This is a genomic window from Cohnella algarum (genome assembly GCF_016937515.1).
GTDB lineage: Bacteria > Bacillota > Bacilli > Paenibacillales > Paenibacillaceae > Cohnella > Cohnella algarum.
Genome location: NZ_JAFHKM010000002.1, coordinates 1 through 56788 on the forward strand (window position 1 = coordinate 1; position 56788 = coordinate 56788).

A 56788-nucleotide genomic window follows, 5' to 3' on the forward strand; every position below is an offset into this window, starting at 1 on the left:
GGTGCGCTTCTTGCGCGCAATCCGCCTGCGCCAGGCTGCATGTAGCGCACCGGCGCTTCTTGCGCGCAATCCGCCTGCGCCAGGCTACATGTAGCGCACCGGGGGCGCTTCTTGCGCGCAATCCGCCTGCGCCAGGCTTCATGTAGCGCACCGGGGGCTTCTTGCGCGCAATCCGCCCGCGCCAAAGCGCCCCGAGAAGCCTCTTCTCGGGCATTCCAACGAACCGATCCGATCGAAAGGCTCGAACCGTCCCTTATGTCGGCTACCGCAGCACGATGGACGTGCGGCTGTGTCCTTCTTTCGTCTTTTTGACCTCCAAAATGGCCGGAAACGCCATCTTCAGCTCCTGAACATGCGAAATGACGCCGATCATCCGGCCGGACCGCTGCAGATCGACGAGCGCGGCGATCGCCTTGTGCAGCGATTCCTCGTCGAGCGAGCCGAAGCCCTCGTCGATAAACATCATTTCGATCGAAACGCCGCCCTGATGGGCCTGGATGACGTCGGCCATTCCGAGCGCCAGCGCAAGCGAGGCGTTGAACTTTTCGCCGCCGGACAGCGATTTGACGTCGCGGTTTTGCCCGGTGTACGCGTCGTAAACGTCAAGCCCCAACCCGCTTTGCTTGCCGCGCGCTTCCAGCCGGTCGCTGCGCTGCAGAACGAACTGGCCGTCGGACAAATGGTGCAGCCTGAGATTGCCCGCCACGAGAATCTGCTCCAAATATTCGATCAAAAATGTACCGCTCGAACGAAAGCTTGAGCGAATTGTCGCCCTTCAGCATCTGGTACAAATCCAGAATCCGCTCCAGCTCGGATTCCGTCGCGGCGTAACGCCCGTTCGCCGCTTCGATCGCGCCACGCAGCCTCGCCGCCGTTTCCGCGTGCCGCTGCGCGGACTGCTGCTCCGCCAGCACGAGCTCCAGCTCCCGCTGCATCGCACCGAGCACTTCCTGCAGCGCTTCCATCCGCGCGCTCCCTGCCCTCAAGCTCCCGCTCCAGCTCTCCCAACTGGGCCGATACCGCCGCCAGCTCCGCCCGGAACGCCTCGGTCGACGCCCGCAGCGACTCGCGATCCTCCCGGCTCATCTTCGCCCTCGCATACTGCTCCGGCGTCGCAAACCCTTCGCGCTGCCGCTCCTCGGCAAACCGCTCCGCCGCCTGGCGGCCTGCGGCCGTCGCCTCCTCGAGCCGCTTCCCAAGCTGCGCGGCGTTCGCCTTCTCCTCGGCCGCCCGGAGCTGCGCCGCGGTCAACCCATCCTGCGCCGCCTTCCACTCCGCCTCGAGCTCGCGCACGCTCTCCCGCTGCTGCCGCAGCCGCGCCTCGAACCGCTCCGGCGAGCGCAGCTCCTCCGGAATCCGCTCCAGCTCGAGCTCCAGCACGGACTGCTTGGCGGTCCGCTCCACCGTAAGCGCCTGCGCGCGCGCCGCCGCGGCGTCCTTCTCCGCTTGGGCGGCCGCCAAGCGGTCGTCCAGCTTCGCCGCGCTCTCGCGCAGCGCCGACAGCTTCGCGCCTTGCTCCTGCAGGCGCTCGATTTCCGCTTTGAGCGCAAGCCCCTCCCGCTCAGTGTCGGCCAACTGGCGGGCGAACCCCGACGGAACGATGCCGAACTCCTCGATGGACGGCATCCGCTCTCCCCAGCCGTCGCGGGCCGCCGCCGCTTGCGCCTTGGCCGTGCCAAGCTCCTGCTCTACGGCGCGAAGCGTTTCCTTCGCCTGCCGAAGCTCTTCGCGGGTCGGCATCGAGGCTGGCGCCGCCGCCTTCGCCGGATGCTCCGGGCTGCCGCATACCGGGCAAGGCTCCCCGTCGTGCAGTGCGCCGCCAGCAGTCCGGCCTGCCCTTCCAGCCACAGCGTCTCCAGCCGCTTGACCCGCTCGCCGCACTCCCGCGCGCCCGCTCCCGGTCCGCTTCCGCCTTGCGCGCGGCCTCGATCCGCTCGGCCAGATCCGCAAGCTCCTTCAGCAGCTTGAACTTCTGGCGGGTGCGGTCCCGCTCTTCCAGCTTCCCCGGCAGCGCGTCCAGCCCCGCCTCGAGCGACCGGATCTCGCCCGCGAGCGCCGCCTTCTCCTGCCGCATGTCCGCCAATTGGCGGTCGACCGTTTCGACGGCGGCTTTCACGCGGTTTTCCTCCGCGGCCAGCCGCGCGACCTCCCGGCGGCGGCCTCCAGCGTCCGGACGGCCGGCTCCAGCGTTTCCAGCCGCTGCAGCGCTTGCTGCGCCTCGGTCGAACCGTCTCCCGGGCCTGCTCCCGGCGTGCCGCTCCGAGGCGGCAACGAGCGCCTGCTCCACGCGGGCAGCTCGGCCGTTTGCCGCTCAGCGCCGCCTGCCTCGCGGCGATTTCGCGTTCCGCCCGCTCCGCCTGCTCCTCGTCGTACGCGGCGATCCGCCCGGCTTTTTCCGCCTCCGCCAGCTTTCGTTCCCTCTCCTCCATGACCGGCTTGTCGAGGTTCAACTGCGCGAATCGCGCGCGCCTGGCTTCAAGCTCCGCCAGCTTCTCGTTCAGCGCCATCGCCTCGCGCACCCGCTTCTCCTGCTCCGCCCGCTCCGCTTGCAGCTTATCTTTCCGCAGCCGGATGCTTTCCGCCAGCTCCGCATAATGCAGCCGCTCGGCTTCCAGCCCTTCCGTCACCTGGATCGGGCTGTACGCCTCTTGCCGCAAGCGGCGCCCAGCGCCCCTTCCTCGCGGACCGGGAGCACGTCCCGCACCTGGGCCATCGCGTATTCGAGCCGCTCCTTGGCCGAGCGCAGCTCCTCCTTCAAATCCCGCTGCTTCCGGTAAAACCGCTCCTCGACTTTCTGATAGAGTCCCGTCCGGAAAATCCGCCGCATAATGTCTTCCTTGTTGTCCGTATCCGAAGTCAGCAGCTTGCGGAACTCGCCCTGCGGCAGCATGACGATCTGGCTGAACTGGTCTTTCGTCAAGCCGATGAGCGATTCCAGCCGGGCGTTCACCTCGGATAGCGTAAAGCGGTCCAGCAGCGGGACTTCCGTCCCCGAAGTCGTCTCGAACAGCTCCGCGCGGCCGGGGTTTCGCTCTTGTTGCCCGCCTTGCGAAACGGCATCTGGCGGAACACGCGGTACGTGCGGCTGCCGATGCCGAACGCGAAATCGACGGACGTGAACGTATTGTCGTCGGCAAAATGGCTGCGCAAAAGCCGGATTTCCGAACGGTCCTCCCCTCGCGCACCCGTACAGCGCAAAGCAGACCGCATCGAAAATCGTCGTTTTCCCGGCGCCGGTATTGCCCGAAATGACGAACAGGCGGCGGTCCTCCAGCAGGCTGAAATCGATCGTTTCCGCATCGCGGTACGGACCGAAGGCCGTCAACGTAAGCCGGATCGGCTTCATGCGGATTCCCCCTCTTCCTCGCGGGCGACCTCGAGCAGCGTTTCGGCGAACAGCCGTTTTTTGTCCTCTGCGAGCGGCATCCCCTTCACTTCCCGGTAAAAAGCCGCGAACAGCTCGACCGATCGGACTTGCTCCGCGCGGTCCGGCGCCGGCGGCGCTTCCTTCGTCGGCGGATCGGCGGGCCCGCCGGGCCGGCCGCCGGCGCTCGACATGCCAGCGCGTTCGGGTAGACGGTTCTTACTTTTTCCATCGGTACAGGACCGGATTTTCGTTCAGCAGCGTTGCGAATATGTAATCGTCCGAAGGCTCGTGCCGATCAAGTCCTCGATCGCGGCGCTTACGCTGCGCATGTTGCGGAGCGGCGCGAGCTTTCTTTTTTCCACGGTTAGGCCCTTGCCCATCCAGCTCGACGATATAAAGCCTTTGTTGTGCCGTTCCTCGGAGATGAATATTTGAGCGGCGACCCGGCGTAGCGAATCGTTCGTTGGCGACGTAGTGCGCTTCGTGCAGGTGGCGAGGGCGTATAATGAACTTTTAAAAGCTCCGACCGACGTACTCCGTCCCCCGATCGCCAGCGGCCGTTCCGACTCGCTCGTATTCGGCCTCGCCTCCCCGCCGGGCGTGACGAACGGTGTCGACGAGCACGTGCCGCGCCTTCGGGTCCATTTTCGCCTCGATCCGGCCACCACCGCTCGCATCGCGTGTCGCAGGAGCGCACGCTTTCGTCGCCCCACCGCTGCCGCACGACGGACGGATCGGCAAACGGCACGAGATGAAAATGCACCTCTCCGTCGCGTCGCGCAGGACGACCGGCTTCTGCTCCGGCCTCAGCTGCCGGCAATGCAGCCCCCTCTCCTCCATAATCCGGGTGCCGAAGTTCAGCCGGTCCGGGCTGTCGTGATTGCCCGCGATCGCGAGCACCGGCGTTTCAAGCTCCAACACCAGCGTCCGCAGCAGCTCGTCCAGCAGCTCGACCGCCTCCGTCGGCGGGACCCGCCGGTCGTACAGGTCGCCCGCAATGACGACGCGTCCGGCCGCTCGCTTCGCACCGTCTCGACCATCTGCCGCAGCGCGTGCCGCTGTCCTCCGTCATATAAACGCCCTGCACCAGCTTGCCTAAATGCCAGTCGGCCGTGTGGATGAATTTCATATTGGAATGCGCACCTCTTTCCCGTTCTATTCTCTTCTTTTAAAAGTTTATAGAAACGGCGGGGTTTGTTCAATGGAAAAGAAAGCGATCGGAACGATTGCCCGACGCGATGCCTAGAGCGAAGCCGAGTCCCCTTTCCGCCCGGAGTCGCTCCATTCCCGGGCATGTCGGACGTTTCGATCCTCCGGAAGCCCTCCGTTGCCAGCAAGGTGTCGAAAGCTTCCCTTATTCTTTTCGGATCGGCTTTATGGAATTGGATTTTTAGGACATGTACCGTCTCCGAGGCGTTTTTGCCGGATTCCGTTTCGAATGCCATGCTCCGGATGTTCAAGCCCCGGCTTCCAAAATGTCCGTAATTTTCGCGATCAACCCCGGGACGCCGACGACCTTGATTTTGATCTGGTCGTTCGTCCGTTTGCCGAGCATTCGGTTCTCCACTTTATCGAGCAAATACAAACTGACGATAACGAGAACGGTCGTCAGAACCGCGCCGTAATAAAAGCCCGCTCCGGCGCATAGCCAATGGCCGCCACGACCCACAGCGAAGCCGCCGTCGTCAGGCCGGATATGCTCAAGCCCGTTCGGATGATCGCCCCGGCGCCGAGAAAGCCGACTCCCGACACGACCTGTGCCGCCAGCCGGGCCGGGTCCATGCGAACGTTGTACGCATTCGCGAATTCGCCAAACCCGTAAATCGACAAAAGCATGATCGCGGCCGAGCCCACGCAGACCAAAATGTGGGTGCGAAAACCGGCGGCGTGATTTTTCCATTCCCGTTCAATGCCGACGAGCCCGCCAAGCACGAGTGCCGCGAACAATCGAAGCGTCAGGTCGAGATAGGAAAGTTCCCAAATATCCGTTTCGATCAGTCGCAAATCCGCTTCCCCTTATCGGTTTGTCGTTGAACCCTTCGATACGAAAACATATACCCGGTCAACTTCCGCTTCAATCGGAAACGCCGTATCACGCTCCGGATTTGCGCCCCTTCGCCGTCGCCGGACCGAAGCTTGCCGTGTGTCGGATCCGGGTTTACAATCGAATCAATTAGCCATTGCGAAGGAGCCGCAAATGAAAATTCCCGTCACCGTCCGGCAAATGGCCGTGCTGGAATGCTTTTCTTCGGAAAGCCGCGTCCGCATCATCGAGCTTTTGAACAGGAAGCCGATGAACGTCAAGGAATTGGCGGAAGCGCTCGGCGTCTCGTCCGCGATCGTTACGAAGCACGTCCAGAAATTGGAGGAAGCCGGCATCATCCGCACCGAAAGCCTGTCCGGCGCAAGAGCCGGCAGAAGGTGTGCCATCTCCGGCTCGATTCGATTACCCTGCTGCTGAAAACGCCGGAAGAAGGCAGCTCGGACCGCTACGCCGCGTCGATCCCGGTCGGCCATTATACCGCGTACGAAGCCAAGCCGACGTGCGGCCTGGCTTCGAGGACGAAAATCATCGGCATGCTGGACGACCCCGCTATTTTTCCGATCCCGAGCATGTCGAGGCCGCGCATCTGTGGCTGGGCAGCGGATTCGTCGAATACCGCATTCCGAACTACTTGCTGTCCGGCCAGCGGGCTTTGGGCGTCACCGTCACGCTGGAGCTGTGTTCCGAAGCGCCGGGCTATAACGTAAATTGGCCTTCGGACATCTACTTTTACTTGAACGACATTCCGCTTGGCTTCTGGACGTGCCCGGGCGATTTCGGCGGCGCGCCGGGCGCGCATACGCCCGCCTGGTGGAAGTACGGCACGACGCACGGCCTGTTGAAGTCGATCCGGCTGCAGCACGACGGCTGCTTCATCGACGGCGTCCGCATGTCGCCGGTCACTCTCGGCGAGGTGCCGATCGTCTACGGCGAAGAGCTTCGCTTCCGCATCGCCGCGCCGGAATCGGCAAGGCATGCCGGCGGCCTGAGCCTGTTCGGCAAGGGCTTCGGCAATTACGACCGGGATATCGAAGTAACGGTCGAATACGAGTGATCGTCCGGGACGCAATGAGGCTCAGTCGGCCCCCGCGTCCCGCGCTCTCTTTTCTCCTTCGGGCAATCGAGGCGGATACCAGCCTTCCGGGGCCGTTAATTTTGTTTTGGCCTGACTTTGAGAAAGGATTGGACGATTAACGGCCCTCTAAGCCCGTTTTCCAAACCAAAATTACCTATTCCAACAACATCGCATGATCCGCCATCCCCCATTCCCCGTCCCCATCCCGCCCAAAAGCTTCATGCCCCTCCACCATACGCCCTTCGCTGCTATTCCTCCCTTTGTTATTCCGCTCTCTGCTATTCCGCCCTCCGCCATTCGCCATTCCCTCTGCCAACCTCCGCCATTCACGAATACGCTTGACTCGTCTCAGCATTCCCGGAAGCGGACCCGGATCATATGCCCGGGAGATTGTTCCTGAGTGAAAGGGATACCGGAAACAGGCTCATTTCAACAGAACAAGATCGCATCATTTGGTTAATCATTATGTTAACTTTAAATTTATAATGTTTCGAGACAAAAGCTTGACATGACCTTATTTATAGGTTTATAAAAAGAAGTGAAATTGTTAATTCATTCCCTATTTAATTAATTTTAAATTAACTAAAATGGAGGTTTTCCCATGTCCGCCGACATCGGCACGCCGCGCCTGAGCACCCGAGACCGCAATTCGTAAGGGAACGATGGCTTAATTTGAATGGGGAATGGCAGTTCGAATTCGACTTTTCCCGAAGCGGCAAGGAGCGGGGGCTGCAAGCTTCCGACGCAACGCTTAAGCAAAAAATCGTCGTCCCTTTCTGCCCCGAAAGCAAACTTTCCGGCATCGGCCATACCGATTTCATTCCCGCGGTGTGGTATAAGCGCAGCTTTACGCTGCCGGGCGGCTGGGAAGGCGGAGAGGTTCTGCTGCATTTCGGAGCGGTGGACTACGAAGCCGAAGTGTGGATCAACGACGTGCCGGTCGGCAAGCATCGCGGCGGCTACGGCTCCTTTTCCTTCCCGATCGGCCGCGCGCTCGTTCCGGGCGAAAACGTGGTGACCGTCTATGCGGAGGACGACGTCCGTTCGGGCTTGCAGCCTCGGGGAAAACAAAGCGGGACATACCATTCGCGGGGCTGCGACTATACCCGGACGACGGGCATTTGGCAAACCGTTTGGCTTGAACATGTGCCGGAAACGCACCTCGTTTCGTTCCGTCTCGTTCCCGATCCCGCAAACGCCCGGCTCCACGTAACGGCAAAAGTGGCCGGACTCTCGGGCGATGTCGCGCTCCGCTGTTCCGCCGAACTCGACGGCAAACCGGCCGGCTCGGAGACCGCGCGGGTCGGCTCCTCTTCCGCGAGCCTGTCGATTCCGCTGACGGAAACGCGCTTGTGGCAGCCGGGAGCCCCCGCTCTCTACGATCTGAAGCTGGAGCTGCTGAAGGACGGCCAGACGGTCGACCGGCCGACTCGTATTTCGGGCTGCGCTCCGTCCGGCTTGACGGGATGAAATTCCGCATCAACGGAAAATCCGTTTTCCAACGGCTTGTGCTCGACCAAGGCTTCTACCCCGACGGCATTTATACCGCGCCGAACGACGAGGCGTTGAAACGCGATATCGAGCTGTCGATGGAGCTCGGTTTTAACGGAGCCCGCCTGCATGAAAAAATATTCGAACCCCGATTCCTGTATTGGGCCGACAAGCTCGGCTATCTCGTGTGGGAGAGCATGCGAATTGGGGTTGGATATTTCGACCGGCGAAGGCTTGATCCGGTTTCTTCCCGAATGGCTGGAAAACGTCGAACGCGATTTCAACCATCCGAGCCTGATCGGCTGGTGCCCGTTTAACGAAACCTGGGATTCGTCCCGCGGCACCCGGCAAAACGACGAGGTGCTCCGCATCGTCTACGAAGCGACGAAAGCCGTCGACCCGACGCGACCGGTCACCGACACGAGCGGGAACTATCACGTTGCGACGGATATTTTCGACGTGCACGATTACGATCAAAACCCGGAGTCGTTCCGCGCCCGGCATCAGCCCTTGGCCGAAGGCGGAGAGCCGTGGGTTTCCTTTCCCGAAAGGCAATCGTACGGAGGGCAGCCCTATTTCGTCAGCGAGTACGGCGGCATTTGGTGGAATCCGGGGCAAACCGACAGCAACGGCTGGGCTACGGGGACCGGCCGCAAAGCGAAGCGGAGTTTCTCGCCCGGTACGAGGGCCTCACGAATGCGTTGCTGGACAACCCGAACATCTTCGGGTTCTGCTATACGCAGCTGTACGATATCGAGCAGGAAGTGAACGGGCTGTACACCTATGACCGGAAGCCGAAGTTTAATCCGGCGCTAATCCGCGCCGTCAACGTCCGCAAGGCGGCCATCGAGGATTAGGCAAAAAGAGGCTGTCCCATAAGTAACCTCTGGAACACCTTTAGCAGCAAAATAGGATGGCACTCGGAATAAACGAAGGAGCTAAGCGGCCTGTTGTCGCTTAGCTCCTTCGTTTTTTGCGTCCACCGCTGCTTTCTTGAGCAGATTGTGGGCAAGCGAAAGCCACCCGACCTCCAGACTTACTTTGGGTAAGCCTCGAAGCAGGAACCGTTTAAAGCCTCGGTTGTTCTTCATATCGCCAAACACAGGTTCCGGCTCGATCATGCGCCTTACGGCCAGGGCATACCCTTCTTCACTGCGGAGCTTTTCCCTGGCCTGGTTCTTTAGCCGCCAATACTTCATGCTCACTTTGATCTCGCGATCACCTTGGGCTTTTGTACACTGCGGCTTTAGCGGACAGTCCTCACAGCCGGCACTTCGGTAATGTCGATATTCGATTTCATACCCACTTTCCGTTTTCTCCTGGCTCACTCGGCGGAAATGGAGCGTTTGTCCGGCCGCACATGTCCATGTATCTTGTTCGCTGTTATAGGTCCAGTTGTCGATCTTGCTGATGTCCTTTTGCCATGCCTTGCTCTTTTCACGGTGATACGTGCTGTACTTCACAATGGCTTCGACTTCATTTTGCTCCAAGTAGTCGTAATTTTCTTCACCGCCATAGCCCGCATCGGCGATAACGGTGTTTGGCAGCTTGCCGAGCTGCGATTTTATCTTCTCCAGATGCGGGATGAGACAGCGCGTATCGGTCGGCCGCTGGTGCAGACTGTAACCGACAATGAATTGATTTTCAGTGCCGATCTGAACATTGTAGCCTGGCTTCAGTTGGCCGTTTCGCATGTGGTCTTCTTTCATCCGCATAAACGTGGCGTCAGGGTCTGTTTTGCTGTAGCTGTTTCTCGTGCCTAAAATCGCTTCCTGCGCCTCATACTTTTGAAGGCGAGGAAGCAAGTCCTTGCGGAGCGTGCGCACTGCCTTCTTCAGCGGCTTGTCCTTTGGTTTCTCCTGCAGACGCTCCTCCAATTGTTTGACGGCTTGCTCCAGCTTTTCACCGGTGATGGAAGAGGACTCGCCCAGCTCGGGAAGATCCTTGCCGTCGTGCGTTCCTTCTTCTTGCTTCTCAGCTTCCTCTATAGTGGCAAATAAGGTCTGCACTTTCTCTTGGAGCTTGGCTTTATGCTTCACGACCGCTTTTCCCCAAACAAAGGTGTACCGGTTGGCATTCGCTTCGATCTTCGTGCCGTCCACAAAGTAATGCTCGAGCTGCACGTAGTTCTCCTCAGCCAGAAACTGAAGAACGGCGGTAAACACCGTCTCCAGAACCGTTTTCATCCGCTCCGAACGAAACCGGTTGATGGTGCGAAAGTCCGGCCGTTGTCTGCCTGCGATCCACATGAACATGATGTTTTCGCGGACAGCTTTGGCGATTTGACGCGAGGAGTAAATGCGCTGCGTGTAGGCGTATATGATGACTTTGGTGAGCATTTTAGGATGGTAGCTGTCTCGTCCGCCTCCAGGGTAAGCCGCGTCGAAGATGGCGTCGTCGAGACGATTGACGGCGGCGTTGACCACGCGAACGAGGTGATTGGCGGGAATGTCCTCTTCTAAATCCATTGGTAAACAGAGTTGATCCATGGTATATTGAATGTACAAAGAAACCGTCTCCTTTGGTTTATGGTTGGGTGGTACCTCCATTTTACCAGAGAGTGGTTTCTTTTTGTTTGACGATTATAAAAAAGAGGGTCGCCCCTCAGTCATTTAGGATGACTTTTGGGACACCCTCTTCCTTCAGGCATATTTCGAGACAGCCGGTATCCGCAGCGCGGTACCGGCCGTTCTCTTTTTTATTGCTTCGACTTCAGCAGCTTGGCCAGCATATGAGCCGCTTCCGCGCGCGTAGCCGTGTCCTGCGGCGCGAAATACGCGCCCGGCCGTCCCGCGATCGGCTTGCCGGAAATGATGCCGGCCCGGCTCATCGCTTGGGCCGCTTCCGAGGCAAACGCGGCGATCGCATCCGCGTCCGCGAAATCGGCCGCTGCCCGTTGTCCGGAAGCGTCCAATTCATGTAACCCGCAAACCGGACAAGCATGGCCGCAAGCTGCTCGCGCGTCACGCCCGCCTTCGGATCGAAGCGCCCGTCGCCGAAGCCGCTCGCGATGCCGTTTTGCGAAGCCCAGGCAACCGCGCCCGCGAAATAGTCGCCGGCCTTCACGTCCGTAAACGAAGCTCCCGCCGTTTGCTCCGTATCCGCTCCCGCCAAACGCGCGAGCAGCAGGGCGACGTCCGCGCGGGTCAGCCCGCCGGCCGGATCGAACCGGCCGTTCCCGATGCCGCCGATGATGTCGCGAGCGGCCAAGTACGTCACGGAATCTTTCGCGAAGCTTGCGCCGATGTCGGAGAACTCAAGCCTGTTGTAGCCGACCGCATAACGGGAAAGGTGCTCCGTTTGGAATACGAGGCGTCCGGAAGATGCGTCGTACATGCCGTCGCGCACGATCGAAACCGCGCCGTCTTCCGAAAGGTAAAGCGCGACGATCGCGTTCGGATCTTCGCCTGCACCCGGGGAATACGGCAAGCCTACGCCGATCGTGCCGCCGCCCAGGTTCGACAGCGTCCGGCCTCCGACGGTCAGCGTCAAGTCGACGACGGAGCGGTTGCCGATCAGCGTTTCCGCGATTTGCCGTCCTGCCGGCGTCAGTTCGCCGAACGACGAGCCGGACGCGACCGTCCCGATCGTCACGACAAGGTCGTCGTCGCCCGCTTCCGCAGCTGCGGCCGCAAACGCGTCCCGGTCCAGCGAAATCGTGCCGAGGTCCGTTTCGAAGACGACCGTGCCGGCGGAGCTGCCCGTTATCGCCGTCAGCGCCGCGGCGGGCACGGTCAGCTCGACTTGCCGAGCCGTTTCCCCGGCCCGCACCCGAATGACAAGCTCCCCGCCCTCGGCGGATTCCAGCGCTTTAATCGCCGCCTCGACCGTCTCTTCCGAAAGAGCTGCCGTCGCCTTGCCTGCCGCATCGGTCTCGACGTTCACGACCGCCACGACTTTGCCGTCTTCAACGGACGGCGTCTCCGTTCCCGGTTGTTCCGTACCGTTGCCCGTTCCCGTGCCCGGAACCGGAACCGGGGCCGGATTGACGGCGTCGGCCGGCGCTACCGTCACCGTCGCCTCCGCCAAGCCGTAGCCGTCGCCGCTGAACGCGGAGATGACGGCGGTTCCGGCAGCGACCGGCGCGACGTTTCCGTTCGCATCGACCGTAGCCACGCCCGGATCGGACGAGCTCCAGGTTACGGCCGCCGCGTCGCCGCCTTCGACCGTCGCCTTAAGCGTTCCCGCCGCTCCGCCGACTTTAAGCGACAAAGCGCTTTGATCCAGCGTCACCTTGGCTGCTTCCACCTGATACACCGCCACCGTGCCGCCGACTTCGTTGGCGACGAGCAGCAGCGGCCGCCCCGTCGGGCTGTCCGCCGCCGGGATGAACTCCAGTCCCTCGGGCCCGAGTCGGTCAAATTGTCTTCCATCGCGAACTCGCGGGTGTTGAAATAATTGACGAACACCGGTGCCGCCGGATCGGTGACATCGTAGGTCATGACGCCGCCGATTCGCTCCAGGCCGACGAAGGCGAGCGCCCGCTTGCCGACTTTTCCGACCGTGACGTATTCCGGCTCCGGCCCTTTTTTCTCGCTTCGGCTGTCCAATGACGTATTGCTGTTGCTGGCGTTAAAATAATCCGGCAGCCGCTCGGCCGTAATTTTTTCGAAATCGTTGCCGCTGTCGTACACCTGCTCCATCGTCTCCGCGTCCCATATCGAGAAGGAACGGCCGCCGAACAAATAAATGCCGTCCGTGCCTTCGTCGGTTTTCGCTTCGACATCGTCATAATCCGACTTGCCGGCCAGGAACAATGCCGCCGCCGACTCCGGATCGAGCGCGGCCTTCAAATCGCCGACGTCGCTGGCGTTTTCCTTGCCCGGCCATTCCGTCGCGTCGCCTTCGTTCGCCGTGAAGAGATACGTTTTCCCGCCGGTCGTGTATTCGGAAATGCCATCCGGCATGTAGACGCCGTAGAACGGAACGTTTTCCAGCTTGATTTCCCCGTCCTTGACCAGGTCTAGCGCATTGCGGGGATCGTTCAGATCCTTGTAGCCCAGCCCTTTGACATACAGCACTTTGGCGCTCGCGATATCGATCGCGGCGATCGCGTTGTTTTCCTGCAGGCTGACGAACGCCGTTTTTTGATCCTCGGAAAGCTCGATGTACTCGGGCTCGAGATCGAATACCGCGTCTTCCTTGCTGCCTTTGCCCATAATGAAGTTCGTTTCCGGATCGGCGGCTCCGCGAATGTGGACGAGATCGTCGATGACCGACGGATCGTCGAATTTGACGCGAACCGTTTCCTTCGCGACCGTGTCGACGATCGTCACGCTGCCTTCCGGATCGCCCGCCTCCGTGCGGGGCTCCCCTTCGTCCGCCGTCAAAATGTACCTGCCGTCGTCGCTGAACTTCACCATATCCGGCTGAACGCCCGTCTCGTACGATTCGAGCGGCTTGCCGTCGTAGTCGAGCACGAGCACCTTGCCGTTTTTCATGGCGTCCGCTTCCTGTACCGCCACGGCGACCCGTTTCGTCGCGGTATTGATATCGACGCTCGTCAAATCCCCGTAAACGAACCCGTCGACTTCCGCCAGCTTTTCGACCAGCACGCTCGTTTCCTTCTCCGGGTTCGCGCCGCCGTTCAGCTTCACGATATCGAGGGTCGCCGGGTCGGCGGAGCCGTTCACCAAATAAAACTTGCCGTTATCGCGATTGTATTTGACGATTTCGGCCAAGCCGCCGTCCTCGCTCGTCACGCCGACGGAATAGCCGCCCAGCTTCGTCATGCCGAGAAGATCGGGCATCGCCAGCGCGGGCGCTTCCTTCACCGCAAGCGTAAACTCGCGAGCAAGTTGCAGCCGCGGCTCCGAGCTGTCGTAAACGGAGACGGAGACCGACGCCGTGCCGGCTTCAAGCGGCGTGCCGGCAATCGTTCCGGAGGCGGCGTCGATGTCCAGTCCGCCGGGCAGGCCGCTCGCTTCGAACGTATACGGAGCCGCGCCGCCGTAAACGGAGAGGGCCGCCGAATACGGCCGGCCGACCGTCGCGTCCGCGAGCGTTTCCGTCGCAAGCCCGAGCGCCGGAGCCTCGGCTCCCCAAGCGCCGTCCGCGCCGCTGCGCGGGCGGTTTTCCGCAAAGGTCGCGTCCCCTTCCTCCTCGTAGCCGATTTGCTCGAAATCCGCCTTGTTGTTGTCCGTGTCGGCAAACGACTCGCGGCGCACCGACTTCTTCTTGGACGTCCCTTCCGCCTTGCCGGTCGGATAGTCCGTTTCGTAGCCGTCGATCGTCAGGCCGTTGTCGTTGCCGGCCGTTCCGATCATGTCGACGTAGCCTTCCGGCTTATCGGCGAACGGATTGACGACGCCGTCCAGCGACGAAGCCCCGCCGCTCATCAGCACGACCTTCATCCCTTTATTGTAAAAAAACGCATCGGACCACGTCTTATCGCCCTTGCCGCGAATATCGCTGACGAACGAATCGTCGGATTGGCCGTCGACGACAAGATAAGACGAACGGGCGCCGATCGTTCCGGTCAGGTCGAGCTTGATCCAGGTGCCGGACGCCATCGTCGGGTCCGCATAATGAAGCGTCCAACCGTTCAGGTCCACGTCATCGTCCGTAGGGTTATAGAGCTCGATGAAGCCGTTGGAGAAGAAACGATCGCTCGCCCCTTCCGCTCCGCCCCCGTACGCCTGATGGATGACGACGTGCGGCACCGCGACGTCGTAGCTGCCGTCCGCCGCATACGGAACGCCGGAAATCGCCCCGGCGGCACCGCCTTCGGCAGCGGAAGCCGGAAGCGCCGCCATGGCCCCGCCCAGCAGCATTTCCGCGGCGAGGAAGAAAGAGAGTACTTTTTTGCTTGTCCGATTCAAGAGTCCAACACTCCTATGCTGAAATGATGTTTTGTCCAGTATAGACGCGTTGTGTGCGCAAACTTGCAACCTTTCGTTAAGGGAATGTAAATTCGAACGAGAAATATAATGTCGGAATTTTTTAATAATTGCTTACATTCTCATTGACAGTAAAAAACCGGCGCCTTTATAATCGGAGTGTAAAATACATCAACTGATTTATATTTACATTTAATTACTATATTTTTAAATCAGTTGGGAATCAATGAGAGAAAGGAGGTACACGATGCCGACGATCGGAGCCACGGGCATCATTTTGCTTGTCGCCATCGCCTTGCTGCTGTTCGGTCCGAAAAAATTGCCGGAGCTGGGCCGGGCCGTCGGGACGACGATCCGCGAATTCCGCAGCGGCAGCAAAGCGCTGCTTGCGGAAACGGACAAGCCCTCAGACCGGGACGAGAGCAAAAGCGGCAATTCCTGAACTCGAGACGGAACAAACTCAACCAAGGAGGGACTTTCATGAATCAGGAATACATCAGCAAACCGGAAAACCCGCAATCGAATTCGCCTGAGTCTCGGGCGCCATCGACAACGGAGAACCTGGCTCCCGAGGCGATCAGCCGCCGCAAAATGCTGCGCGTGCTTGGCCTGGGCGGAGCCATGCTGGCCGGAAGCGCCCTTCTGTCCAACTTCTCGTTCGCCGCTACCGAGGGTCAGGCCGAAGGCAAAGGCAGCGCCTCGCCGGACACGATGCTCCGGGTTTCGAGCGTCGACGAGCTGCTTGCCCTGCCGAACGGCCGGCTCAAGGACGGGACGCTGGCGTTCGTCGGCGGCTACCGGACGGCGGGCGACGGCGGAGCGAAGCTGATGCGCTGGGCGGCGGGCAGCGCGAAGGCCGACAACGGCGGAACGGTTCACCGGCCTCCGGGAGCGGACGGATGCTGGGAAATCGTCCACGACGGGGTCGGGGATTTTCGCTGGTTCGGGATATTCGGGCCGTCTCCGAACGCGGACGACGCGCTCGACGCGCTCGTCAACGATCCCTCCATTCATCGGGTAGAAGCGCATACCGATCTCAACTTCGTTCGCCGGCATACGTTCCGCCGCAGCGGCATCGAGCTGGATTTCGGCGGCCATCTGGTCACGACGGACGGAATCGAGCTCAATTCCCGCGACAACCCGTTCGGGGCGGTGCTGTTCTTCCAGGGCACGGCCGCGGGTCCGTCGCAGACCGTGACGCTCGGCTCCGACATTCCGGAAGGGAGCGACATTCTCGCGGTGAGCGACGCCTCGGCGTTTCAGGTCGAGGACTGGTGGATCGCCAAAGTGAACAACAATCCGGGCGGCGGCGCGCAGCGGGAGCTCGATTACCTGCTCAAGGTAACCGAGATCGTTTCGGCGAACCGCGTTCGCGTCAACTACAAGCTCGGCTGGACGCTTGCTGCCGGACGGACGATTACATATACGAAAATGAATCCGGTCTTCCGGTGCAACGTGCGGAACATGCGGTTTGCGGGCGTCCCCGTGCCGCCGACGACGTCCACGAGCGTGCGGCCCTTCGAGACGTGGGACCAGATCGGCTCCAATCCCGTCGCCTACGAATTCGCGGTCGAGTGCGACGTATCCGGCATCCGCGCGACAAAAGTATTTTGGCCGGTCATCCAGCGCCGCTACAATTCCCATTACATAACCGAACGGTGCGAGCTGATCAACCCCGAAGAACGGGATTGGGGCGGTACGGGCTACCTGACGCAGCAAATCAACGTGCTTTACGCCCACGTCCGGGACTGCAACACGAGCAACGCCAGGCACTTGAACGATTTTACGTGCGCCGCCTACAGCATGGTCGAAAACTGCCACGGCGACGGGGACGACTACGGCCCGTTCGTCACGCACGGCCAATACGAGCACGATCTCGTCTACATCGGCAATTCGGGCCTGATGTCGTTCGCGAACAGCGGCACGACCTGGGGCGACAGCGCCAAGCGGATCACCGTGAAGAAGCACATCGCCTCCCGGATTGTCGCGCACAAGATGCTGACGGATTTGACGCTGGAGGACTGCCACGCCGTCTACAAGGACGGACTCTCGAACTCCGGATCGATCTGGGCGAACGCCGACGGCCTGCAAATGCGGGGCTGCACGGCGGAGAGGATGCTGACGTTGTCCCGAAGCTCGTCCCGCTCCAAACGCCGAAACGTCATCGACGGCTGCTCGTTCGGCATGCTGAGCGGCTACGAGATCGCGCGGCCGGTGCGGAGCGCGGCGGTCGGCAATTTGCCCGTCAACGATGATGTGATGTTTACGGGTTGCGTGTTCAACAATGTCGAAGACGTCAACATCGGCAGCATCAATCGCCTGACGCTTATCAACACCTGGTTCAAGGGGGCGTCCCCGGCGACGGGCAAGGTTCGGGTAGGCAGCAAGGAAATCGTCATGCTCGGCGGCGGGTTTCAGGATTGCGGCTTCGTTCTGACCGGCGCTTGGGACAAGGCGGAAACCGGTGTCTACGCCCAGAGCGTCACGGTCGGCGGGGGGCGTCGTTCGGCGGAACGAACGGGGAACTGGCCTTCTTCAAAACGGTCGAGCCGGACAACGCCGTTTCGTTCAGCTTCGCCGACTGCAACAGCGAGGCCGCAAGCGGTCAGACGGCCCACTTTCATATCGAAGGAACGGGCCATCGCCTGCGCGCCGTCGGCGCCCGCTTCAAAGGCGGAAAATACGTTGCGGCAAACGGCGGCTTCGGAGGCACGAGCTACTTCTACATGGCGTCCTGCGTCGAGGAGAGCGTGGACAGAGCCTCCTTGCCGGACGAAACGAACGAAACGGTGAAGCACTCCTCGAGCAATCTGATTTTTTAGAAATACGCTGACGGCATCCTTGGAAAAACAAGAACTCCCGGGGATCTGCCGGATCGGCAGCCTGCGCGCGGCGGTGAAATGGGCAGCCACGGCTCAATTGGATCGTTTCCATGCATGCAGAGGCGGCAAGATGAGTCATTTTTACTCAACCGCGTACGGCTGGATGCGTTTGGCGGGTCAAGTTGAGTCGCCACGACGCAACCGGATCGTTTCCATGCATGCAGAAGCGGCAAGATGAGTCATTTTTACTCAACTGCGTACGGCTGGATGCGTTTGGCGGGTCAAGTTGAGTCGCCACGACTCAATTGGACCCGCGGGAGGCCGAGCCGACTTCCGGAGTAGACTGGGGAGATGCCTCTGAATACATGTACCGCTACCAGAGCGGTGCGTCTGAGCCCGGCAAGCTTGCCAGGCGCTTTCGCAGGATGCACGTTACTTTCCTTCTTACGAAAAAGAAGCGGCGGCGGACAACGGACGTTCATGTCCGGATCCGCCGCCGTTTTTGGGTTTAAAAACCGGCGCCCCAGGCGTACTTGCCTGGCATGCCCGGGAAAAGCAGATGCCGCCCGCCGTCCTCAGAGGTTCGCGATTTTCAGGCAAACGGGCTTGGCGATCTCGATCTGCGAGCCGACCGGCACGGGGATTCCCTGCTCGTTCAGCCGGAAGGCGACGATCGAGCCCGAATCCTGATTGGCGGCGAAAAGCCAGTCGTTTCCGACGACGGCGAAATTTCGCGGCATCCGGCCCCCGCACGGTACCTGTCCCTGCGCTTCGAGCGTTCCGTCCGCGGCGACGCGAAAGACGGCAATGCTGTCGTGTCCGCGATTGGATGCGTAAACCCGCGTGCCGGAGGCGTTCAAATGGATGTCCGCGCACGTGTTGTCCCCCGCAAAATCGGCCGGCAGCGTCGTCGTCGTTTGCAGCAGCGAAAGAGAGCCGTCGTCCGCCCGGTAACGCCATACCGACACCGCCGAGCTCAGCTCCTCGACCGAATATACGAGCGGAAGCTCCGGATGGAACGCCGCATGGCGCGGCCCCGCCCCCGGAGCGACCTCCGCTGCGCCGCGCAGCGTCAGCTTGCCCGTTTGCGCATCGAGGCGATAAACGTACAGTTTATCCGTTCCCAGGTCGGAAACGAGCCAATCGTCCGTTCCCGGAACGGCGAAAATCGAGTGCGGGTGCGGCGCCTCCTGACGATCCGCCCGAACGCCGCTTCCCTCGTGAGCGTGAAAATCGCTCATCTCGCCGATCTCTCCGTCCGCGCCGATCGGAAAGGCGAAGACGCTGCCGCCCGAATAATTGACGCCAAGGAGCCAGCGCCCCGTCCGATCCACCCCGATATGGCACGGGTCGGCTCCTTTCGTCGGTTGGCGGTTGATTTCCGTCATCGTTCGTTTTCGCCAATCGTACCGATAAGCCGCGACCGCTCCTTCCGCCGTCTCGCTGGCGGCAAAGAGCACGTTCAGCTTCGGATGCAGCGCCAAAAACGAAGGATTCGCCAGGCCTCCGGCACCTCCCGCCTTCGTCCAGCTTTCCGTTACCGCATCCCATTCGAACATTCCGATTCCTTCCGCCTCGGCAGTCGCGTATGTCCCCGCAAAAACGGCAATCCGGCCGCTGCTTTTTTCCGCCAAATCGATCTCCTCCCGCCTTGATCCCGCCAACGGGCGATCGGCAACCCTTTAGCCGCCCGTTCGCTATGAATACAAGTCTAGCGCCCGGAATCTTCCAGTTCAAGAGAAAAAAGCCGAGATAGCGTGAACAGGAAGATTTCATTAACGTTTTCATAGATTCGCGGCGGGCCCGGTCGGGTAAAAAAAGACAGAGAGGAACGAACCTTTCCCGTTCCGCTTCGGGAACCGGTCATGGACGGCTTAGCCGTCATTCCCTCCATTATCGGAGGGGCCGTTCTCGTTTTTCTGTCAGGCTTGTTCGGAAAGGCGCTTCGCAACGCAAACGAAGGGTTCATCGCAAGCTACATCGATAAAAAGGAGGCGTTTCACATGGCAGAACGTCAAAACAGCGGCAACGGACTGATGAAGGGCGCCGTTATCGGCGCGACGATCGGCGCGGCGGCGGCCTTGCTTTTGGCTCCGAAGGCGGGTCGCGAGCTTCGCGGGGATATCCGGGACACGTATATCCGGTCGAAGGACAAAACCAGGCAGCTCGCAAGCGAAGCCGGCGCGAAAACGCAGGAGGTCGCGCATCAGGTCGTCCGGCACGCGTCGGACCTCGCCGGCAAAACGCGCGCCGCCCTCCAATCCGCCAAGGATGATGCGCAAACCGCGATGGCGGAAGAGCAAAAACCGAACTGACGCCAAAAGCCGCTTCCCGCCCCCGGCGGGTGGCGGCTTTTGGCGTTCCCGCCCCTCCGCCGTCTGCGCGCCATGCAGCCCAACCATGCACCTGCTAGCCCGCCAAACCCGCCGCCCACTTGCCATGTAGTCCGTCATGTCCCCTTCTCGGCCGCCAAACCCGCCGCCGACTCGACATGTAGTCCATCCAATCCCCTTCCAGCCCACCAAACCAGCCGCCAACTCGCCATGTAGTCCGTCCTGTCCCCTTCTCGGCCGCCAAACCCGCCGCCGACTCGACATGTAGTCCATCCAATCCCCTTCTAGCCCACCAAACCAGCCGCCAACTCGCCATGTAGTCCGTCCTGTCCCCTTCTTTTCCCCCACACCGGCGCTAACCCGATCATTTAACTCCCCGAAACCTGCTGAGCGAAGGGGATATCGCGAAGAGGCGGTCTTTGCCCGGACGACAAGCCCCGCGCCTTCAACGTCCCCGCTCGCGTCCCGCTTCCCGCCGCAAACAAATGCCCTCTCGCGGCGGTGCCTTGCGAATGCAAAGGCTTTCTGCCGCGAGAGGGCGACGGTTTGCGAGTCTGCTGCGATGAATAGAAGCCGCATCACGAAGACGTTGCCGCGCCGTACAGCTCCGCGTCGCGTTCAAGCAGCGCGCGAAGATCGTTCGTCGCCGGGCGCAGGTTCAGCAGCCCCTTGACCGGAATGGACGGCATATCGTCCTTCTGGAATTCCTCGCCCGAAAGGCGATACCCGTATTCGCGCATCAGCTTGTACATCCGGCAAAAAAGATCGGCCGCGCCGACCGCATCCTCCTCGGAATCGAACTCGGCCAGACGATTGCCGAATCCGAGCGGATTCGAACGGGATTGGATGCCGAGGTGGTACGATTCTTGCTGTTGACGGACGAGAATGTCGCAGCCGAAGCAATCGAGCTGGTAGATGACAGTCATCGCGTCCACCGCCTTTTTAAGAGAATGTGTTGCGTATTCTCTATTACCCTGTCGGCGGAAATCGAAACAAGCCCCTTGCCGGGATTCGGCGGCTCCCGTCCATCCTCGCCCGCCCTCGTCCGTCCTCACCCGTCCGGCGCTTCTCCGCCGGCGGAAAGCCACTTCTTCAGCTGATCGATCGCGCGCCGCTGAATGCGGGACACGCTCATTTGGGAGACGCCCAATTGCTCGGCCACGAATCGCTGGGAGTAGCCCTGCTCGTATAATAGCAGAAGCACCTTCCGCTCTTCGGGCTTCAGCCGGTCCATCGCCTTGTCCAGCACCAGCTTGCGGTCGACTTCCGCGTAGTCGTCGGACGGCACGCCGATCATCTCGCCCAGCGTCGCGCCGTTTTCGTCGTCGGATACCGGCGTATCCAGCGAAACGTAATGGTACAGCTCCCGTCCGGCCAGCACTTCCAACGTCTCCTCCAGGCTCATGTCCATGCGCTCGGCAATTTCCGGAACGCTCGGCGAGCGCTCCAGCTCCATCGTCAGCTCGTCGATCGCGCGCTGCAGATTGAGCCCTTTTTCCTTGATTCTGCGCGGCACCTGGACATACCACGACTTGTCCCGCAAATAATTTTTCATCTGGCCGACCATGCTCTTCATCGCGTAAGGCTCGAAGGGCATGCCAAAGCCCGGATCGAACTGCTTGAGCAGCCGGAACAGCGACATCCGCCCCACCTGAATGAGATCCTCCTGAAGATCCGGTCGGTTGCGGGATATTTTATGGGCGGCCATGCGGACGAGCGGATCGTACTCGCGCACCAGTTCGTCCGCAAGTTCCCTGGAGTCGGTTTGCTGATAGCGGAATATTTTCTCCATCGCGTCGTCGGGCAGACGCGCGTTTGGAGTTACGCTCATACGGTTTCGGCCCTTGCCGCGTTTCGTTTTTTGGTCAAGGTGACGACCGTTCCGAAATCCTGCCGCACTTCCACCTCATCCATTAAAGCTTGCATGAGATAAAGTCCCAATCCGCCCGACTGGATTTCCTCGATGGACTTCCCGTGGAGGTTGGAAGTGCGCATGTCCCCGGCAGGCTCGAAGCTGGCGCCGTTATCGCGAACGACGATTTGCAAATGCTCCTCTGCTGTATGAAAATCGAGCTGGATCGTACCCTGGCGCCCATCGGAATAGGCGTGCAGCACGACGTTGTTGCAGGCTTCGGACACCGCCACCTTCATATCCTCGATATCTTCGTAGGAAAAATCGAGCTTGGCGGCGATACCGTACAGCGTCAAACGAACCAAATCCACGAACTCGGGCTTGGCCGGTACCGTCAGCGTCACAAGCGCATCGTTCATCATCGCTTCGTTCTCACCATTCCTTTTCATCGTCCGTTAATTTCGTTCGGTGCCTTCGGCCGTTGCCGCGGCGGTCAAGAAAGAGGTCATCCCGGTAATATCGAAAAGCTTGAGAATGTGCGCGGGGACTTCCTCCACCCCGAACGCCGCTCCGCGCGCATGGCGCGCCTTGACGATGCCGATCAGGATTCCGATGCCGGTGCTGTCGATATACTTCAGCTCCCGCAAATTCAACGTCAATCTGCGATCCGCAAGCGGGAGAAGCGGCTCCATCGCCGCCCGCATCCGCGAAGCGACTTCCAGATCCAATTCGCCCGCTAGGAAAACGACGGTTTCCGCCGCGCGGCTTTCCGTCCGGAAACTCAATTTATCGGTTGGCATGCGAATCCCCTTTCTGCAAACAAGATCGGTATTCCTTACCCTTATCCGCATCGTTTGAAACGTTTCGGTCCGAAACGTTACCCGATTTTCCGATACACGCGGAATTCGTCGTTCCACGTCTCGTATTTGTCCTCGTATTTCGTAAACGAAATCGATTCCTTTCCGCCGAGAATGAGGAAGCCTCCGTCCGCCAAACTTTCGTACAGCAATCGGTGGACGCGGTTGCGAAGCTCCGGATTAAAATAAATCATGACGTTTCGGCAAAAAATCGCATGGAATTCGTTAAACGAGCGGTCGGTCACGAGATTGTGCTCGGCGAATACGATCCTTTCGTTCAAACGGCGCTTCAGCGTGAACCCGTCCTCCGGATCGCCGTCGACATACAACGCAAAATCGGCTTTTCCCCCGGACCTTTCGTAATTTTTCCTGTACTGCTCGTAACGGTCGCACGGGACGAGCCGGTCGCGGGCCGTTTTTAACGCCGCATGGTTGATGTCGGTAGCGTAAATGCGCGATTTGCTCAAAATGCCTTCTTCCTCCAGCAAAATCGCCATCGAATACGCCTCCTCGCCGGAAGCGCAGCCGGCGTGCCAAATTCGCGCAAAGGGGAGGCGGCCAAGCGCCGGAGCCAGTTTTTCCCGAATATACGCGAAAAGCCCCGGATCCCGAAACAGTTCCGTCACCGGAATGACCAGATCGGAAAGCAACCGGTCGAACGCCTCCCGATCGTGCAGCACTCTTTCCTGTAGCGCGGAGACCGTATTCAGTCGTTCCAGGCCGATCCGGTGCCAAATGCGCCTGCGCAGCGACGGAAACGCATAATGGCGAAAATCGTAGCCGTACGCGCGAAACAGGCCCTCCAGCAGCAGTTCGATTTCCAGCTTTTCCAATTGTTCGTCATATTCGGGCGCTATCCATGCTTCGTTCATCGGGACAACCACACTTTCAGCAGGGACAATAATTGTTGAATTTGGACCGGCTTCGCCAGGTAATCGGAAGCTCCGGCTTCCAGACACTTGTTCCGGTCATCCTTCATCGCCTTCGCCGTCAGCGCGATGACGGGCAGCCCGCTCCATTTCGGATGCCGGCGAATGCTCGCCATCGCTTCGTACCCGTCCATCTCCGGCATCATCACGTCCATCAGCACGATATCGACGGACGGCCCGGTTTCCAGCAGCTCCAGCGCGGCGCGGCCGTTTTCCGCGGACAACACGTTGAGCCGGTGATGCTCGAGCAGGCTGGTCAGCGAATACAGATTGCGCTCGTCGTCGTCGACAAGCAGCACCGTTTTTCCGACAAATGCGGAATCCCCGGCATGTTTGCGCGCGGCGTCCGCCCGTTCCTCCTGCGGTTCGTCGGGCTGCGGCCCGGAATCGCGGCCAGCCGGCAGCGTTTCGGGTTCGCTCTCCGATCCGGAACGCTCCCGCCCCGCTTCGGGCTCGGACGGCGTCTCCGGCTTCCCGGCGCCCGGTTCCGCCGCCGCGGCGACAAAGGCAATGTTCGAATCGAGCAAGCTGTCCGAAATAGCCGTCTCCTGCCGTTCGGGACAGCGCTCCGGCAAAATCAGCGTAAAGACGCTGCCGCGGCCCGGCTCGCTCTCGAGCCGAATCGATCCGCCGAGCAAAACGGCCAGCTCCTTGCTGATCGTCAACCCCAGGCCGGTGCCGCCGAATTTCCGGCTCGTCGTCCCGTCCGCCTGGCGAAACGCTTCGAAAACAAGCTCGCGTTTGTCTTCCGGAATGCCGACGCCGGAATCCTCGACCGCGAACGCGACGAACGGTCCTTCGGACCGGACCGCTTCCTCCGCCTCCGCCGGTTCGCACCTGCGGATATGAAGCCGGATGAAGCCGGACGGGGTGAACTTGAGCGCGTTGGAGAGCAAATTGCGCAAAATTTGCTTCAGCCGATGGCCGTCCGTATACAGCACGGAAGGGACGTCGTCGTCGGTGAGGACGGCAAATTCGAGCCCTTTTTTCGCCGCGATCGATTCGTACGTATGCCTGAGATTCGTCGTAATATCCTCCAGCAGCGTCGGCTCGGGCTGAACGTCCATCTTGCCGGCGTCGACTTTGGCCAAATCGAGAATTTCGTCGATCATTTTCAGCAAATCGTTGCTGGACGAGTGGATCGTCTGGATGAAGTTGAGCTGTTTGTCGGTCAGATTGCCCTCGTTGTTCTCCTCCAAAAACTGCGCCAAAATGATCATGCTGTTTAGCGGCGTCCGCAGCTCGTGCGACATGTTCGCCAAAAACTCGGATTTGTATTGCGACGCCAGCGCAAGCTGGAGCGCCTGGCGCTCCAGTTCCGCGTTCGCCTTCGCGACCTCGCGGCTTTTGCTTTCGGTCTGCCGGTTTTGCTCCTCGAGAGCCAGCGTTTTGACGGTCAGCTCCTGATTCGTATGCTCCAGTTCCTCCTGCTGCCGCTGCAGCCGCTCCTCCGAGCGCTTCAGCCGTGTCGTGTGCCCCTCCAGCTTTTCGTTCGTTTGCCGAAGCTCCTCCTGCTGGGAAATCAGCTCCTCCGACTGGGCCTGAAGCTCCTCGGCCAGCGCCTGGGACTCCCGGAGCAGCTCCTCCACTCGCTGGCGCGAACGAATATTGGCCACGATGTAGGCGAATTTTTCGCAAAGCTTCTCCAGTAAATCCCGCTCGCTCATGGCCGCTGGGCGCAAGTAAGCCAATTCGATGACGCCGATCGGCTGCCGGTTGAACAGGATCGGATGCAGGAGCAGTTGAACGGGCTCGGCTTCTCCCAATCCCGAGCGAATGCGCACGTACCCGCTCGGCACCGGCTCGACCGCGATCGGCTTGCCCGACATGACGGCTTGTCCGAGCAAGCCTTCTCCCGTGCGGAACGCGAAGTCCTTCGCGACCGGCTCGGCGTCCGGATCGTTCAGCGCGTAAGCTCCCGCCAGCGAATAAAGGCCGCCGCCAGCTTCCTCCCGCAAATAAACGGCGCCGTAAGACGCCCCCAGAACGGGCGCGAACTCATGGATAAACGATTGGGCGACCGACCTGGCATCCGAAAAGTCCTTGAGCAGCTCCGTCGTGCGGGCCAATTGGCCGTCGAGCCAAGCCTGCTGCTCTTTGGCTTCCGCGTACAGCCGCTCCCGGTCTTTCTGAATTTGCAGGTCCATGGCGATGCGCTTGAACAGCTGCGCAAGCTCTCCCAGCTCGTCGTTTCTTTTGATTTCGATTCGCGAGAACCCCCGAAGCCGGCCTTGCCCGAACTTGCGGGCCATCAGGCCAAGCAAATTCAAGCCCCTCGTAATCTGCGGGAAAATCCACAGCATGACGCCAAAGCCCGCGAGGATGCCGGCGACCGTCAAGCCGCCCACCAGCCGGATGGAGTCGTTGTACAGCTCTTCCGTCCGCGCCTGTTCTTCCTCCATCGTCATCTGCTCGAACGTGACGAGCGAATCGAGCGATTTCACGACGTTTTCCTGAAGGAGCCTGCCCTGGCTTTTTTGCAAGGATAACGCTTCCTCGTATTGGCCCTGATCGACAAGCAAAGCGAACCGCTTCAAAAAATCGACGTACCGGCCGCTTTCATGGCTTACCGCGTCCACGAGCTGCCGCTCCTCCGGGCTGAACGACTTGCCGCGAAACGCTTCCAGCTCCGCGGAGTAGGTTTCCGTCTGCCGGTTAAGCTCCTCGACCGCGTACACGTCGCTGTCCAGCATGTTGAGCAGAACGTTGTTGACCGAATTGCCGGCGGAGTCGATGCCGCTGCGCAAGTCGATCGCATCGCGGACTTTGATGAATTGATCGTCGTAAAATCGGACCAGCCGGTCGTTCATCCGGCTCAGCCGGTCGTAACCGAACGATGTGATTCCGACGAGCAGGACGAGCAAAATGCCGAACCCGACGATGAGCCTCGTTTTGATTTTCACGCTGTCTCGGCCACCCCTTTCACGTCCACGCGCACGAGACAGCGGTCGTCGGGACGCTTGTCCAGCGAACCCAGCACGAGCAGCTCTTCGAGCGCTTCCTCATCCTCGCCGGACCGTGCGAGCCGCTCGATCAGGGCGTTCGTCTTCTCCTCCGCATCCCCGGGAAACAAATCCATCAGTCCGTCGGTATACAAGTAAATCGTATCTCCGGGCTCCAGCCGCACCTTTTCGGAACGGATAGCCAAATTCTCGAAAACGCCTACGGGGGGACAAGTCGCCCCGAGCCGCTCCACTCTCCTGCCTCCGCGGCGAACGACGAGTCCGGGGGGATGCCCCGCATTCACGCATTCGACCGTTCCTTCCCTCAAGTCGATCCACGCGCAAATGCCGGTGCTGTAGTATTGAACGAGCTCGTTCCCGTACCGAAGCTGCATCAGCCGGCGATTCGCTTCCCCGACGATCCGCTCGGGACGGATTTGGGCATGCATCGCTTCCTTCAAAACGGACGCGGTGAACATGCTGATTAGCGACGAGGAAATGCCGTGCCCCATCGCATCCATCACCGCGATCATGACCCGGTGAGAGTCCAGGACGTGCCACGCGTACAAATCGCCCGCCAGCTCCTCCGACGCGCGAAAATACGACCGGATCCGGTACGCTTCCTCGTCGACGCCGGCCGGAAACACCGCTTCCTGCACCTGCCGGGCCAAATTCAGCTCCTCCCGCAGGCGCAAATCCCGCTCCTTGTGCCAATCGAGCTCCCGCTTCAGCCGGAGCGCCGAGCGAATCCGCGCCAGCAGCTCGATTTTATTGATCGGCTTGGTGACGTAATCGTTCGCCCCCGCGTCCAAAGCCTCCGCCAGCTTTCGCGAATCGCCGATCGCCGTCACGATGATGACCGGGATGTCGCGCAGCCGTTCGTCGCTTTGCAGCATGCGGCAGGCCTCGATTCCGTCGACGGCCGGCATCATCAAATCCAGCAGGATCAAGTCGATCGAACGCGGCGGCGCGCCTCCTTCTTCAGGGGTGCCGCGCAGGATCCGCAGCATCTCCTCGGCCGACTGCGCGCATTCCACTTCCTCGTATCCGGAACGCTTCAGCATTTCTTCTACGACCATCACATTCATCGGGTTATCGTCGACGACCAATATGCTCATAAGAGTTTTCGGCTCCTCTTTGCTTTTGTCCATTGTAACATGACCATGATACCGACCGTTATATCGACCGCGATATCGCAACGTGCGCGGGGCAGTCCGCTTCATCCATGCGCAACGGCACACGGCAATAAGGAATGGGCGCTGGGCGCTCCATTCCTTGCTCCCGTGTGCCGGCGCCGGCTATGCCGGGTCAACGTTTCGCCATAACGAGCACTTTGCCCCGGTCCAGTTCGGCTTCGACCCGGTCGGCTTCCATGCTGTCGAAGCCCATCGCCTCGATTTTGCTGCGAAGCTCGTCGCCCCGGGACCGGAACAAATTGGCCACGGATTGAAGCACGCCTTCCTCCGAGGCTCCGATCGTGTTCGCGTCCGCGGCGTTCGCCAGCCGGTCCGTCCGCTCCGTCTCGTGCGCCAGCACGTAAATTTCTTCTCCCGCGTACCCTTGGCGCCGCAGCTCGTTGACGGCGTCAAACGCCTCAAGCCCGTTATCCACCAGTTTCGCATAAGCTTTCATGTCGCTTCCTCCTTTGCATCCTGATTGGCTTCATTCTTTTACTACCCGCTTGTCCTTGCCTTGAAACAATTCCGCCGCCTGCTTGATCGTGCCGGCCGCCTTCGCTCCGAGCTGCGCCCATTCCATCCACCGCCCCCGCCGTCGGGCCGTCGTTCGATCGCGGCCGCCTGCCTCCGAACGGCGCCCGACAAGCTGGCGGCGATTTGCCTGGCCGCGTCGGTCGTCTCCCGCACCGCCGCTCCGGCGTCGCGGGCCGCGCGGAACAAGCCGTCGGCGGAATGAAGCTTATTTCGGATGTCGGCGGAAATTTCGTTCGCGTTTTCGGCAAGCCGCTCTACTTTTCCTTGCAGGGCTTCGATCGTTTCGTCCGCTTGTTTCAGCGTCGTTTTCGCGGATTCGAGCGTCTGCCTGGCCGCAAGCAGCGTTTTGATCAATACCAGACTCAACGCAGCGAAGCTCAGGGCGACCAGCGCGGCGCTCAACGCATATACGATTTGGGTATTCATCGCGCTCTCTCCTTTTCTTCCTTTTCTTTTCGGGTGCGTGGTACGTGCGTTACGGGCGTCGGAACGCCTTACGATCGGATTACCCCCTTTCGAAAAAATGAAAACGGCGAGCCGGGATGTTTCAGCCGCTCGCCATGCCGGGTACATATTCGTTATCGAGGTCCGAAAGGCCTAAACGGCAGGCCGGACCGAAACGCAAAGGAGGAATTCATCATGCTGTATTGGGCTTTCGTCTTTTTGATCATCGCCATTGTCGCCGCCATCTTCGGATTCGGAGGCATCGTCGCCGCAGCGACCGGAATCGCGAAAGTGCTGTTTGTCGTCTTTCTCGTACTGTTCGTTCTATCGCTTATTTTCGGCAGACGCCGCAACGTCTGATCGGTTACCCTACTTTTCCCGGAGGTGCTTCAATTGAACAAGAAGTCGTTGCAAATCGGATATATCAGCACGTACGTGCCGAAAAAATGCGGCCTAGCCACCTATACGCATCATTTGAGGGAAGCGGTCGCCTCCGCGAAGGGGGCGGCTTCCTTCGATCCGGTCGTCGCGATGTGCGAGCCGGAGGAAGCTTCCCTTTACGGGGAACCCTATCATTTCCCGCTCGTCAAGAACGACAAGGAAGCGTATCGCCGCATGGCCGATGCGATCAACCGCAGCCCGGTCCATGTCGTTTCGCTGCAGCACGAATTCGGCATTTTCGGCGGAGACGCCGGCCGCTATGCGATCGAGCTGCTGGAACGGTTGAAAAAGCCGGTCGTCACGACCTTCCATACGGTATTCGAAAAGCCCGCCGAGCCCTATGCGTCGGTTCAAGCGGCCATTGCCGAGCGGAGCGATTACATCCATGTCATGAACCGCCGGGCGATCGGATACCTTCACGACCATTTCGGCATTCCGCTGCAGAAAATTTCGTTCATCCCTCACGGAACCCCGGTTCCGAACGGCAAAGAACGCAGCGCGACCCGCAAAGCTTACGGCTGGGACAACCGCAAGGTGCTGTTTCAGTTCGGTTTGCTCAGCCGCGGCAAAGGGGTGGAGTCGCTTCTTAAAGCCGTCGCGCCGGCGGTCCGGGCGGTGCCGGACCTGCTGTATGTGATCGCGGGGCAAACCCATCCGGAAGTCCGCAAACGCGAAGGCGAGGCGTACCGGGAGGAACTGAAAGCGATGATTCGGGAGCTCGGCCTGACGCATCATGTCCGCATGGTCGACCGGTACTTGCCGGAGGACGAGCTGGCGGCGCTCATTTCCGCCTGCGATCTCTATGCGACCCCGTATCCGGGCATGCAGCAAATTACGAGCGGAACGCTCGCGTACGCCGCCGGGCTCGGACGCCCGATTTTAAGCACGCCGTACGATTATGCCGTCGACCTTGTCCAGGGTTACGAGGGTCTTCTTCTTCCTTACGGGGATACGGATGCCTGGAGCACCAGAATCATCGAGCTGTTCACCTATCCGGAGCTGCTCGCGGAATGCGAGAAATGGATGACGGACATCGGCCGCAGCATGCAGTGGCCTCAGGCGGGGGCGCAATATTTGGAACTGCTCGAAAAAGCGGCGGCAAAAAAATCGTGGAGCATGGCCGATGTCGGCTGAATCCGCGAAAAAACCGGCTTATGCGGCTCCGTCCTTCCGCCACCTGAGCCGCATGACCGACGACACCGGGCTGATCGAGCATGCGTTAGGCCGCATCCCGCGGCGCGCCGAAGGCTATACGACCGACGACAACGCCCGCGCCTTGTGGGTCGTGTCGGAGTGGCTCGCTCCGTCGCGCGCGAAGCTGCTCGCTCCCGGCGACCTCGAAAAGCTGACGCAGCTTGCCGATATTTATTTGGCCTTCTTGGTTTGGTGCCAGCGGGAGGACGGCTGGTTCCACAACAACGTCGCCTACGACCGGACCCCGGAGCCCGAGAACGTATCCTACGATTGTCAGGGACGTTCCATCCTGGGGTGCGCCTGCGCCTGGACGAGCCTGCCCGAGGGCCGGCGCGAAGCCGCGTTCGCGCTTCTGGATCGGGCGCTCCCGACGATCGACCGGATCGATTCCGTTCGCGGGCGCGCGTTCGCCTTGGCCGCTTGCGCGCATTTGCTGGAATCGGAAGCGCGGGGCCGCATTCGGCTGCCCGAAGGCTGGGCGGAGCGGCTGCGGGAGCAGGTGCTGAAGCAGGAGGAAGCGCTCGTCCTCTCGTACATTCGGCATTCGGACGAGCGCTGGCATTGGTTCGAGCCCGCGATGACGTACGGCAACGGCGTGCTTCCTTGGTCGCTTCTGAAAGCTTTTCGGATCACGCATCGTGCGAAAACGCTGGAAATCGGCCTGACCAGCCTGCACGCGCTTCATCGGGCGATGGCTTCGGAGAGCGGCTGGTACCGTCCGATCGGCAACGAAAGCTGGCACTCGCCGGAGGCCAGCAGCCGCTGGGACCAGCAGCCGCTGGAAATGTTCAAGCTTGCGCTGGCGCTGGACGAGGCGGCCTCCGTGCTCGCCCTGAGCGAAACGAGCGCCGCATTGGGGGCGACCGGTTCGGACGCCTGGCTTTCGCCGGATCGGACCGAAGCCTCGCGGACGTTGTACGGGGCGGCGCCGGATGCGCCGGACGGTTCGCCCGCCGCGAGGGGCCGCGGGGCCGCGTTCTCGTTGGGCGAAGCCGATGCGGCGCTGGCGCCGATTCGCGCGGGCGAGGCCGCGGCGGCGGATCGGGCACGTCCGGCGCTGGCGCCGATTCGCCGGAAAAGCGCGATCGAGGCCTACGGCGCCGAGGCGGCCGCCGCCCGATCCGAGAGCGGCGCGCCCCCGTTCGGACGCGCGCAGGACAACCGCAACCGCATCATGGATGCGGTTCGGGCGCTCTCTTCCGCCGCGGCCGCCGGCGAGCGGGCGGCGGATCGACGCGGGACGGCCCCGCCTTCCGCAGGCCTGGACGGACATGCCGAGGCGCTGCGGAAATTGCGCGATCGCTGCCTCGCCTGGTTTTACGGCGACAACGATCTGCACGTGCCGATGATCGACCCGGCGGAAGGGGCGTGCTTCGACGGCCTGCAATTGCACGGCCCCAATATGAACTGCGGCGCGGAGGCGACGATCTCGTACTTGATGACCGAAGCGTTATGCTGCCGCCGCGGGTAAGCGAAATCGTTTGCTCCGTCAGCCTCCGACCCTCTCCAGCGTATGGCGGTTCGGGGGAATCGGCACGCCCAGGTTCCCCCTGAGCGTGTCGCTTTCGTACTCTTCGCGGAAAATGCCGCGCGACCGCAAAATCGGCACGACCTGCTCCACGAAGTCGTTCAGCCCGCTCGGCAAGCTCGAATGAACGATAAAGCCGTCGCCCGCTTCCTCCTCGTGCCACTGCTGGATGAGGTCCGCGATTTTTTCCGGCGTGCCGACGAACTCGCCGCGCGGCGTCGCGCTGCGGAGCGCGACCTGACGCAAGGTCAGATTTTGCTCCCTGGCCGTTCGCTTGATTTTGTCCGTCCCGCTGCGGAAGCTGTTCTGCCCCAAATCCCCGATATCCGGGAACGGCTCGTCAAGCGGAAAGCGCGAGAAGTCGAAATGCTCGAAAAACCGGCCCAAATAATCGAGCGCTTTGTCGATCGTCACAAGGCCGGCAAGCTCCTCGTATTTGCGCTCGGCCTCCTCCTCGGTGCGCCCGATGATCGGATGGATGCCCGGCAGAATGACGATGTCGTCCTTCGAGCGGCCAAGCGCGACCGCCCGCCCTTTGACATCGGCGTAGAACGCCTTCGCCTCCTCGATCGTTTCGCTTCCGGTAAATACCGCGTCCGCCTGCTTCGCGGCCAGCGTTTTGCCGCTTTCCGACGAGCCCGCCTGGAAAATCACCGGCCTTCCCTGACGCGACCGCGCGATATTGAGCGGCCCCTGAACGCTGAAATATTCTCCCCGATGGTTCAGCCGGTGCATTTTGGCCGGATCGAAAAACACCCCGGACGCTTTGTCCCGAACGAACGCATCGTCCTCCCACGAATCCCACAAGCCGTTCGCGACGTCGACGAACTCCTCGGCGATCCGGTATCTTTCGTCATGGGACGGATGAGGCCCGCCCCCGCGGCCGCCGTAATTGAGCGCCGAGCCTTCGAGCGGCGACGTCACCACGTTCCAGCCCGCCCTTCCGCCGCTGATGTGATCGAGCGAACCGAACTGCCTCGCGACCGTAAACGGCTGGCTGTACGAGGTGGACAGCGTCCCGACGAGACCGATGCGGGAGGTCGCCGCCGCCAGCGCCGACAAAATCGTGAGCGGTTCGAAACGGTTGAGAAAATGGGGGATCGATTTTTCGTTGATGTACAGTCCGTCCGCGATAAAAACGAGATCGAACTTCCCCTTCTCCGCCAGAAGCGCCTGCTCCCGGTAAAAAGGAAAGCTGACGCTGGCGTCGGCCGGCACCTCCGGATGCCGCCACGCCGATACGTTGCCGCCCACCCCGTGGATGAGGGCGCCGAGCTTCAGTTGCTTTTTGGCCATTCGCGTGTTCCTCCTTCGCTTGTTCCGATCCATCCGCCCGCCGTCAATGGAAGGCGGTTTCTTTGAGGCGCAGCCGGTAGCATTTGACGAGCGTTTCCCCGTTGTTGAACTCCTTGTCGCGCGCGCGCTCGAAGCCGAGCCGCTCATACAGCTTCACGGCGTCCGCCATGATATCCGAAGTGTGCAAATGCAAGCTGTCGCTGCCCCACTCGCGCGACCGGCGCGCGCATTCGCCGAGGATCGCGGTGGCGACCCCTTTGCCCCGAAAATCCGGAGAAACGCCGAGCAACCGGACGATCGGCCCGTTTATTCCGAGTTCGGGCAACCCGTACGCCGCCTCCGACGAATCGAACAGCAGCCCGCTGCCCGCGATGCGCCCGTTCCATTCCGCGACGATCCGCGCCCTCGGGCCGTCTCCCTCGACGGACGCCAAAATCGATTCCCGGTAAGCCGGCCATTTGTCGGCAAGCGGGGCTTCGTACTGCCCGTAGGCTCCCAGCAAAACGCCGCGAATCGGTTCCTTGTCGGCTTCGACCGCATCGCGAATGCGAAGTTCGTGTTGCGCCATGAGACCCCCTCCTAAAAGTGTCCGTTTGCCAGGCTCAAACTCGGATCGTCCCGTTTGATCCGGTCGATCTGGCCCAAATGCCGCTGCAAATGCTCCGTAAAAGAGCGGATGACCCCGCTCAGCGTCACCGTCTCGCCGCGGAAATTGACGGCCGACTTTTCGCCGTATTCGGCGGGGATGCGGCGCAGCAGAAGCCCGTTGTAAACGAGCAGCGCCTCGAAAAAATCCAAAATGTCCGCCGCCGAGCCTTCGTTGGCAAACGTTCGGCTCACCCAATCGTCCTGGTCGAAGGCGGGGAGCCTCGCGACGGAGCCGGAAACGATTTCCCGGATCCGGAACGACACGACGAGATGATGATCCGCCAAATGGGACAGCACCTCGGTCACGCTCCATTTGTCCGGCGCCGGCTTGCGTCTCAGCTGATCTTCCGAAAGTCCCTCGACCGCTTCGCGCAGCGGCTTGATCGTATTCAAATAACGCTCGATTTCGTTCGGGCTTAAGCTCATCGGAATCCCTCCTGCAAAATAGTCCCGCCGTCGGAACGATCGCCTGCCGCGCCAGTCTCGCCGGTCCCTGCGCCGGGTTCGGCCGAAGCGTTCCCGGCCGCATGGGGACCGGCCAACCGGCGCAGCGCCTCCTCCGCCGCCGCGGCCAGATAGGCCGCGGCGAGCGGCAGCGCCCGCTCGTCCAGGTCGAAGGCCGGGTGATGCCATTCGTGCGGGCCGTTCGTGCCGACGAACGCGAACACGCCGGGAATTTCGCGCTGATAGAACGCGAAATCCTCGCCCGCAAGCGACGGGACGGGCTCGATCGCCTCAAGCCCCGCTTTCGCGGCGGCCGCAAGTGCGGTTTCGATCCAGGACGGATCGTTCGTCACCGCCGGCGGACCCTCGAGCCAGCGAACCTCCGCTTTCGTCCCGAGCGCCGCCGCCACCCCTTCGGCAAGCTGCGCGAACCGCTCCCGGACGAGCCTTCGCGCGTCCGGATCGAACGTCCGCAGCGTCCCCTCCAGCACGGCCGTCTCCGGGATGACGTTCCAGCTCGTTCCTCCCTGGATGCGCGTCACGCTGACGACCGCGCTCTGCAGCGGGCCGACGTTGCGGCTGACGATCGTCTGCAGCGCGGCCACGACATGGGAAGCCGCCACGATCGGATCGGCGGACGCTTCCGGAACGGCCGCATGGCTGCCGACGCCCCGCAGCTCGACGACGAAGCCGTCGGCGGCGGCCATCAGCGGCCCCGCCTTGATCCCGATCCGGCCGACCGGCAAATCCGGCTTGTTGTGCAGCCCGAAAATCGCCCGGACGCCGTCCAGGGCCCCGCTGGCCAGCACCAGTCCCGCGCCCTGCGCCTTCTCCTCGGCCGGCTGAAAAACAAACCGGACCGTGCCCGGCAGCTCCCGCTCCTTTTCCTTGAGCAGAAAGGCCGCTCCGAGCAGCGCCGCCGCATGAAAGTCGTGGCCGCAGGCGTGCATTTTGCCGTCGTGCTTCGAAGCGAACGGCAGCCCGGTTTCCTCGCGGACCGGCAGCGCGTCGATGTCCGCCCGCAAGGCGACGACCGGCCCGCCGGCGAAGCCTCCCGCTTCGGCAACCAATCCCGTCCGAAGCGGAACGTCCGCGATCCGGACGCCCGCTTCGGACAGCCAGCCGCGAATCGCCGCCGTCGTCCGGAATTCCTCGTGCGACAGCTCGGGGTGCGCATGCAGCTCCCGCCGAATCGCGACCAGCCGCTCCGCAAGCTCCGCCGTCGGCGTTGGATAAACCGCGGATTCGCTCATCGCCGCTCCTCCCTTCCCGCCGGCAGCTCGGCGAACGCCTCTTTCAGCAGTTCGAACGAACGCTTGCGCCGGGCAAAGTCCTTGATCCCCGTCGTCACGATAATCTCCTCGGCGCCGAGACGCTCCGACAGTTCCAGCAGCCTGGCGCGGACGGCCGACGGCGACCCTTTCGTCACGTCCGCCTCCCGCACCTCGATCGTGAAGCGCTCGTTCGTCTGGCGCCCGAACTCTTCGGCGTGCTCCACGGTTCCGACCGTGATCGTCCGGCCGCTTTCCAGCCTGATCTTCACGATTTTGATCTCCTCGGCCAGCGAGGCCGCTTCCCCGTCCGTTTCCGCGACGATGACGGACAAAGCCAACATCGGGCGGGGGACCGTTCCTTTCCCCCCGTCGAACTTCGCCCTGTAAGCCGCAAACGCCGCCTCCGCAACCTCGATGTCCCCGTTGATAAACAACGCGAACACGTAAGGATGTCCCGCCTGCGCCGCCAGCTCCGCGCTCGCGACGCTCGTTCCGAGCACGTACAGCTCGGCGGGACGGTCGACGGCCGGATACGCCTTGAGCCCCGGCAAGGGGTGATCCTCCGGCAGCCGGTCGTGCAAGTACTGCTCCAGCTCGGCCAGCTTGCCTTCGAGCGGCGTCGGCTCCGCTACCCCTTTTTGCAGCGCCTTCGTCGAATTCGGCAGCCCGCCCGGAGCCCGGCCGACGCCGAGCTCGACGCGGCCCGGGGCGAGCGCCGCGAGCACGTTGAAGTTTTCCGCCACCTTGTACGGGCTGTAATGCTGCAGCATGACGCCGCCGGAGCCGATGCGGATTTTCTCGGTTTTCGCCAGCAAATACGCGATCAGCACCTCCGGGGACGATCCGGCGACCTGCGCGCTGTCGTGATGTTCGGACACCCACAGCCGCTCGTAGCCGAGCCGTTCGGCAAGCCGCGCGATTTCCAGCGTGTGCGCGAACGCGTCCGAGGCGTTTTCCCCTTCGAAGAGAGGACTTTGATCCAAAATGCCCAGTTTGATAACCACGTTCCATCATCCTTTCCGGGGACTAAATCGAATAGCTCGCTTCGGGGAGCACCCGTTTCAAAAACTGCTTCGTTCTCTCCTCCTTCGGCCTTGCGAACAGCTCGGCGGGCGTTCCTTCCTCGACGATCGCTCCCCGGTCCATGAAGACGACCCGGCTGGCCACGTCCTGCGCGAAGCTCATTTCATGGGTGACGACGATCATCGTAATGCCCTCCCTGGCGATTTTGCGGATGACGTCCAGCACCTCGCCGACCAGCTCCGGATCGAGCGCGGACGTCGGTTCGTCCAGCAAAATCGCGTCCGGCTCCGGCGCCAGCGCCCGGGCGATGCCGACCCGCTGCTGCTGGCCTCCGGACAGCTGGCTCGGATAAGCGTCCAGCTTGGCGCCGAGGCCGACCTTTTCTAGCAGCCGGACGCTCCGTTCGCGGGCTTCGGCCTTCGGCAGCCTCCGCACGACGACGAGGCCCTCCATCACGTTTTCGAGCGCCGTCTTGTGGCGGAAAAGGTTGTATTGCTGGAACACCATCGTCGTCTTGCGCCGCAGCTCCAGCACTTCCTTCCGCTGCGCCCGGCCGGCGCTAACCCTCGATCCGCTTACCGCCACCTCGCCCGAAGTCGGCTTCTCCAAATAATTGATGCAGCGCAGCAGCGTCGTTTTTCCCGAGCCGCTCGGTCCGACGATGACGACGACTTCTCCTTTTTCCACCTTCAGGTTGATGCCCTTGAGCACCTCCTGCTTGCCGAACGTCTTGCGCACTTCCGTAAGCTCGATCATGCCACGCCTCCCCGGTTATAGGCGCCGATCCGTCTCTCGATGAGACCGGACGCGCGCTCGATCGCGATCGTCAAGCCCCAATAAATGACGGCGGCGGCCAAATAAGCCTCGAAAAACTTCCAATTCGTCGCGGCGACGATTTGCGCCTTCGCGTTGATATCGACGACCGAGACGGTAAAAGCGAGCGTCGAGCCGTGCAGCATCCCGATGACCGAATTGGACAGGTTCGGAAGGCTGGCGGCCAACGCCTGTGGAAACACGATCCGGCGAAGCGCCTGCGGCGTCGTCATCCCGACCGATAGCGCCGCTTCCAGCTGTCCCCGGCTTACCGCCAGCATCCCCGACCGCACCACCTCGGACAAGTAGGCCCCCGCCGTAATCGAAAAAGAAATGTAGGCGAACCCGATCATCGGAATCGACGCCGCGCGAAAGCCAAGCCCGAGCCCCTGCGCCGTTCCGTCGATCAGAATCGGGAGGCCGAAATAAACGATCAGCAAATGCGTCAGCATCGGCGTGCCGCGAACGACCGCGACGTAGGCGGCCGCAAGCCGGCCCAATACGGGCACCTCGTATACTCTCAGCAGGGCGGCGACCGTGCCGATGACGAACCCGCATGCGACCGACACGAACGTGATGAGCAGCGTCGTCGGAATCGCGTCCAGCAGCCGGACGAACGCTTCGGCGATAAATCCTCCGTCAAGCTTCATCGGCATGCGCCTCCTTCCATGAAGCGCGGCCGGCGGATCCCCGGAACAAGCCGCGGACTTTCCTCGTTGCCCGTCCCGAGACCGATGCTGCTTCCCGATCGGGCCGCTCGAATTTCAGCAGCTTCCGCTCGGCCGTCCGGAACAGCCGTTCGAGGATGAGGCTAATGACGAAATAAATGGCCGCAAGCGAAACATAGGCTTCGATAAAATGCTGCGTGGCGGCGACGAGCGACTGCGCCTTCCCCGTCATCTCCATGACGCCGAGCGAAAAGGCGAGCGACGTGTCCTTCAGGTTCGCGATGACCTGGTTGGCGAGCACCGGCACCGATACGGCCAGCGCCTGCGGCAGCACGACGCGGCGAAACGCCTGGAAGCCGGTCATCCCGACCGCGTAGGCCGCCTCGGTCTGCCCCCGGTCGACCGCTTCCACCGCCGCGCGAATCGCTTCGGACAGATAAGCCGCCGAATGGAGCGCATAGGTCAAAATAACGAAGAAAATGACGGGCGTCCGGCTGACGTCGACCTCGACGAGCTTGAGCAGCTCCGGCAAGCCGTAATAAATCAGAAACAGCAAAATCAAAATCGGAGTGCCGCGGAAAAAGGATACATACAATTGCGACAGCTGCTTCAGCAGCGGCACCTTATACAGCCGGGGCAGCGCCACGACGAGGCCGATCGCGAGTCCCAGCGCCATCGACGCCGCGACGATCAGCAGCGTCGTATGCAAGCTGCCTAGCAGCTTGGGGATAAATTCCAGGACATAACGAAGCTCGGGGTCCTTCATCCCGCTATTCCCTCCCTACCGCCGGGCCGGCGGCGATTCGCAGACCCCTTCAGGTTCCGGTTTGCGTGAAATCCTCTCCGAACCATTCCAGGCTCAGCTTCGATATGGCGCCTTCCGACTTCAATTCCCGGATCGCGTCGTCTACCCGGTCGGCAAGCCGCTGCGCTTCGGGGTCGTCCTTGCGGAACACGAACAAAATATCGGCTTCGCTCAGCGTTTCGCCCGCCGTCTTCAGCTGTCCCTCGGGATCGATCAGCTGGAGGGCGAAATCCGCGGCGAGCGTCGCGTAAACGCGGCCTGACACGATTTGCGACACCGTATCGTTCGCGGCTCCGTTCTGGTACACGATTTCGATCGCATCGCCGTTGTCCTTGTTGTAGTTTTCGAGAATCGTCGCCTGCGCGCTCGTCGCCGTCGTCAGCACCTTCTTGCCTTTCAGGTCGTCGAGCGTCCGAATGTCGTCGCCGTTGTCCTTGGCGACGACGATTTTGTTTTTCCACGCCGCATAGGGCTCTTTGTTAAACAAATATTTCTGCTCGCGCTCCGGGTTTTTCTCCATCTGATGGGCCACGATGTCGATTTTTTTCGTTTCCAGGCTGAGCAGCAGGTTCGTGAATTCCATCGTTTGCAGCTCGAACGCATAATCCGGCAGCCGTTCGTCGATCAGCCGGACGAGCTCCACGTCGAATCCGGTCAGCTTGCCGTTCTCGTCGATAAAGCACACGTTGGGAAACTGCGTTCCCGTTCCGACGATGATTTTCTTCGCTTCCTGCGAAGGCTGCGCGCCGGCGCTCCCCGAAGCCGAAGGCGATCCGGCCGAATCGGAAGCCGCGTTCGGGGAGGCGTTCCCCGCGCCGGAGCCGCTTGCCGCATTAGGGCCCGCGCTGCTTGCGCCGCAGCCGGCCAGCAGCGCGGCCGCGGCGCAAATCGCCAGCAGGTTCATGGACAGACGGAACGGCGTTTTTCTCGTTTTTTTCAAGATATACCCCTCCACTCGAAGATAACTTATAATTCCTACTTGTTAAGTTTGAATTATTGGAATCCAATGTATCACCCGGCGCCGACGCCCGTCAATGCGCGGGACAATAGAGAAAATCTATCGATCGATGCAACAATTGAATAACCGGTCAACCGCCAAAATTCAGCTTGCGGCCGATCCGCAGCAGCGCGCGCACGATGTCCTCGTGCTCCCCTTGCGCGGTTACGATGTTCGTCTGCATCGAAATGCCGGCCGTCTCCGGGATATGGACCGGAAGCAGCCTTCCCTCCGCCACTTCCCCCCGCACGCACATCGACGGCAAAAAGCAGATGCCCGCCTTTTTCATGACCAGTTTTTTGGCCATTTCCGAATTGTCCGTCTGGATGACGACGTTCGGCGGCTGCCTCAGCGACTCGAAGATCCGATGCACCCGCTGCCAGTCGAGCGCCCCGCACTCGAAAAACACGAGCGGCTGACTTCCGATCGCTTCGACGGTCAAATCGTCCTTTTCGACGAACGGGTGGCCTTCGTACACGTGAAGCCGGATCGGGTCCTCGTAAAATTTGACGGAGGCCAGATTCGGATGGGCGACGCTGCGCACGAAGCCGATATCGATTTCCTTGCTCAGCACTTTTCCGACCAGCTCGTCGGTCACGCCGGTCGTGAATTTGAAATGCAAGTCCGGGTATTGCTCCTGGAGAAGCGGCAGCAGTTCGGGAACGACGTAATGGGCGACCGATACCGTGCAGCCGATGCGCAGCTCGCCCGCGAGCTTGCGTTTTTGCTGGACGTGCTGCCGTCCTTTCTGGTACGTTTGCAAAATCTGCTGGGCATAAGGAAGGAATCGCTTCCCCTCCTCGGTCAGCACGGCCTGCTTGCCGAGCCGGTCGAACAGCCGGCAGTCGAGCTCCCGTTCGAGCGACTGGATGCGCGCCGTCACCGAGGGCTGGGACAGAAACAGCGCTTCGGCGGCTTTGTTGAAGCTTCCGAAATGAATGACGTAGACGAAAGCTTCCATATTTTCAATGTTCATGCCCTCTCCCCCCTGCGCTTGCATTTCAAGCGGCGCTGCGGAATTCCCGGTGAATGACAAAAAAGACCGCTCCCCATATCGAATGAGAAACAGTCTCCGGTTTTCCGGTCGTCTGCCAGATTAAGTTCGCTATATAATTAGTATTCCGATTAATTTAGTTAATATTAAACCAAGGGAAGTTTGTTCGTCAACCGCCGGCGATACTCAACTCAACAGACCTGGATTTTGCGCAACCTGGCGAGGCCTGATCACTCGATTAAAAAAGACCGTCCCCCGCGGCAAAGTGGGGAAACGGCCTTGGACCATCCGATCGTATGTTATCCTACCTCGATTCCGAGCTGCCGAAGCTCCCGGACAAATTCCTTGCGCAGCTCCGCCTTCTCCGTCTCGTCCAAAAAAGCCGCCTCCACGCCGTTTAAAATCAGCCGCCCGATTTCCGGCATCGTAAAGCCGTACTTGTCGATCAGCACGGCGTATTCCTTCGTCATGTCGGTGTTCGAGACGGTCATGTTGTCGGTATGGACGGTAACGAAGAGGCCTTGGTCGAAATAATCGCGAATCGGATACGACTCCCAGTCTGCCGCGGCCTTCGTCTGAATGTTGCTGACCGGGCACATTTCCAGCGGAACCCTGCGCTCCCGGACGAGCGCAAGCAGCGCCGGATTCTCCTTCGTCCGCACGCCGTGGCCGATGCGGTTCGCCCCGAGCGCTTCGAGCGCGCCCCGCACGCTTTCCGGTCCGGCGGCTTCGCCCGCATGAATCGTAATCGGCATGCCCGCCTGCAGCGCCGGCGCGAACGCATCGCGGTGCGCCTCGGGCGGATGGCCGGCTTCGGGCCCCGCCAGGTCGACCGCCGCGACGCCTTGATCGCGCAGCCGAACAGCGGCCTCGACCACCTCGCGGTTGGCCGCGACGGAATGATTGCGCAGGCAGGCGGCGATCACCCGGCCTTTGACGCCGAATGCCGCTTCGCCTCGCGCGAGCCCCCGCACCGCGGCGAGCAGCACTTCGTCGACCGCAAGTCCTTTCTCCCGATGAAGCTGCGGGCCGAGCCGTACCTCGACATAGCGCACGCCGTGTTCCGCCGCTTGCTCCGCCAGCTCGAACGCCGCCCGCTCAAGGGCTTCCGCGGTATGCAGCACTTTCGACGCCCAATGGAACTTGCTCAAGTAGTCGACAAGACTGGCGCATTCGTCGCCTACGGTCATGTACGGGCGCATGCCCTCGCCGCCGGAAGCCGGCAGCTCGATCCCCTGCGCCTGCGCCAGTTCGACGAGCGTGGACGGCTTCAAGCTTCCGTCCAGATGAATGTGCAAATCCGTTTTCGGAAGCCTGCGCAAAAGTTCCGTTTCTTCCGTCCGCATCAGGTCTCACCTCTTCGGAAATGTTTGCCGGACGCAGCCGGCGCGCGGTTGCGATTGCGGTATACGACGAGCACGACGATCGTCAGGATGTAGGGCAGCATTTGAACGAACTGAACCGGGATGTCGAACACCTGCAAACGAATTTGCAAGCTTTGCGCGAGGCCGAACAGCATGCTGCTGCCGAACGCCCCGACCGGATTCCATCCGCCGAAAATCATGGCGGCCAGCGCGATATAGCCGCGCCCGGCGACCATGTCCCGGTTGAAGAAATGCACGTCGCCGATCGAAAGGCAAGCGCCGCCGATTCCCGCCAGAACGCCGCACAGGATAACGCAAATGTATTGCATTTTGTACACGTGCACGCCGAGCGTATCCGCGACTTGCGGATTTTCGCCGATGACGCGCACCCTCAGGCCGAACACCGTCTTGAACAGCACGATCCACGTCACGATGACGACGGCGATCAGCAAATAAAACAGAATGTTCATATTGCCGATGATCGGGCCGATAAACGGAATGTCTTTGATCAAGGGAATCGATAAATTGGTGAATCCCTCTACGTCCGGCGATTTGCCCTTCGAGTCCCAGATCGTCATCAGCAGCACGACCGTCAAACCCTGCGCCAGCAAATTGATGCCGAGACCGCTTATAATATGATCCGTCTTGAACGCGATCGTAAGCACCGCATGCAATAACCCGACCAGCCCGCCGCCGATCATGGCAATAAGCAGGCCTCCGTAGGCGCTGCCCGTAATATAGGAACCGTAAACCCCGGCAAAAGCGCCGGTCAGCATCATGCCCTCGATGCCGATGTTGACGATGCCCGCCCGTTCGCACAACAGGGCGCCGATAGCGGCGAAAGCAATCGGGACGGCAATTCGCAAGCAGCTGGTCAGCAGCGAAATCCAATAGTCCAGATTAACTTCCATGTTGATTCACCCGCTTCTTGCGTAATTTGTATTTGCGAACGAGCCAAGGCGTCGCGACGAAAATGACGACGAATGCCTGAATCATGACGACGAAATCGCCGGGAATGTCCGTATGCCGGTCGAGGCCCGTCGCTCCGGCGCGAAGAGCGCCGAACAGCAAGGCGGAAAACAAAATGGCGATCGGATTGTTTCGGGCCAGGACGGCGACGGCAATTCCGTCGAATCCGTAGCCCGGCGAGATTCCCTGCAAAAAGTAGTGATGCACGCCGAGCACTTCGACGCCTCCGGCGATCGCCGCGAAAAAGCCGCTGAGCAGCATCGCGAAAATCATGCGCCATCCGATCGAAATGCCGCCCGTGCGAGCCGCGTCCGGATTGAGCCCGACCGCGCGGATTTCATAGCCCGGCACGGTGTACTTCATAAACCAGAAGAGGAACAGCGCGCAACCGATCGCGATAAACAACCCGACCGTGAGCTGGCTGTGCGGAATGAGCGTCGGCAATTGAACGGAAGCGGCCACCTCTTCCGTCCGCGGCACCATGCCTTCCGCCTTGAACGTATAATTGACGAGATACGCGGTAAACAGCGTCGCGATGTAGTTCATCATGATCGTTACGATGACTTCGTGCGCTTTCCACTTCACTTTCATGTATGCGGCAATGCCGGCCCACAGGGCGCCGACGATGCCGCCGGCGGCGAGCGCGATAAAGGCGTGGATGAATCCGGGCACGCCCGTCATATAAACGCCGACAAGCGCCGCCGTCATGCCGCCGAGATAAAGCTGACCTTCGGCGCCGATATTGAAAAGTCCGCCTTTGAACGCGATCGCGACCGCAAGTCCCGTCAAAATAAGCGGCGTCGTTTTGGCGAGGGTCTTGCCCCATGCGTCGGCGTCGCCGAATGCGCCCTGCGCCATCGTGCCGAACGCCTCGATCGGCGAATGGCCGCCGATCAGCAAGACGATGCCGCTGACGACAAAGGCGGCCAAAATGGAAAGAAACGTCGTTGCCCCCGTCTTCAGCCATGCGTTCGAACGTTGTTCCATCAGCTGCTCCTGCCTCCTTGCCGATCATGCGTCCCGCCGGTCATATAAGCTCCGAGCTCGTATTCGTCAAACGCGTCCGCACGGTCGAACGCGACGATCGAGCCTTCGTAAATGACGGCGATTTTATCGCTTAGCTTGCGGATTTCATCCAGTTCGGCCGAGATGAGCAGCACCGCTTTGCCTTGATCGCGCATGGCGATCAATTGTTCGTGGATGTACTCGATGGCGCCGATATCGACCCCGCGCGTCGGCTGGGCCGCGATGATCACGTCCGGATTTTGCGACAGCACGCGGCCGATGACGACCTTCTGCTGGTTGCCGCCGGAAAGCGACTTGACCGGCGCTTCGACGCTCTCGGACTTGATCCTGAACCTGGAGCGAATTTCATTGGCGTAAGTTTTGAGAAAACCGGTTTTGATGACCCGGCTTTTTTGAAAGTCGGCGCGGTTGTGGTAACCGAGCGCGATGTTTTCCTTTATGGAAAAGTCCCCGACGAGCCCGAGCTTGTTGCGGTCCTCCGGAATATGTCCGATGCCCAGCTCGATCATCTCGGAAGGGGATCGCTTTGTCACATCCTGGTCTCGCAGCTTGACCGTGCCGCTGTCGAGCGGGCTTAAGCCCGTCAACGCTTCGATCAGCTCCGTCTGTCCGTTGCCTTCCACCCCGGCAAGCCCGACGATTTCCCCGGCGAGCAGTTCCAGGTTGAAGTTCTTCAGCACCGGAACTTTGCGAACGCTTTTGTTGCCGTCTTTAACGGACAGCAAGGGGACGCGATGTTCATAGGTCGACGGCGGCGCCGCGTCGAACGATACTTTCCGCCCGACCATCATTTCGGCCAATTGATTCGAATTCGTTTCGGACGTGCGCACGGTGCCGATCAGTTTTCCGGTGCGCAAGATGGTCGCGCGATCGGCCAGTTCCATCGTTTCTTTCAATTTGTGCGTAATGATGGTGATCGTCTTGCCTTCGCTCCGAAGCTCCCGAAGCACGCGGAACAAATCGTCTACTTCGAGCGGCGTCAGCACCGCCGTCGGCTCGTCCAGAATCAAAATGTCCGCCTTGCGGTACAAAGCCTTCAAAATTTCGACGCGCTGCTTCGCGCCGACGGGCAAATCCTCGATTTTTGCCTTCGGATCCACCTTTAATCCATACTTGACCGAAATCGCCTCGACTTCCTGAAGCGCCTTGCCCATGTCGAAAAACGCGCTTCGCTTCGGCTCGTAGCCGAGAACGACGTTTTCCGCGACGGTCAAATTGTCCACGAGCATAAAATGCTGGTGAACCATGGCAATTCCGTTCCGAATGGCAACGGAGGGGCTGGCGATTACCGTTTGTTCCCCGTTCAGCCGGATCTGTCCTTCGTCCGGCTGGTACATGCCGTAAAGTATTTTCATGAGTGTCGTTTTTCCCGCGCCGTTTTCGCCAAGAAGGCTATGAATTTCGCCTTTTTCCATCGTGAAGGTGACGGAATCGTTCGCGACGGTGCCGGGGAAACGTTTGGTTATCTTAGTCATCTCCACCGCGTTCATGGCTGCCCCTCCGTAAAGTTGGTAGCTCCGTTAAAGAGAAATAAGGGTATTTTGAGAATACCCTTATTTCTGTAGTGCTTATGGGATTTGCTTGTGGCTGAAATCAGGAATTTTTGTTGTTTGCAAGGAATGGATCGACTTCTTCGAGGGCGGCCGGAACGACAAGCTCGCCGCTCGCGATTTTTGCCTTCAGTTCTTCGGCCTTGTCGATGAATTCTTGCGGCGTTTCGATCGTCGCGCCTTCTACGGAATAGCCTACGGCTTCTTCCTTGACGCCGAGGCTTTGAATGCCGGCCTGCCAGCTTCCGTCGATGATCGCTTGAATTTGGTTAAAGACGACGTTGTCGACCCGTTTGACGGTCGTCAGATACAGGGCATCCGGATCCTGGGAAGGAATCATGTCGGCGCCGACCGCCCATTTTCCCTTCTCCTTGGCGGCGTTGTATACGCCCAGGCCCGAGGCGCCGGCTGCTCCGTATACGATGTCGGCGCCGCCGTCATACATCGAAATCGCCATTTCCTTGGCCGTATTGGAATCGTTCCAGCTGCCGACGTAGTTCACCAGCACGTTCACGTTCGGATCGATGTATTGCGCGCCGGATTTGAAGCCGGCGACAAACGCGTTGATGAGCGGGATGTCCATGCCGCCGACGATGCCGATCGTTTTGGATTCGGACTTTTGCGCGGAAACCGCGCCGGCGAGGAATGCGCCCTCCTGGTCTTTGAAGACGGCGGAAGCGACGTTCGGCTTGTCGACCGTCGAGTCGATGATCAGGAACTTCTGATCCGGGAACTCGTCCGCCGCTTTGGAAATGGCGTCCACCTGGTCGAAGCCGATGCCGACGATCAGATCGTATTCGCCGTCCTTCGCGAAATCGCGATGGTAGCCTTCGTATTCGGCAATATCCGTCGGTTCTACGTAATCATACTCGATGCCGAGCTCGCTTTTTGCTCTTTCGGCGCCGGCATACCCGTTGTCGTTAAACGATTTGTCGCCAAGCCCCCGGTGGCGAACACGATCGCGACCTTGACGTCGCTTGCGGCAGCCGATTCCGATGCCGAAGCGGTCGGACTTGCCGCGCCGGATGCGGTCGGGGATGCGGAAGGCGAACTTCCCGCGTTGTTGTTGTTGCCGGCGCCGCATGCGCCGACGACGAGCGTCAAAGCCATAAGGCATGCGCCGAGGGTGAATTTGCGTTTGCTGCTCATTTAGATATCTCTCCTCCCCGGTTAAGGGTTTTATATGCACCAGCGCCGATTGGCGCGGATGTGCCGCTATTCTTCGCATGGCCGCGCTAAGGCCGTTTATCATCGCGACCGCGCTAAGGCCATTTATCATCGCGACCGCGCAACGACCGTTTATCTTCGCGACCGCGCAACGGCCGTCATCAGCCGTTACGTCAGACCGCGGTTTCGCCGCCGTCCAGCGTAAGCTGGGCCCCCGTAACGTTGCGAGCCCCCATGGAAGCAAGGAAAACCGCCATCGAGGCGACGTCCTCCGGCTTCTGGAACCGCCCGAGCGGAATTTTGCCGTATAAGTACTTCCAGGCGCCGTCAATGTCCGTGTCAAGCTCGACGGTCAAGTCCTGGGCTACCTGCGCGATCATATCCGTCTCGACGGTTCCGGGGCAAATCGAATTGACCGTAATGTCGTGCGGAGCGAGATCGAGCGCCGTCGCCCGGGTCAGTCCCAGCACGGCCGCCTTGGAGGCGCAATAGCCCGCGCAATTGCGGTGGGCGTGCGTCCCGCCGATGCTGGACAAATTGATAAAAGCGCCGGGCAGCTTACGGTCGATCAGCGCATTCGCCGCCGCCCTCATGATCACGAACGGGGCCGTTACGTTTACGCTCATGATCTTGTTCAGCAGATCCGTCGAATGCTCCTCGAACGGGGACTGCTTGTAAATGCCGGCGTTGTTGACCACGATTTGGAACGGCCGGCCGTTCAAGCCGTCCGTCACCGCCCGCTCGACCGCCGCTTCGTCCGTAATGTCCAATTTCAGCGAAACCGCTCCGGGGATCGGCTCCATGTCGAGCAAATCGATGGCGAGCACATCGGCTCCCATGGCGACGAACGCTTCCGCGATCGCCCTTCCCGAACCTCTGGCCGCTCCCGTAACCAACGCGGTGCCGCCTACCAACCGATGAATCGCCAAGCCGTTCGTGTTTGCCATATGTCATCCCTTATATTCGAAAAAATGAATTCTGCCGGCCGGCATTCGCGATCCGACGCGATTGAAAATCTATCATGTCAAATATACTTACATTATAATTTAATTAAGTTTACAGTTTTCTTTTTTTGCTGTCAATATAGATCGAGAGAGGCTGGAAAACGGCGTTTTTTCAAGCTTCGGTCCTAATCTTCCCAGCTTATCCCAACCTTATTACGCGATCGTTATTTTGCCGGGTCGATCAGTTTGAAATCGTCGAAATGGAAGGCGGGAGCGACGATGCACGTCACGAATACGGGCTCGTCCGTCAGAGGAGTCGCCGTCTGCCACGCGCCTGCCGGGACAAGCGCTTGCGGGCGCTGGCCGGCCGCGATATCCATGCCGAGAACGATGCGTTCCTGCTCCTCCGGCTTGTCCCCTTTGCCGCCGAGCGTCAGTTGCAGCGGGCCGCCGGAGTGGAACAGCCACAATTCGTCGGACAATACCGTGTGCCACTCGGAAACCTCGCCGGGGTGGAGGAGGAAGTAGACGGAGCTGGCCGCCGCGCGGGCGGAAGAATAGGCGGGACCGAGCACGTCCTTGGGAATTTCGACGGATGCGCGCCACATTTCCCTATACCAGCCTCCCTCCACGTGGGGCTGAAGATCCAGGGCCTGGACCAGAGGGGATAATTTCGGTTGCTGCGTCATGATGTTTCTCTCCTTGCGTTCGTTTTTTTGCTAAATAGAGTGTAATCAATTTCGGGACAATGTTCAATTCCGCTTTGAATTCCGAAGGAAAAGAAGGCCTATCCCCATTGTCGTTCGGACGGACGAATAGCGGCGCGCGGGCGGACGGCTCATCCGTAGGAAGGCTCGCTACAGTTCCCAGGGCAGAACGCCGTAGTCTTCCCCGTACCACCAAAAACCCGCCAGCGCGAGCAACGCCAGATGACCCGGATAAAAGGAGAGCCACAGCCAGCGCGGAACGCGTTTTCGGTCCCATTTTTCCAGCCAACTGCCGCCGAGAACGACTAGCATCGTCGGAATAATGCTGAAAAGTTGAACCCACCATCCGTGGTACACGAAATAAACCACATTCAGTCCCCGTGGACGAGCAACCAGTAATCCCGCGGAACGTAGCGGAACATCAGCACCAGCGCAAGGCAGTACGCCCCGTATTCGAACGGCAGCCATTCCAGCAGCGCGGCGCCGGCGAGGCCAACGATCGCGGCGGCCGGTCCGTTCCCTTTAAAGCGATCCAGAAGCATCATGACGATCAGACACGCCGCGAACGTGCCGATGACGTTGATCCGCTCCCACTGGAACGCGATCATGTAAGGAATTTGCGATATCCCGGCGAGCGCGGCAAGGCGGAAGAGGTATCTGCGCACGTTGCGGGTGCGGCGGTAGCCGAGCGCAATGCCGTACGCATACAGCGGAAACGCGATCCGGCCGATCACTCGCAGCAAATCCAGATCGGGAAAAAAGATAAAGCCGATATGGTCGATCAGCATCGTCAACATGGCCAAAATTTGCAAGGGCGTCTCTCCTTCTCGCACTTGTAGGGCGAACGTATCCTGCTACAGCCATTTTACACCATTGTTCGACGGAGCGGTAATCGCGGCGGATTTGACCATTGGGGATTTTGCCATTGATATTTACCGGCATTCCCGCCGCTTAACCGACATGTAGTCCGTCCGATCCCCTTCTAGCCCGCCAAACCCTACTCCAACACGCCATGTAGTCCATCCAGTCCCCTTCTTGCCCGTCAAGCCCGCCGCTTAACTGCCATGTAGTCCGTCTGATCCCCTTCTTGTCGTCAAGCCCGCCGCCTAACCGACATGTAGTCCGTCTGATCCCCTTCTTGCCGTCAAGCCCGCCGCTTAACCACCATGTAGTCCGTCTGATCCCCTTCTTGCCGTCAAGCCCGCCGCTTAACCACCATGTAGTCCGTCTGATCCCCTTCTTGCCGTCAAGCCCGCCGCTAAAGCGCCATGTAGTCCGTCTGATCCCCTTCTTGCCATCAAGCCCGCCGCTTACCCGACATGTAGTCCGTCGTAAGCGTCAAATAGCCCCACCTAGCGGCGGGAGCTCAGTTCGACTAATCTGTAGTTACTTTTTACTTAATCGGCACTCAGCCGGTAGCTCGTGCGACCATGGCATGAAGGGTTCGAGCGCGTCGGCATCGAGCGGTCCAGAGATTTGCGGCAACTGCTCGAAGAGGTACTTTAAGTAGTTGAACGGGTGCAGACCATTCTCCTTGGCCGATTCGATCACGCTGTAGATTACCGCGCTAGCCTTCGCGCCGCGAGGCGTGTTGGCGAACAGCCAGTTTTTGCGCCCGATCACGAACGGTTTGATCGACCGCTCGCTCCGATTGTTGTCGAGCTCCAGCCGCCCATCTGACAGGAACGCGGTAAGCTTATCCCACTGATTCAAGCTGTAGGCGATCGCTTGACCGGACAGGCTCTTCGGCAAGGTTTTGGACCGTTGCTCCTTCAGCCATCCATGATAGGCGTTAAGCACCGGCAGGCTTTGCTCCTGCCTCTTCGCCTGTCGCTCTTCAGCGGAGACTTCGGCAAGGTCCCGTTCAATCGCATACAGCTGGTTACAGTAAGCCAGGCCCTGTCCTGCAACGGTTCCCAGCTTCCTCATCTCCGGCGGCCCTGCCTTCAGCGCCTCGTCGTACTTGCGCCGGGCATGTGCCCAACAACCGACGAGCTTCACGTCTGCCACCTTGTGGTACCCAGGGTACCCATCCACATGCAAATAGCCTTTGAATCCGGACAGGAAGTTGCGCGGATGTTCGCCGCCCCGCGTCCGTTGGTATTCGTAGAGTATTGCCGGCGGCACATCACGTCCGGTCCGATATAGCCACAGGTAGGACGTCGCTTCCGCGGACTTGCCTTCTTCGCGCAGCACCTGAAGCGTCGTCTCGTCGGCATGCAGCACTTCTTGCCGCAGCAGATACGCCTTCATGGCAGCAAACAGCGGAGACAGCCATTGCTCCGCACCATACATCATCCAGTTCGCCATCGTCTGGCGAGACAACGTATAGCCAAGACGCGCGAACTGCTGCTCTTGCCGGTACAGGGGCAAGCCATCCACATATTTCTGCGTCATGACGTAGGCCATGCTGGACGGCGAAGCCAAGCTTCCGGGATAGACGGGCCTCGGCATGGGCGCCGTGACGATGGGTGTCTGGATCTCATGACGCTCGCAGTGGCGGCAAGCATAGACTTGACGAATATGCCGCATGACCTTGACCTGCGGGGGCACCAGCGCGATCTCGCTGCGCATCTCAGTCGTCATCTCATGCAGCGAGCCGCCGCAGCAAGCACAGGACTGTTCGCCTTCCTCGAGTTTGTACACGACGGTCTCTACCGGCAGGTCGGAGAAGTCGTCTTCACGCTTGCCCGTCTGTTTGCGGCGCTCGTACGTGATCTTCTCTGTAGGTGGCTCTTGTCCGGCTGGTGTGGCCAGCACTTCGGCTTCGTTGAACAGATTCAGCTCCATCTGGTCCGGATTCGTCTTCTCGCTGGAAGTGCCGAAGCGCTTTTGCTGCGCCAGACGGAACTGTTCCTCGTACCACTTGAGCTTGGCCGATAGCTCGATATTTTGTTGTTCCAGCTTCGCATTTTGTTGCCGAAGCTCTTCGATCTGAGGCGATTCCGCTCGATTTTCCATATGGTATACTTCGGCACGGATGGGAGCAACGCCTGCCATAACATATGTCGAATTAAGTAAGGAATAGATTGCTAAATGACCGTAGCGGCGGTCACTTTCGGGTGAGCCTGCCGCTGGCTGAGCGAAAGTCCGTCCAGCAGCCAGCGGAGCTCGCGGGTCGTGACCGTGACCGGATCGCTGTGATCCCTGGGCCACTGGAACGTGCCGCGCTCGAGCCGGCGGTAGAACAGCCAGAAACCGTTGTGCTCCCAATACAAGATCTTTAACTTGTTCCGCTCGCGGTTGCAAAAGACGAACAAGCATGGAGAGAATGGATTCAGTCCGAGCCCCTCTTGGACAAGAGCAGCCAATCCGTCGATGGATTTACGTAAATCCGTGCTGCCACAAGCCAGAAATACCTGACGGCTGGTTAATTCGCTCAGCATATGACCTCCAAAGCCTGCACCACGTCGCGGAGCAAAGCGGGATTGAACCCGGCGTCAACCTCGATGACGGCTGCGCCGATTCGGATGCGAAGGCAAGCCGAAGGTGTGGCTTCCGGCTCGGGAGTAATATGAGCTTTGACGAAGGTGGCTGACTTGACAGCAGCAGGGGATGAACCGCTTAGTCTCTTCATCCATGTATAGAGCCCGCGACGATCCACCTGATTGGCTTTGCACCATCTTGCTGCTTTTTCTCCACTGGAACGGAAAGCGGCAATTCGTTCTTCCCATTTCTTCTGTACGTCTTCTCTGGCCATAAAAAATCCTCCCCCAATTGGACTATGAGGAGGATTATCTCACGGTTATTGCAAGGAACGAAGGTGGGGAGAGTTTGACGCTTACTTTGATGCACGTGGACGTCACTTCGAATACGAGTTCCGAGTTCGAGCAAATTCTGGACGAGTTTTTCACTATCGAATACATGTTGAACAGGAAGTCTTCGGTCTGTGAGCAATTCCATTTCTTCCGGTGTCAGCATGTCGTCCAAGATTGAATGTCTATCATGTGAACAATAAACGCCGGATGGTTTGTTTATATAGGACTCCGTATCGGGTTCAAGGGAGCGCCATTCTGAAACTCGAATCCCGTTTGCCCGTTGATGGATCTTACGGTAATAGCCCTTTGGATCCGCCTTATAGCTGATTTGAATGAAGTCCCCGTAAGGTCTTTGGCCTCCGCAAGCGGAACAGAGTACAGGCATTCTTAATCGATCCCTTCTATCAAAATCTTCAGCAGCATTTTGGCTCCAGGTTTGAACAATTCAATATTCCCTTTACCTGGGAGCTGCACGCAGCTAGGACATCCTTCGGCACAAGGGCAGCTCTCAATAAGTTCAAGAGCCTTTCGAAGCACTTGCGGAAGTTTCTCATAGATCGCTTCGATGGTCCCGAGACCGGACCCGTTCTCGCCATAGAAGCCGATAACAGGTCTATTGGCAAAAGCCGTCATCCCGCTCGCCGAAAACCCTGTAAAATCATTAGCGTCGCAGATAATGAGGTCAGGAATAACCGAAGTCATAGCGTGACCTGCAGCGTGAAGGGAAGCTTCAGCCAATAAGTCGATGGATCTGCCCTCATCCGCTAACTCCTGAATGCCATTTTTCAATTGGCTCCATTGAGAATCCGTTAGTGTAACCCACATTCCTTCCGGAATGAATCGGGTGACGGACGGATGATCCAATTGAACCTGCTCAGACTCATGCTTCTGTCCGAAGTAAACCTTCTTATAACCGAAGACGCTTCGCTTGATCTCCAGTTCACCATAAGCTATATCGATTCCTTCGGTATTTTGCTTCTGGTAGGTCTGTATAATATCGATGACATCGCGATAAGTAGATTGGGTGTAGTAGGTTAGTTCCTGTATAGGTAATACAATAATTTCACCTTTTCTGCGATTGATTGAGTCTACCCGATAGCCTTTCTCTCCAGGAGTCCAATAGATCGCGCCTTCATAAAAATCACGAAGAGCACTCCACTCATCCAAACTGTCTACTATCGTTTGATTTTGTCCCCGAATGGTTACGCTGTAATTTTTACCAGACATTGATCGAAGACTAAACTTGTCATCAACGATCGCCTCATCGTTAGCTGTTGCAGCTACATGCAGTACAGTCTCAATATAATCTTCGAGTAATCCAGGAAACATGTCCTGCAAGTCTTCCTTCGTGACTTCTCTCCCGAGCTCTTCTCTTAGTAACGGGATGTGCATGGCTAACAACTTGTAATTTGTTGGATTAATCCTAACTACCTCGGGAGCTTTATGGATAAATTCAAGCGGGTTACGCATGTAATACTGCTGAAGCGGTTCATCCTGCCAGATCAGTATGGCAACACACTCGCCTTTGCGGCCAACGCGTCCGATCTGTTGGGAGAAAGCCGCTTTCGATCCGGGATAACCAACAAGAACGGCAAGACTCAAATCACCGATATCAATCCCGACTTCAAGGGCATTGGTAGTAATAATGACATGAATATCATGGGACTTGAGCCGCTCAATAATGTTCGCCGCCTGACTTTATGGCGGGAAAAAGGCATGAATTCGCCATTCGGTGTGGCGGAGCCAAACCGAATAAACAGCCGACAATAGCCTAATCCCTTCTGTACAATGACGGTGGATTAGGCTATTGTCGATTAAAAAGGAAAATGCTCCCGAACCTTTGGCGAGGATCCCCGGGAGCATTCACTTCATCATGTCAAAAATACTTTATTTCGGCCTTTCTTGCAAGGCTTATTTACGCACATTCGGAAATCAATCTCCTGACGTCCAGCTCTGCTGTGAAAACTGCGGTCGGCTTCTCCATAAACACGGTCGTTATTGGCGAGGAATTGTGACGAAGCATGAGGTCATCCAGATCCCGATCTACCGTCGATATTGTCCTACCTGTAGAATAACAATCTCCCTCCTGCCGGAGTTCCTGATTCCATGGGCCCGGTATGCGACTTGGGTGCGAGAAGCGGCATTAAAGCGCAAGCACAAGGGATTCTCTTGGCGGCAGACGACAGAAAGCACAACAACTCCTGCCGTGCGTTATAGCCGCCGTACGTTGAAACGCTGGTGGGCAAGACATCTGCGCCGCGCAGCGGATGCAGCACTATGGGTTGCTGGGAAACTCGTAGCCCAGGGGGACGACACGGATATGCTCCACCTTTACCCCGCCATGATGAACCCAACGCCAATGGATACATTGGATTGGCTGGACAAACTGTTACCCCGATTCATCCCCGCTGGCGCATCCAGACGGGGCTATTGGACGTTTCTAAATGCGAGGTTACCTGTAGCATCACGCTTATAAATCCCTTCAGCATCCACCGCCAAGGAGCAAGGCAAACGAAAATCGCCTCCAAAATTGCTTTAAAAATCGCCTGGACGGCAAGTTGCCCTCCTGATCCCACAAAATATGCGCCCTCCCTGGCTTCTAGCGTCTATGCGATACTCTCATAGACCACAGGGAGAGGAGATTTAGCATGGATGAGCAAGCAAGGCAGCAAGAAGCCAACTTCCGTTATGGCTTAATTGCATCACTGGTTAGCCGCAAATTGGATCCCGGAGAACAGATGGCGTTGATGCGCGAAATTGTAAGCCATGAGTATGAAACGTCGTCGGGACAGCGAAGGAGAATTAGTCTACGAACGCTTGAGCGATATTTAAAAGCGTATCGCGAAGGCGGATGGGAGGCGCTGTTGCCCTCCGTCCGAGCAGACAAACTCACGACCAGGGAAATCCCCGAGGATGTGCTTGCCAAAGCGATTGCCTTAAAGCAGGAGCAACCCGGCCGAAGCGTCAGGCAGATTATTGCGATTCTGGAACTGGCGGCATTCGTGGCCCCCGGCACCCTGAAAGAAAGCACGCTTAGCAAGCAGCTTCGCCGCCGCGGCGTCACGCGCAAAGCGTTACTGAATACGGGGTGGAGCCACTTTCGCCGGTTTGAAGCCACGCACCGAAATAGCATGTGGCAAGGCGATGTGCAGCATACCCTTTACCTTCCGCATCCGGACAAGCCCGGCAAGAAGGTCATGGCCTATCTGGTTATTTTCATTGACGATTACTCTCGCTTCGTTGTGCATGGCCAGTTCTATTTCGAGGAACGTGTGGCCCGGCTGGAGGATTGCCTGAAGAAGGCGATTTTAAAGAACGGAGTGCCGGAAATGATCTATGTCGATAACGGCGCCATCTATTCTTCACACCATTTTGAGCGGATTTGCGGGCGACTGGGGGCAGAGCTTAAGCATACTCGCCCCGGACGTCCTATGGGACGCGGGAAGCAAGAAAAGTTCTTCCGATTTGTCGACCAGAGCTTTGTGCCGGAGGCATACGACCTGATTGAACAAGGGAAGATCCAGACGCTTAACGATTTGAATCGATTCTTCTCGGCGTGGCTTGAGATTGCTTACCACCAGAAAGTCCACACAGCTTTAAGCAGCGCCCAGTCGACCGATACCAAAAAGACGACCACCCGATTCGCATGTTGCCGCCGCATGAACTCATAGAAGTATTCTTGCTGGAGGAATCCCGCAAAGTGGACAAAACGGGATGCATCTCGCTGCTGGGCACGATATTCGAGGTCCAGACAGAGCTTGCCGGCTCGAAGATTCAGGTGCGATTCGATCCGCACGACCTGTCCGTCATCCAGGTGTGGAAGGACGGCCAGCGCTATGAAGACGCGAAGCCAATGAAGCTCCGCGATCCGAAAAACCGGCCGAAGCAGGATGAACCGAAGGCCGTCATGCAACCGCCGAAGACGGGCCTCAACTATGTGGAATTATTGGTGGAAGAACAGAAACGGCAGACCCGCGAAGCGCAAGGCGCTGCGCTTTCGCGAGCGATGAAAGAGGTGAATCGCTCATGATTCGTGGTTTCTTCGGGTGGGAGCGCGTTCCGTTCACCCGGGAGATTGAAACACGGCATCTGCACCGCTCCAAGCGATTCGAAGAATGTGTAGCACGGATGCAGTATATGGTGATGACTCGCTCGATTGGCTGCGTCACCGGTGAAATTGGCTGCGGCAAGTCGACAGCCGTTCGCTACTTGAAAGACCAACTGGATCCGAACAAGTACCGGTTTATCTATCTGTCGGATGCGAATCTGAAACCAAGGGACTTTTACCGTGAACTCCTCCACCACTTCGGCTTGCCGCCCAAGTTTCTGCGCAGCGAAGCCAAACGGCAATTCCAGCACCTCGTATGGGATTTGTACGAGAACCAGCAGAAGGTCGCCGTTATTGTCGTGGATGAAGCGCACCTGCTTTCAGGAGACATGCTGCAAGAAATACGCTTTTTGACGAATTTTC

Annotated in this window: 55 protein-coding genes and 3 pseudogenes (1 of these 58 cut by a window edge); 14 read left to right on the top strand and 44 right to left on the bottom strand. The window is 59.7% G+C overall.

From position 1 onward, the window contains the following. Positions 1–262: 262 nt before the first annotated feature. From JW799_RS28110 to JW799_RS00115, 6 genes and pseudogenes are all read right to left on the bottom strand, one after another. Entirely contained in the window at positions 263–733 is a 471-nt protein-coding gene (locus JW799_RS28110) for an SbcC/MukB-like Walker B domain-containing protein (protein WP_240353095.1), read from the bottom strand. After that, entirely contained in the window at positions 730–1740 is a 1011-nt protein-coding gene (locus JW799_RS28115; RefSeq protein ID WP_240353096.1) for a coiled-coil domain-containing protein, read from the bottom strand. The genes JW799_RS28110 and JW799_RS28115 overlap by 4 nt, the downstream gene beginning before the upstream one ends. Further along, positions 1689–2657, bottom strand: a complete 969-nt coding sequence (locus tag JW799_RS28120) for a hypothetical protein (RefSeq protein WP_240353097.1) — start codon at positions 2655–2657, stop codon at positions 1689–1691. Before JW799_RS28120 ends, JW799_RS28115 begins: the two co-directional genes overlap by 52 nt. Continuing rightward, positions 2624–3346, bottom strand: a complete 723-nt coding sequence (locus JW799_RS28125) for an AAA family ATPase (protein ID WP_240353098.1) — start codon at positions 3344–3346, stop codon at positions 2624–2626. Before JW799_RS28125 ends, JW799_RS28120 begins: the two co-directional genes overlap by 34 nt. After that, positions 3343–4496, bottom strand: a pseudogene (locus JW799_RS00110) (exonuclease SbcCD subunit D). The gene JW799_RS28125 and the pseudogene JW799_RS00110 overlap by 4 nt, the downstream one beginning before the upstream one ends. Before the next feature lie 431 nt (positions 4497–4927). After that, a pseudogene (locus JW799_RS00115) lies at positions 4928–5365 on the bottom strand (MgtC/SapB family protein); the annotation flags it as partial. A 199-nt stretch (positions 5366–5564) separates the two neighbouring features. Between JW799_RS00115 and JW799_RS28130 the strand changes: the two are divergent. The 4 genes from JW799_RS28130 to JW799_RS28145 all read left to right on the top strand — a co-directional run bounded on the left by JW799_RS28130 (position 5565) and on the right by JW799_RS28145 (position 8745). Further along, positions 5565–5828, top strand: coding sequence for an ArsR/SmtB family transcription factor (locus JW799_RS28130; protein ID WP_240353099.1), 264 nt, complete (start codon positions 5565–5567; stop codon positions 5826–5828). A gap of 82 nt (positions 5829–5910) precedes the next feature. Beyond that, complete coding sequence (locus tag JW799_RS28135; protein ID WP_240353100.1) at positions 5911–6465, top strand: hypothetical protein; 555 nt, start codon at positions 5911–5913, stop codon at positions 6463–6465. A 693-nt stretch (positions 6466–7158) separates the two neighbouring features. Further along, positions 7159–7956: a sugar-binding domain-containing protein gene (locus JW799_RS28140; RefSeq protein WP_240353101.1), complete on the top strand. Its 798-nt coding sequence runs from the start codon at positions 7159–7161 to the stop codon at positions 7954–7956. A gap of 225 nt (positions 7957–8181) precedes the next feature. Continuing rightward, a complete protein-coding gene (locus tag JW799_RS28145) occupies positions 8182–8745 on the top strand; it encodes a glycoside hydrolase family 2 TIM barrel-domain containing protein (RefSeq protein ID WP_240353102.1) in 564 nt (187 codons plus the stop codon). Between the two features lie 170 nt (positions 8746–8915). On the opposite strand, the gene JW799_RS00130 is transcribed toward JW799_RS28145, so the two are convergent. From JW799_RS00130 to JW799_RS00145, 4 genes are all read right to left on the bottom strand, one after another. Next, positions 8916–10484, bottom strand: a complete 1569-nt coding sequence (locus tag JW799_RS00130; RefSeq protein ID WP_205428167.1) for an IS1182 family transposase — start codon at positions 10482–10484, stop codon at positions 8916–8918. Between the two features lie 191 nt (positions 10485–10675). Next, complete coding sequence (locus JW799_RS28150) at positions 10676–10807, bottom strand: S-layer homology domain-containing protein (RefSeq protein ID WP_240353103.1); 132 nt, start codon at positions 10805–10807, stop codon at positions 10676–10678. Beyond that, positions 10804–12225 (bottom strand): S-layer homology domain-containing protein, encoded by a 1422-nt coding sequence (locus tag JW799_RS00140; protein ID WP_205428169.1) that lies wholly within the window; start codon positions 12223–12225, stop codon positions 10804–10806. Before JW799_RS00140 ends, JW799_RS28150 begins: the two co-directional genes overlap by 4 nt. Next, positions 12207–14798, bottom strand: coding sequence for a choice-of-anchor I family protein (locus tag JW799_RS00145; protein WP_205428170.1), 2592 nt, complete (start codon positions 14796–14798; stop codon positions 12207–12209). Before JW799_RS00145 ends, JW799_RS00140 begins: the two co-directional genes overlap by 19 nt. 265 nt (positions 14799–15063) lie before the next feature. Here JW799_RS00145 and tatA point away from each other — a divergent pair, with 265 nt between their 5' ends. Together tatA and JW799_RS00155 are read left to right on the top strand one after the other, a co-directional pair. After that, positions 15064–15258, top strand: coding sequence for a twin-arginine translocase TatA/TatE family subunit (gene tatA, locus JW799_RS00150; RefSeq protein WP_205428171.1), 195 nt, complete (start codon positions 15064–15066; stop codon positions 15256–15258). A 38-nt stretch (positions 15259–15296) separates the two neighbouring features. Continuing rightward, entirely contained in the window at positions 15297–17609 is a 2313-nt protein-coding gene (locus tag JW799_RS00155; protein WP_205428172.1) for a hypothetical protein, read from the top strand. Between the two features lie 604 nt (positions 17610–18213). Here the strand turns inward: JW799_RS00155 and JW799_RS00160 are convergent. Then, entirely contained in the window at positions 18214–19272 is a 1059-nt protein-coding gene (locus JW799_RS00160) for a lactonase family protein (RefSeq protein WP_205428173.1), read from the bottom strand. A 369-nt stretch (positions 19273–19641) separates the two neighbouring features. Between JW799_RS00160 and JW799_RS00165 the strand changes: the two genes are divergently transcribed. Beyond that, positions 19642–19953 carry a YtxH domain-containing protein gene (locus JW799_RS00165; protein ID WP_205428174.1) on the top strand — a complete coding sequence of 104 codons (312 nt, stop codon included), beginning with the start codon at positions 19642–19644 and terminating at the stop codon, positions 19951–19953. Positions 19954–20549: 596 nt separating this feature from the next. On the opposite strand, the gene JW799_RS00170 is transcribed toward JW799_RS00165, so the two are convergent. The 9 genes from JW799_RS00170 to JW799_RS00210 form a co-directional block, all read right to left on the bottom strand. Then, entirely contained in the window at positions 20550–20897 is a 348-nt protein-coding gene (locus tag JW799_RS00170; RefSeq protein WP_205428175.1) for a hypothetical protein, read from the bottom strand. A 125-nt stretch (positions 20898–21022) separates the two neighbouring features. Further along, complete coding sequence (locus JW799_RS00175; RefSeq protein ID WP_080836804.1) at positions 21023–21802, bottom strand: sigma-70 family RNA polymerase sigma factor; 780 nt, start codon at positions 21800–21802, stop codon at positions 21023–21025. Further along, positions 21799–22272: an anti-sigma B factor RsbW gene (gene rsbW / locus JW799_RS00180; protein ID WP_240353104.1), complete on the bottom strand. Its 474-nt coding sequence runs from the start codon at positions 22270–22272 to the stop codon at positions 21799–21801. The genes JW799_RS00175 and rsbW overlap by 4 nt, the downstream gene beginning before the upstream one ends. A 6-nt stretch (positions 22273–22278) precedes the next feature. Next, the gene (locus tag JW799_RS00185; protein ID WP_205428176.1) at positions 22279–22623 is read right to left on the bottom strand and encodes an STAS domain-containing protein; all 345 of its coding nucleotides are present in this window, start codon (positions 22621–22623) and stop codon (positions 22279–22281) included. Between the two features lie 77 nt (positions 22624–22700). Next, the gene (locus JW799_RS00190) at positions 22701–23552 is read right to left on the bottom strand and encodes a CheR family methyltransferase (RefSeq protein WP_205428177.1); all 852 of its coding nucleotides are present in this window, start codon (positions 23550–23552) and stop codon (positions 22701–22703) included. Next, entirely contained in the window at positions 23549–26512 is a 2964-nt protein-coding gene (locus JW799_RS00195; RefSeq protein ID WP_205428178.1) for a response regulator, read from the bottom strand. Before JW799_RS00195 ends, JW799_RS00190 begins: the two co-directional genes overlap by 4 nt. Then, the gene (locus tag JW799_RS00200) at positions 26509–27669 is read right to left on the bottom strand and encodes a PP2C family protein-serine/threonine phosphatase (RefSeq protein ID WP_205428179.1); all 1161 of its coding nucleotides are present in this window, start codon (positions 27667–27669) and stop codon (positions 26509–26511) included. The genes JW799_RS00195 and JW799_RS00200 overlap by 4 nt, the downstream gene beginning before the upstream one ends. 190 nt (positions 27670–27859) lie before the next feature. Further along, positions 27860–28183 (bottom strand): YflT domain-containing protein, encoded by a 324-nt coding sequence (locus JW799_RS00205; RefSeq protein ID WP_080836796.1) that lies wholly within the window; start codon positions 28181–28183, stop codon positions 27860–27862. 41 nt (positions 28184–28224) lie between these two features. Beyond that, positions 28225–28689, bottom strand: a complete 465-nt coding sequence (locus JW799_RS00210) for a DUF948 domain-containing protein (protein ID WP_205428180.1) — start codon at positions 28687–28689, stop codon at positions 28225–28227. A 213-nt stretch (positions 28690–28902) separates the two neighbouring features. On the opposite strand from JW799_RS00210, the gene JW799_RS00215 reads away from it, so the two are divergent. Genes JW799_RS00215 through JW799_RS00225 form a run of 3 tightly spaced genes read left to right on the top strand, consistent with a single transcriptional unit; the run spans position 28903 to position 31813 of the window. After that, on the top strand, positions 28903–29067 hold the full coding sequence (locus JW799_RS00215; RefSeq protein ID WP_080840861.1) for a DUF1328 domain-containing protein: 165 nt from the start codon (positions 28903–28905) through the stop codon (positions 29065–29067). Between the two features lie 33 nt (positions 29068–29100). After that, a complete protein-coding gene (locus JW799_RS00220) occupies positions 29101–30282 on the top strand; it encodes a glycosyltransferase family 4 protein (protein ID WP_080836790.1) in 1182 nt (393 codons plus the stop codon). Beyond that, positions 30272–31813, top strand: a complete 1542-nt coding sequence (locus JW799_RS00225) for a hypothetical protein (RefSeq protein WP_205428181.1) — start codon at positions 30272–30274, stop codon at positions 31811–31813. Before JW799_RS00220 ends, JW799_RS00225 begins: the two co-directional genes overlap by 11 nt. Positions 31814–31831: 18 nt before the next feature. Here JW799_RS00225 and JW799_RS00230 read toward each other — a convergent pair whose 3' ends face one another. The 24 genes and pseudogenes from JW799_RS00230 to JW799_RS29880 all read right to left on the bottom strand — a co-directional run. After that, entirely contained in the window at positions 31832–33166 is a 1335-nt protein-coding gene (locus tag JW799_RS00230; protein ID WP_205428182.1) for an LLM class flavin-dependent oxidoreductase, read from the bottom strand. Between the two features lie 43 nt (positions 33167–33209). Continuing rightward, positions 33210–33734, bottom strand: a complete 525-nt coding sequence (locus JW799_RS00235; protein WP_205428183.1) for a GNAT family N-acetyltransferase — start codon at positions 33732–33734, stop codon at positions 33210–33212. An 11-nt stretch (positions 33735–33745) separates the two neighbouring features. Continuing rightward, positions 33746–34240 carry a DinB family protein gene (locus JW799_RS00240; RefSeq protein WP_205428184.1) on the bottom strand — a complete coding sequence of 165 codons (495 nt, stop codon included), beginning with the start codon at positions 34238–34240 and terminating at the stop codon, positions 33746–33748. Then, positions 34237–35511 (bottom strand): amidohydrolase, encoded by a 1275-nt coding sequence (locus JW799_RS00245; RefSeq protein WP_080836777.1) that lies wholly within the window; start codon positions 35509–35511, stop codon positions 34237–34239. Before JW799_RS00245 ends, JW799_RS00240 begins: the two co-directional genes overlap by 4 nt. Continuing rightward, positions 35508–36536, bottom strand: coding sequence for an MsnO8 family LLM class oxidoreductase (locus JW799_RS00250; RefSeq protein ID WP_205428185.1), 1029 nt, complete (start codon positions 36534–36536; stop codon positions 35508–35510). The genes JW799_RS00245 and JW799_RS00250 overlap by 4 nt, the downstream gene beginning before the upstream one ends. A 22-nt stretch (positions 36537–36558) precedes the next feature. After that, positions 36559–37311, bottom strand: a complete 753-nt coding sequence (locus tag JW799_RS00255) for an amino acid ABC transporter ATP-binding protein (RefSeq protein ID WP_080836773.1) — start codon at positions 37309–37311, stop codon at positions 36559–36561. Next, on the bottom strand, positions 37308–38018 hold the full coding sequence (locus JW799_RS00260; RefSeq protein WP_080836771.1) for an amino acid ABC transporter permease: 711 nt from the start codon (positions 38016–38018) through the stop codon (positions 37308–37310). The genes JW799_RS00255 and JW799_RS00260 overlap by 4 nt, the downstream gene beginning before the upstream one ends. Further along, entirely contained in the window at positions 38008–38802 is a 795-nt protein-coding gene (locus tag JW799_RS00265; protein WP_080836770.1) for an amino acid ABC transporter permease, read from the bottom strand. The genes JW799_RS00260 and JW799_RS00265 overlap by 11 nt, the downstream gene beginning before the upstream one ends. A 49-nt stretch (positions 38803–38851) precedes the next feature. Continuing rightward, positions 38852–39745, bottom strand: coding sequence for a transporter substrate-binding domain-containing protein (locus tag JW799_RS00270; RefSeq protein WP_176220947.1), 894 nt, complete (start codon positions 39743–39745; stop codon positions 38852–38854). 184 nt (positions 39746–39929) lie between these two features. Continuing rightward, entirely contained in the window at positions 39930–40814 is an 885-nt protein-coding gene (locus JW799_RS00275; protein WP_205428186.1) for a LysR family transcriptional regulator, read from the bottom strand. A gap of 317 nt (positions 40815–41131) precedes the next feature. After that, complete coding sequence (add, locus tag JW799_RS00280) at positions 41132–42178, bottom strand: adenosine deaminase (RefSeq protein WP_205428187.1); 1047 nt, start codon at positions 42176–42178, stop codon at positions 41132–41134. Next, positions 42178–43107: an ABC transporter permease gene (locus JW799_RS00285; protein WP_080836764.1), complete on the bottom strand. Its 930-nt coding sequence runs from the start codon at positions 43105–43107 to the stop codon at positions 42178–42180. Before JW799_RS00285 ends, add begins: the two co-directional genes overlap by 1 nt. After that, positions 43097–44152, bottom strand: coding sequence for an ABC transporter permease (locus tag JW799_RS00290; protein ID WP_205428188.1), 1056 nt, complete (start codon positions 44150–44152; stop codon positions 43097–43099). Before JW799_RS00290 ends, JW799_RS00285 begins: the two co-directional genes overlap by 11 nt. Then, complete coding sequence (locus JW799_RS00295) at positions 44152–45681, bottom strand: ABC transporter ATP-binding protein (protein WP_080836758.1); 1530 nt, start codon at positions 45679–45681, stop codon at positions 44152–44154. The genes JW799_RS00290 and JW799_RS00295 overlap by 1 nt, the downstream gene beginning before the upstream one ends. Positions 45682–45784: 103 nt before the next feature. Beyond that, entirely contained in the window at positions 45785–46825 is a 1041-nt protein-coding gene (locus JW799_RS00300; protein ID WP_205428189.1) for a BMP family lipoprotein, read from the bottom strand. A 256-nt stretch (positions 46826–47081) separates the two neighbouring features. Then, positions 47082–47855, bottom strand: coding sequence for an SDR family NAD(P)-dependent oxidoreductase (locus tag JW799_RS00305; RefSeq protein ID WP_205428190.1), 774 nt, complete (start codon positions 47853–47855; stop codon positions 47082–47084). Between the two features lie 221 nt (positions 47856–48076). Further along, the gene (locus JW799_RS00310; RefSeq protein WP_080836752.1) at positions 48077–48541 is read right to left on the bottom strand and encodes a cupin domain-containing protein; all 465 of its coding nucleotides are present in this window, start codon (positions 48539–48541) and stop codon (positions 48077–48079) included. Between the two features lie 168 nt (positions 48542–48709). Further along, entirely contained in the window at positions 48710–48928 is a 219-nt protein-coding gene (locus JW799_RS00315; RefSeq protein WP_205428191.1) for a hypothetical protein, read from the bottom strand. 2 nt (positions 48929–48930) lie between these two features. After that, positions 48931–49371: a TraX family protein gene (locus JW799_RS00320; RefSeq protein ID WP_205428192.1), complete on the bottom strand. Its 441-nt coding sequence runs from the start codon at positions 49369–49371 to the stop codon at positions 48931–48933. 574 nt (positions 49372–49945) lie between these two features. Next, positions 49946–51520 carry an IS66 family transposase gene (gene tnpC / locus JW799_RS00325; protein ID WP_420830594.1) on the bottom strand — a complete coding sequence of 525 codons (1575 nt, stop codon included), beginning with the start codon at positions 51518–51520 and terminating at the stop codon, positions 49946–49948. Between the two features lie 71 nt (positions 51521–51591). Continuing rightward, positions 51592–51945, bottom strand: coding sequence for an IS66 family insertion sequence element accessory protein TnpB (gene tnpB, locus JW799_RS00330; protein ID WP_028598474.1), 354 nt, complete (start codon positions 51943–51945; stop codon positions 51592–51594). Then, entirely contained in the window at positions 51939–52259 is a 321-nt protein-coding gene (gene tnpA, locus JW799_RS00335; protein WP_080836822.1) for an IS66 family insertion sequence element accessory protein TnpA, read from the bottom strand. The genes tnpB and tnpA overlap by 7 nt, the downstream gene beginning before the upstream one ends. 445 nt (positions 52260–52704) lie before the next feature. Beyond that, positions 52705–53646: a Zn-binding domain-containing protein gene (locus JW799_RS00340; protein ID WP_205428194.1), complete on the bottom strand. Its 942-nt coding sequence runs from the start codon at positions 53644–53646 to the stop codon at positions 52705–52707. A gap of 252 nt (positions 53647–53898) precedes the next feature. Beyond that, positions 53899–54000, bottom strand: a pseudogene (locus JW799_RS29880) (hypothetical protein); the annotation flags it as partial. A gap of 190 nt (positions 54001–54190) precedes the next feature. Here JW799_RS29880 and JW799_RS29885 point away from each other — a divergent pair. The 4 genes from JW799_RS29885 to JW799_RS00360 all read left to right on the top strand — a co-directional run. Continuing rightward, positions 54191–54793 carry a DUF6431 domain-containing protein gene (locus JW799_RS29885; RefSeq protein WP_420830667.1) on the top strand — a complete coding sequence of 201 codons (603 nt, stop codon included), beginning with the start codon at positions 54191–54193 and terminating at the stop codon, positions 54791–54793. Between the two features lie 172 nt (positions 54794–54965). After that, complete coding sequence (locus tag JW799_RS00350; RefSeq protein WP_205428195.1) at positions 54966–55988, top strand: DDE-type integrase/transposase/recombinase; 1023 nt, start codon at positions 54966–54968, stop codon at positions 55986–55988. Further along, complete coding sequence (locus JW799_RS00355) at positions 55964–56347, top strand: Mu transposase C-terminal domain-containing protein (RefSeq protein WP_240353107.1); 384 nt, start codon at positions 55964–55966, stop codon at positions 56345–56347. Before JW799_RS00350 ends, JW799_RS00355 begins: the two co-directional genes overlap by 25 nt. Then, positions 56344–56788, top strand: the 5' portion of a protein-coding gene (locus tag JW799_RS00360) for an ExeA family protein (protein WP_205428197.1). Its footprint extends 254 nt past the window's final position; the window shows 445 of its 699 coding nt (coding positions 1–445); it begins with the start codon at positions 56344–56346; its stop codon lies off the right edge, out of view. The genes JW799_RS00355 and JW799_RS00360 overlap by 4 nt, the downstream gene beginning before the upstream one ends.

Excerpts from the sequence above, each read along its gene's own strand:
- JW799_RS28115 (WP_240353096.1), bottom strand. The coding sequence starts at position 1,740 with ATGCCGACCCGCGAAGAGCTTCGGCAGGCGAAGGAAACGCTTCGCGCC.
- JW799_RS28125 (WP_240353098.1), bottom strand. The coding sequence starts at position 3,346 with ATGAAGCCGATCCGGCTTACGTTGACGGCCTTCGGTCCGTACCGCGAT.
- JW799_RS28130 (WP_240353099.1), top strand. The coding sequence starts at position 5,565 with ATGAAAATTCCCGTCACCGTCCGGCAAATGGCCGTGCTGGAATGCTTT.
- JW799_RS28150 (WP_240353103.1), bottom strand. The coding sequence starts at position 10,807 with ATGAGCCGGGCCGGCATCATTTCCGGCAAGCCGATCGCGGGACGGCCG.
- tatA (WP_205428171.1), top strand. The coding sequence starts at position 15,064 with ATGCCGACGATCGGAGCCACGGGCATCATTTTGCTTGTCGCCATCGCC.
- JW799_RS00155 (WP_205428172.1), top strand. The coding sequence starts at position 15,297 with ATGAATCAGGAATACATCAGCAAACCGGAAAACCCGCAATCGAATTCG.
- JW799_RS00165 (WP_205428174.1), top strand. The coding sequence starts at position 19,642 with ATGGCAGAACGTCAAAACAGCGGCAACGGACTGATGAAGGGCGCCGTT.
- JW799_RS00170 (WP_205428175.1), bottom strand. The coding sequence starts at position 20,897 with ATGACTGTCATCTACCAGCTCGATTGCTTCGGCTGCGACATTCTCGTC.
- JW799_RS00175 (WP_080836804.1), bottom strand. The coding sequence starts at position 21,802 with ATGAGCGTAACTCCAAACGCGCGTCTGCCCGACGACGCGATGGAGAAA.
- rsbW (WP_240353104.1), bottom strand. The coding sequence starts at position 22,272 with ATGAAAAGGAATGGTGAGAACGAAGCGATGATGAACGATGCGCTTGTG.
- JW799_RS00185 (WP_205428176.1), bottom strand. The coding sequence starts at position 22,623 with ATGCCAACCGATAAATTGAGTTTCCGGACGGAAAGCCGCGCGGCGGAA.
- JW799_RS00190 (WP_205428177.1), bottom strand. The coding sequence starts at position 23,552 with ATGAACGAAGCATGGATAGCGCCCGAATATGACGAACAATTGGAAAAG.
- JW799_RS00200 (WP_205428179.1), bottom strand. The coding sequence starts at position 27,669 with ATGAGCATATTGGTCGTCGACGATAACCCGATGAATGTGATGGTCGTA.
- JW799_RS00205 (WP_080836796.1), bottom strand. The coding sequence starts at position 28,183 with ATGAAAGCTTATGCGAAACTGGTGGATAACGGGCTTGAGGCGTTTGAC.
- JW799_RS00210 (WP_205428180.1), bottom strand. The coding sequence starts at position 28,689 with ATGAATACCCAAATCGTATATGCGTTGAGCGCCGCGCTGGTCGCCCTG.
- JW799_RS00215 (WP_080840861.1), top strand. The coding sequence starts at position 28,903 with ATGCTGTATTGGGCTTTCGTCTTTTTGATCATCGCCATTGTCGCCGCC.
- JW799_RS00225 (WP_205428181.1), top strand. The coding sequence starts at position 30,272 with ATGTCGGCTGAATCCGCGAAAAAACCGGCTTATGCGGCTCCGTCCTTC.
- JW799_RS00230 (WP_205428182.1), bottom strand. The coding sequence starts at position 33,166 with ATGGCCAAAAAGCAACTGAAGCTCGGCGCCCTCATCCACGGGGTGGGC.
- JW799_RS00235 (WP_205428183.1), bottom strand. The coding sequence starts at position 33,734 with ATGGCGCAACACGAACTTCGCATTCGCGATGCGGTCGAAGCCGACAAG.
- JW799_RS00240 (WP_205428184.1), bottom strand. The coding sequence starts at position 34,240 with ATGAGCTTAAGCCCGAACGAAATCGAGCGTTATTTGAATACGATCAAG.
- JW799_RS00245 (WP_080836777.1), bottom strand. The coding sequence starts at position 35,511 with ATGAGCGAATCCGCGGTTTATCCAACGCCGACGGCGGAGCTTGCGGAG.
- JW799_RS00255 (WP_080836773.1), bottom strand. The coding sequence starts at position 37,311 with ATGATCGAGCTTACGGAAGTGCGCAAGACGTTCGGCAAGCAGGAGGTG.
- JW799_RS00260 (WP_080836771.1), bottom strand. The coding sequence starts at position 38,018 with ATGAAGCTTGACGGAGGATTTATCGCCGAAGCGTTCGTCCGGCTGCTG.
- JW799_RS00265 (WP_080836770.1), bottom strand. The coding sequence starts at position 38,802 with ATGAAGGACCCCGAGCTTCGTTATGTCCTGGAATTTATCCCCAAGCTG.
- JW799_RS00270 (WP_176220947.1), bottom strand. The coding sequence starts at position 39,745 with ATGAACCTGCTGGCGATTTGCGCCGCGGCCGCGCTGCTGGCCGGCTGC.
- JW799_RS00275 (WP_205428186.1), bottom strand. The coding sequence starts at position 40,814 with ATGAACATTGAAAATATGGAAGCTTTCGTCTACGTCATTCATTTCGGA.
- add (WP_205428187.1), bottom strand. The coding sequence starts at position 42,178 with ATGCGGACGGAAGAAACGGAACTTTTGCGCAGGCTTCCGAAAACGGAT.
- JW799_RS00285 (WP_080836764.1), bottom strand. The coding sequence starts at position 43,107 with ATGGAAGTTAATCTGGACTATTGGATTTCGCTGCTGACCAGCTGCTTG.
- JW799_RS00290 (WP_205428188.1), bottom strand. The coding sequence starts at position 44,152 with ATGGAACAACGTTCGAACGCATGGCTGAAGACGGGGGCAACGACGTTT.
- JW799_RS00295 (WP_080836758.1), bottom strand. The coding sequence starts at position 45,681 with ATGAACGCGGTGGAGATGACTAAGATAACCAAACGTTTCCCCGGCACC.
- JW799_RS00300 (WP_205428189.1), bottom strand. The coding sequence starts at position 46,825 with ATGCGGCGCCGGCAACAACAACAACGCGGGAAGTTCGCCTTCCGCATC.
- JW799_RS00305 (WP_205428190.1), bottom strand. The coding sequence starts at position 47,855 with ATGGCAAACACGAACGGCTTGGCGATTCATCGGTTGGTAGGCGGCACC.
- JW799_RS00310 (WP_080836752.1), bottom strand. The coding sequence starts at position 48,541 with ATGACGCAGCAACCGAAATTATCCCCTCTGGTCCAGGCCCTGGATCTT.
- tnpC (WP_420830594.1), bottom strand. The coding sequence starts at position 51,520 with ATGGAAAATCGAGCGGAATCGCCTCAGATCGAAGAGCTTCGGCAACAA.
- tnpB (WP_028598474.1), bottom strand. The coding sequence starts at position 51,945 with ATGCTGAGCGAATTAACCAGCCGTCAGGTATTTCTGGCTTGTGGCAGC.
- tnpA (WP_080836822.1), bottom strand. The coding sequence starts at position 52,259 with ATGGCCAGAGAAGACGTACAGAAGAAATGGGAAGAACGAATTGCCGCT.
- JW799_RS00340 (WP_205428194.1), bottom strand. The coding sequence starts at position 53,646 with ATGTTTCCTGGATTACTCGAAGATTATATTGAGACTGTACTGCATGTA.
- JW799_RS29885 (WP_420830667.1), top strand. The coding sequence starts at position 54,191 with ATGTCAAAAATACTTTATTTCGGCCTTTCTTGCAAGGCTTATTTACGC.
- JW799_RS00350 (WP_205428195.1), top strand. The coding sequence starts at position 54,966 with ATGGATGAGCAAGCAAGGCAGCAAGAAGCCAACTTCCGTTATGGCTTA.
- JW799_RS00355 (WP_240353107.1), top strand. The coding sequence starts at position 55,964 with ATGTTGCCGCCGCATGAACTCATAGAAGTATTCTTGCTGGAGGAATCC.